This window comes from Streptomyces blattellae, assembly GCF_009709555.1.
GTDB lineage: Bacteria > Actinomycetota > Actinomycetes > Streptomycetales > Streptomycetaceae > Streptomyces > Streptomyces blattellae.
The window spans coordinates 112831-170231 of sequence record NZ_WJBG01000161.1 but is presented as its reverse complement, the minus strand read 5'-3'; the positions used below and the strand labels follow the sequence as shown (position 1 = coordinate 170231).

General features: G+C 70.4%; 49 protein-coding genes and 1 pseudogene (2 of these 50 only partly in view). 18 read left to right on the top strand and 32 right to left on the bottom strand.

Annotation, left to right across the window (positions count from 1 at the left end):
* Window positions 1-816, top strand: the 3' portion of a protein-coding gene (locus GFH49_RS20195; RefSeq protein ID WP_155057486.1) for an OFA family MFS transporter. It extends 573 nt beyond the left edge of the window; only the last 816 of its 1389 coding nucleotides appear in the window; its start codon lies beyond the left edge, outside the window; the stop codon is at window positions 814-816.
* A 72-nt stretch (window positions 817-888) separates the two neighbouring features.
* On the opposite strand, the gene GFH49_RS20190 is transcribed toward GFH49_RS20195, so the two are convergent.
* The 22 genes from GFH49_RS20190 to GFH49_RS20090 form a co-directional block, all read right to left on the bottom strand.
* Window positions 889-1950: a sugar phosphate isomerase/epimerase family protein gene (locus tag GFH49_RS20190; protein WP_155057485.1), complete on the bottom strand. Its 1062-nt coding sequence runs from the start codon at window positions 1948-1950 to the stop codon at window positions 889-891.
* A gap of 81 nt (window positions 1951-2031) precedes the next feature.
* Complete coding sequence (locus GFH49_RS20185; RefSeq protein WP_155057484.1) at window positions 2032-3420, bottom strand: alkaline phosphatase family protein; 1389 nt, start codon at window positions 3418-3420, stop codon at window positions 2032-2034.
* Window positions 3417-4622 (bottom strand): metabolite traffic protein EboE, encoded by a 1206-nt coding sequence (eboE, locus tag GFH49_RS20180; RefSeq protein ID WP_155057483.1) that lies wholly within the window; start codon window positions 4620-4622, stop codon window positions 3417-3419. Before eboE ends, GFH49_RS20185 begins: the two co-directional genes overlap by 4 nt.
* Window positions 4623-4625: 3 nt before the next feature.
* Window positions 4626-5477, bottom strand: coding sequence for a TatD family hydrolase (locus GFH49_RS20175; protein WP_196218058.1), 852 nt, complete (start codon window positions 5475-5477; stop codon window positions 4626-4628).
* A complete protein-coding gene (locus GFH49_RS20170) occupies window positions 5477-6187 on the bottom strand; it encodes an EboA domain-containing protein (protein WP_155057482.1) in 711 nt (236 codons plus the stop codon). The genes GFH49_RS20175 and GFH49_RS20170 overlap by 1 nt, the downstream gene beginning before the upstream one ends.
* Window positions 6184-7149 carry a sugar phosphate isomerase/epimerase family protein gene (locus GFH49_RS20165; RefSeq protein ID WP_155057481.1) on the bottom strand — a complete coding sequence of 322 codons (966 nt, stop codon included), beginning with the start codon at window positions 7147-7149 and terminating at the stop codon, window positions 6184-6186. The genes GFH49_RS20170 and GFH49_RS20165 overlap by 4 nt, the downstream gene beginning before the upstream one ends.
* Complete coding sequence (locus tag GFH49_RS20160; protein WP_155057480.1) at window positions 7146-8315, bottom strand: SCO3242 family prenyltransferase; 1170 nt, start codon at window positions 8313-8315, stop codon at window positions 7146-7148. Before GFH49_RS20160 ends, GFH49_RS20165 begins: the two co-directional genes overlap by 4 nt.
* A 47-nt stretch (window positions 8316-8362) precedes the next feature.
* Window positions 8363-9766 carry an inositol-3-phosphate synthase gene (locus GFH49_RS20155; protein ID WP_230396386.1) on the bottom strand — a complete coding sequence of 468 codons (1404 nt, stop codon included), beginning with the start codon at window positions 9764-9766 and terminating at the stop codon, window positions 8363-8365.
* A 168-nt stretch (window positions 9767-9934) separates the two neighbouring features.
* Complete coding sequence (locus GFH49_RS20150; protein WP_155057479.1) at window positions 9935-11296, bottom strand: ThuA domain-containing protein; 1362 nt, start codon at window positions 11294-11296, stop codon at window positions 9935-9937.
* A gap of 11 nt (window positions 11297-11307) precedes the next feature.
* Window positions 11308-13800, bottom strand: coding sequence for a PQQ-dependent sugar dehydrogenase (locus GFH49_RS20145; protein WP_155057478.1), 2493 nt, complete (start codon window positions 13798-13800; stop codon window positions 11308-11310).
* A gap of 281 nt (window positions 13801-14081) precedes the next feature.
* A complete protein-coding gene (locus GFH49_RS20140) occupies window positions 14082-15080 on the bottom strand; it encodes a sugar phosphate isomerase/epimerase family protein (RefSeq protein ID WP_155057477.1) in 999 nt (332 codons plus the stop codon).
* A gap of 14 nt (window positions 15081-15094) precedes the next feature.
* Complete coding sequence (locus tag GFH49_RS20135) at window positions 15095-16312, bottom strand: Gfo/Idh/MocA family protein (protein ID WP_155057476.1); 1218 nt, start codon at window positions 16310-16312, stop codon at window positions 15095-15097.
* A gap of 107 nt (window positions 16313-16419) precedes the next feature.
* Complete coding sequence (locus GFH49_RS20130; protein ID WP_155057475.1) at window positions 16420-17460, bottom strand: substrate-binding domain-containing protein; 1041 nt, start codon at window positions 17458-17460, stop codon at window positions 16420-16422.
* Window positions 17461-17477: 17 nt separating this feature from the next.
* Entirely contained in the window at window positions 17478-18497 is a 1020-nt protein-coding gene (locus GFH49_RS20125) for an ABC transporter permease (protein WP_155057474.1), read from the bottom strand.
* Window positions 18494-20011 carry a sugar ABC transporter ATP-binding protein gene (locus GFH49_RS20120; protein WP_155057473.1) on the bottom strand — a complete coding sequence of 506 codons (1518 nt, stop codon included), beginning with the start codon at window positions 20009-20011 and terminating at the stop codon, window positions 18494-18496. Before GFH49_RS20120 ends, GFH49_RS20125 begins: the two co-directional genes overlap by 4 nt.
* 276 nt (window positions 20012-20287) lie before the next feature.
* Window positions 20288-21469 carry an ROK family transcriptional regulator gene (locus tag GFH49_RS20115; protein ID WP_155057472.1) on the bottom strand — a complete coding sequence of 394 codons (1182 nt, stop codon included), beginning with the start codon at window positions 21467-21469 and terminating at the stop codon, window positions 20288-20290.
* Window positions 21470-21628: 159 nt separating this feature from the next.
* Entirely contained in the window at window positions 21629-22306 is a 678-nt protein-coding gene (locus GFH49_RS20110) for a GntR family transcriptional regulator (RefSeq protein ID WP_155057471.1), read from the bottom strand.
* A gap of 184 nt (window positions 22307-22490) precedes the next feature.
* Window positions 22491-23429 (bottom strand): beta-ketoacyl-ACP synthase III, encoded by a 939-nt coding sequence (locus GFH49_RS20105; protein WP_155057470.1) that lies wholly within the window; start codon window positions 23427-23429, stop codon window positions 22491-22493.
* A 148-nt stretch (window positions 23430-23577) separates the two neighbouring features.
* Complete coding sequence (locus tag GFH49_RS41010) at window positions 23578-23712, bottom strand: MFS transporter small subunit (RefSeq protein ID WP_268867513.1); 135 nt, start codon at window positions 23710-23712, stop codon at window positions 23578-23580.
* Window positions 23681-25018 carry an OFA family MFS transporter gene (locus GFH49_RS20100; protein WP_155057469.1) on the bottom strand — a complete coding sequence of 446 codons (1338 nt, stop codon included), beginning with the start codon at window positions 25016-25018 and terminating at the stop codon, window positions 23681-23683. Before GFH49_RS20100 ends, GFH49_RS41010 begins: the two co-directional genes overlap by 32 nt.
* A gap of 390 nt (window positions 25019-25408) precedes the next feature.
* Window positions 25409-25975 carry a GNAT family N-acetyltransferase gene (locus tag GFH49_RS20095; RefSeq protein WP_155057468.1) on the bottom strand — a complete coding sequence of 189 codons (567 nt, stop codon included), beginning with the start codon at window positions 25973-25975 and terminating at the stop codon, window positions 25409-25411.
* Between the two features lie 27 nt (window positions 25976-26002).
* A complete protein-coding gene (locus GFH49_RS20090) occupies window positions 26003-27316 on the bottom strand; it encodes an NsdA family TPR-like regulatory protein (protein WP_155057467.1) in 1314 nt (437 codons plus the stop codon).
* A gap of 259 nt (window positions 27317-27575) precedes the next feature.
* On the opposite strand from GFH49_RS20090, the gene GFH49_RS20085 reads away from it, so the two are divergent.
* The 9 genes and pseudogenes from GFH49_RS20085 (at window position 27576) to fdhD (ending at window position 33011) form a co-directional block, all read left to right on the top strand.
* Entirely contained in the window at window positions 27576-27761 is a 186-nt protein-coding gene (locus tag GFH49_RS20085) for a hypothetical protein (protein ID WP_155057466.1), read from the top strand.
* 2 nt (window positions 27762-27763) lie between these two features.
* Window positions 27764-28195 (top strand): ATP-binding protein, encoded by a 432-nt coding sequence (locus GFH49_RS20080; RefSeq protein ID WP_155057531.1) that lies wholly within the window; start codon window positions 27764-27766, stop codon window positions 28193-28195.
* A 3-nt stretch (window positions 28196-28198) separates the two neighbouring features.
* Window positions 28199-28612, top strand: a complete 414-nt coding sequence (locus tag GFH49_RS20075; RefSeq protein WP_155057465.1) for a hypothetical protein — start codon at window positions 28199-28201, stop codon at window positions 28610-28612.
* A gap of 304 nt (window positions 28613-28916) precedes the next feature.
* Window positions 28917-30038: a radical SAM protein gene (locus GFH49_RS20070; RefSeq protein WP_155057464.1), complete on the top strand. Its 1122-nt coding sequence runs from the start codon at window positions 28917-28919 to the stop codon at window positions 30036-30038.
* Window positions 30035-30175: a hypothetical protein gene (locus tag GFH49_RS20065; protein WP_155057463.1), complete on the top strand. Its 141-nt coding sequence runs from the start codon at window positions 30035-30037 to the stop codon at window positions 30173-30175. Before GFH49_RS20070 ends, GFH49_RS20065 begins: the two co-directional genes overlap by 4 nt.
* Window positions 30176-30246: 71 nt before the next feature.
* Entirely contained in the window at window positions 30247-31029 is a 783-nt protein-coding gene (locus tag GFH49_RS20060; RefSeq protein ID WP_155057462.1) for an aminoglycoside phosphotransferase, read from the top strand.
* Window positions 31030-31102: 73 nt separating this feature from the next.
* Window positions 31103-31579 carry a hypothetical protein gene (locus GFH49_RS20055; protein ID WP_155057461.1) on the top strand — a complete coding sequence of 159 codons (477 nt, stop codon included), beginning with the start codon at window positions 31103-31105 and terminating at the stop codon, window positions 31577-31579.
* A pseudogene (locus GFH49_RS20050) lies at window positions 31548-32156 on the top strand (4Fe-4S dicluster domain-containing protein); the annotation flags it as partial. The gene GFH49_RS20055 and the pseudogene GFH49_RS20050, both read left to right, overlap by 32 nt.
* A gap of 6 nt (window positions 32157-32162) precedes the next feature.
* Window positions 32163-33011 (top strand): formate dehydrogenase accessory sulfurtransferase FdhD, encoded by an 849-nt coding sequence (gene fdhD / locus GFH49_RS20045; protein ID WP_155057460.1) that lies wholly within the window; start codon window positions 32163-32165, stop codon window positions 33009-33011.
* Window positions 33012-33312: 301 nt separating this feature from the next.
* Here the strand turns inward: fdhD and GFH49_RS20040 are convergent, their stop codons facing one another.
* Window positions 33313-33750, bottom strand: coding sequence for a MarR family winged helix-turn-helix transcriptional regulator (locus GFH49_RS20040; protein WP_155057459.1), 438 nt, complete (start codon window positions 33748-33750; stop codon window positions 33313-33315).
* A 365-nt stretch (window positions 33751-34115) separates the two neighbouring features.
* On the opposite strand from GFH49_RS20040, the gene GFH49_RS20035 reads away from it, so the two are divergent.
* Window positions 34116-36014, top strand: a complete 1899-nt coding sequence (locus GFH49_RS20035) for a sialidase family protein (RefSeq protein WP_155057458.1) — start codon at window positions 34116-34118, stop codon at window positions 36012-36014.
* Window positions 36015-36023: 9 nt separating this feature from the next.
* Window positions 36024-37241 (top strand): DUF5005 domain-containing protein, encoded by a 1218-nt coding sequence (locus tag GFH49_RS20030; RefSeq protein ID WP_155057457.1) that lies wholly within the window; start codon window positions 36024-36026, stop codon window positions 37239-37241.
* On the opposite strand, the gene GFH49_RS20025 is transcribed toward GFH49_RS20030, so the two are convergent.
* Complete coding sequence (locus GFH49_RS20025) at window positions 37177-38181, bottom strand: bile acid:sodium symporter family protein (RefSeq protein WP_196218062.1); 1005 nt, start codon at window positions 38179-38181, stop codon at window positions 37177-37179. The genes GFH49_RS20030 and GFH49_RS20025 overlap by 65 nt on opposite strands.
* A gap of 169 nt (window positions 38182-38350) precedes the next feature.
* Between GFH49_RS20025 and GFH49_RS20020 the strand changes: the two genes are divergently transcribed.
* From GFH49_RS20020 to GFH49_RS20010, 3 genes are all read left to right on the top strand, one after another.
* Window positions 38351-39229 (top strand): LysR substrate-binding domain-containing protein, encoded by an 879-nt coding sequence (locus tag GFH49_RS20020; RefSeq protein ID WP_155057455.1) that lies wholly within the window; start codon window positions 38351-38353, stop codon window positions 39227-39229.
* A gap of 329 nt (window positions 39230-39558) precedes the next feature.
* Window positions 39559-41385: an AMP-dependent synthetase/ligase gene (locus tag GFH49_RS20015; protein WP_155057454.1), complete on the top strand. Its 1827-nt coding sequence runs from the start codon at window positions 39559-39561 to the stop codon at window positions 41383-41385.
* A gap of 107 nt (window positions 41386-41492) precedes the next feature.
* Window positions 41493-42329, top strand: coding sequence for an aldo/keto reductase (locus tag GFH49_RS20010; RefSeq protein WP_155057453.1), 837 nt, complete (start codon window positions 41493-41495; stop codon window positions 42327-42329).
* A 190-nt stretch (window positions 42330-42519) separates the two neighbouring features.
* Here the strand turns inward: GFH49_RS20010 and GFH49_RS20005 are convergent, their stop codons facing one another.
* The 3 genes from GFH49_RS20005 to GFH49_RS19995 all read right to left on the bottom strand — a co-directional run bounded on the left by GFH49_RS20005 (window position 42520) and on the right by GFH49_RS19995 (window position 46976).
* Complete coding sequence (locus GFH49_RS20005) at window positions 42520-43413, bottom strand: class I SAM-dependent methyltransferase (RefSeq protein ID WP_155057452.1); 894 nt, start codon at window positions 43411-43413, stop codon at window positions 42520-42522.
* 250 nt (window positions 43414-43663) lie between these two features.
* Window positions 43664-45379 carry a glycoside hydrolase family 6 protein gene (locus GFH49_RS20000; RefSeq protein ID WP_155057451.1) on the bottom strand — a complete coding sequence of 572 codons (1716 nt, stop codon included), beginning with the start codon at window positions 45377-45379 and terminating at the stop codon, window positions 43664-43666.
* 109 nt (window positions 45380-45488) lie between these two features.
* The gene (locus GFH49_RS19995) at window positions 45489-46976 is read right to left on the bottom strand and encodes a cellulase family glycosylhydrolase (RefSeq protein WP_155057450.1); all 1488 of its coding nucleotides are present in this window, start codon (window positions 46974-46976) and stop codon (window positions 45489-45491) included.
* Between the two features lie 254 nt (window positions 46977-47230).
* Here GFH49_RS19995 and GFH49_RS19990 point away from each other — a divergent pair, with 254 nt between their 5' ends.
* Together GFH49_RS19990 and GFH49_RS19985 are read left to right on the top strand one after the other, a co-directional pair.
* A complete protein-coding gene (locus tag GFH49_RS19990) occupies window positions 47231-50146 on the top strand; it encodes a glycoside hydrolase family 48 protein (protein ID WP_155057449.1) in 2916 nt (971 codons plus the stop codon).
* A 304-nt stretch (window positions 50147-50450) separates the two neighbouring features.
* A complete protein-coding gene (locus GFH49_RS19985; RefSeq protein ID WP_155057448.1) occupies window positions 50451-53102 on the top strand; it encodes a cellulose binding domain-containing protein in 2652 nt (883 codons plus the stop codon).
* Window positions 53103-53148: 46 nt separating this feature from the next.
* Here the strand turns inward: GFH49_RS19985 and GFH49_RS19980 are convergent, their stop codons facing one another.
* The 5 genes from GFH49_RS19980 to GFH49_RS19960 form a co-directional block, all read right to left on the bottom strand.
* Window positions 53149-53772, bottom strand: a complete 624-nt coding sequence (locus GFH49_RS19980; protein WP_155057447.1) for a DUF4352 domain-containing protein — start codon at window positions 53770-53772, stop codon at window positions 53149-53151.
* 184 nt (window positions 53773-53956) lie between these two features.
* Entirely contained in the window at window positions 53957-55831 is a 1875-nt protein-coding gene (locus tag GFH49_RS19975; RefSeq protein WP_155057446.1) for a rhamnogalacturonan lyase, read from the bottom strand.
* A 38-nt stretch (window positions 55832-55869) separates the two neighbouring features.
* Complete coding sequence (locus GFH49_RS19970; protein ID WP_155057445.1) at window positions 55870-56115, bottom strand: WYL domain-containing protein; 246 nt, start codon at window positions 56113-56115, stop codon at window positions 55870-55872.
* A complete protein-coding gene (locus GFH49_RS19965) occupies window positions 56112-56870 on the bottom strand; it encodes a class I SAM-dependent methyltransferase (RefSeq protein WP_155057444.1) in 759 nt (252 codons plus the stop codon). The genes GFH49_RS19970 and GFH49_RS19965 overlap by 4 nt, the downstream gene beginning before the upstream one ends.
* Window positions 56871-56874: 4 nt before the next feature.
* Entirely contained in the window at window positions 56875-57177 is a 303-nt protein-coding gene (locus tag GFH49_RS19960) for a 4a-hydroxytetrahydrobiopterin dehydratase (RefSeq protein ID WP_155057443.1), read from the bottom strand.
* 131 nt (window positions 57178-57308) lie between these two features.
* On the opposite strand from GFH49_RS19960, the gene GFH49_RS19955 reads away from it, so the two are divergent.
* On the top strand, window positions 57309-57401 hold the 5' portion of the coding sequence (locus GFH49_RS19955) for a helix-turn-helix domain-containing protein (RefSeq protein ID WP_155057442.1). Its footprint extends 735 nt past the window's final position; the window shows 93 of its 828 coding nt (coding positions 1-93); it begins with the start codon at window positions 57309-57311; its stop codon lies beyond the right edge, outside the window.

The following is a 57401-nucleotide window of genomic DNA, read 5'->3' as shown; positions in this document are numbered from 1 at the left end:
ATCTTCATCTTCAACTACGGCTTCGACACCGCGAACTACCACCGCGTCCTGGACCTCATCGGCTGCTACATCGTGATCGTGGTGTTCGGGTGCGCGTTCTTCTTCAAGGACCCGCCGAAGAACTGGTGGCCCGCGGAGGTGGATCCGCTGACGTTCTCCGGCGGCCGGCCGAACGCCGCCGGGCTCGCCAAGAACCCCCCTGCGGTGCAGCAGTACACACCGAAGGAGGCGATCAGGACGGGGATGCTGCCCCTGATGTGGATCTCCATCGTGATGACCGCGGGCGTGTCGATCTTCGGTATCTCCTTCCAGGTCGACTTCGCCAAGGAGGTCGGCTTCGGGCCGCTGGTCGCCGCCTCCTCGATGGGGGTCATGGCGGTCGTCAACGGCGTCGGACGCGGTGTGGTGGGCTGGCTGTCCGACAGATGGGGCCGCAAGCCCACCCTGGTGTTCGTCATCGTCGTCCTGGGCCTGGCCCAGTTCGGCGTGATCTGGGCCGGCGACATACGGAGCGAGGCGCTGTTCCTGTTCTTCGCCTTCCTCTCCGGTTTCGGCGGCGGCGCCTTCTATCCGCTCTTCGCGGCGCTCACCCCGGACTACTTCGGGGAGAACTACAACGCCACCAACTACGGCCTGGTCTACAGCGGCAAGCTGGTCAGCGGCCTGTTCGGCGGCGGCCTGGGCTCCATGGTGGTGGCGGCCTGGGGCTACAACGGCGCGTACGCCCTCGCCGGCGGCGTGTCGATGGCGGCGGCGGCACTTGCGCTGCTGCTGCGGCAGCCTGGCAGGGACGGCTGGGCTGCGACCGCGCACTGAAGGCGGTGCGCGGACGAGGCGGCCCCTCCCCCGGACCTCGGGAGGGGCCGCCTCGTGTGCGGAGTGTGCCGCTCAGCACTTCTCACGCAGTGAGTGCAGGTACGCGCTGGAGCGGCGGGCGAAGGTGAAGGACTCGGTCGGGTTGTCGTGTTCGGCCTGCCAGTGGTGGGCCAGTCGGTGGCCGCGCAGACGGGTCACGGCGGAGATGAACCGCTGGTAGTCGATGTCGCCGTCGCCGACGTCGACCATGCGGTAGCCGTACGGGTTCGACGGGTCGCTCTCGCCGTCCTTCACATGGAACAGCGGGTAGCGGTCGGGCTGCTTGAGTACGTAGTCCAGGGGCTCGAAGGGTGCGGGTGTGCCGTCGGGACGCTGGGAGAAGCGGAACTGGCCCGAGTAGGCCCAGTAGATGTCCATCTCCAGGAAGACGAGGTCCGGGTCGGTCTCGGCGAGCAGTACGTCGTAGAGGCGGACGCCGGGGTTGTCGCTGGCGAAGGAGAACTCCTCGGAGTGGTTGTGCTGGTAGAACTTCATGCCGCGTGCCTTCGCGGCGGCCCCGTATGCGTTGAACTCCTCGGCCGCGCGCTTCCAGGCGTCGACCGTCGAGCCGTAGCGGAACGGGCCCGAGGCGGTGCCGATGTGCTTGAGGCCGAGGGCCTGGGCGTCGTCGAGGACCTTGGTGAGGTTCTGCGCGAAGGTGTAGGCGTTCGGGTCGCTGGAGTAGTAGCCGACGTGGCTGCCGATCGGGTTCAGACCGTGGTTCCTCGCCAGCCGCTTGAGCTGGGCGAGCGTGATCGGGCCCGCCGAGCCCTGGGTGTATCCGGCGAACTCGACCTCGTCGTAGCCGTACTTCTCCAGTTCGGCGAAGACGGCGGCGAAGCCGAGGGTGGAGACCTTGTCGCGGAGGCTGTAGAGCTGGATGCCCAGGCGGCCGGGGGGCAGGACGGGGCGGCCGCGCCGCTGGGCGCCGGCTGTCGCGTCGGTGGCGGCGACGGCGGGGGTGGAGGCGGCGCCGAGCAGGGCCGCGGCGGTGGCGCCGGCGGCCACGCCGAGCATGCCTCGTCTGCTGAGGCGGTGGGCCAGTTCGGGGTCGTGCGCCTTGCTGGATCGGGCGGTGCGAGGTGTGCGGCTCATGCGGAACTCCTGGTGATGGGAGGGCGTTGTCAGTGGTGAGTGCTTCACTTGTGACCAGTCGGACCTGAGGGGGTGCACCCCTCAGGCGAGTCCGGCGAGTTGGAGCAGGAGCGACTTCACATCGGTGGCCGCGACGCGGTCACCGACAGCGCGGGGGGTGGAGCAGATGAGGAGCGGACCGTCGTCGTCGCTCGCCGGGAGGCGGCCGTGGCTGCCGCGAATAGGTGAGGGATCAAGGGGCACGACCGCCATGCGGTAGCGCATGCCGAGTTTCTTGCGGGCCAGGGCGGTGGCCGCCTTGACCTTCACATAGGGGTCGAGCGGGTCCATGAAGAGTTCGACCGGGTCGTAGCCGGGTTTGCGGTGGATCTCGACCAGCTGCGCGAAGTCGGGCGCGCGGTCGTCGTCAAGCCAGTAGTAGTACGTGAACCAGGCGTCCGGCGCCGCCACGGCGACCAGCTCGCCGGAGCGCGGATGGTCGAGGTGATGGGCCTTCTTGCCCTCGTCGTCGAGGAGTTGCTCAAGGCCGGGCAGCCCGTCGAGCGCGGCCCGGGTCGCGTCGAGGTCCTCCGGGCGGCGTACGTAGACGTGGGCGATCTGGTGGTCGGCGACGGCGAAGGAGCGTGAGGCCATCGGGTCGAGGTATTCCATGCCGTCCTGCGTGTGTACTTCGAGCAGTCCTGCGCGGCGCAGTGCGCGGTTGATGTCGACCGGGCGGCTCACGCGGGTGATGCCGTACTCGGACAGCGCGACGACGGTACGCCCTTCGGCGCGCGCGTCGGCCAGGAGCGGGGCCAGGGCCGCGTCCAGGTCGGTGGCCGCCTTGAGCGAGCGCGGGTCGTCGGGGCCGAAGCGCTGCAGGTCGTAGTCGAGATGAGGGAGGTAGCAGAGCGTCAGGTCGGGGTGCCTGGTGCGCATGACGTGGCGGGTCGCGTCGATGATCCAGCGGCTGGAGACCAGGTCCGCGCCGGGTCCCCAGAAGTGGAAGAGGGGGAAGGTGCCGAGTTTCTCGGTGAGTTCGTCGTGCAGGGCCGGGGGCCGGGTGTAGCAGTCGGGTTCCTTGCGGCCGTCGGCGTAGTAGATCGGACGGGGGGTGACGGTGATGTCGGTGTCGGCGCCCATGGCGTACCACCAGCAGATGTTGGCGACCGTGTAGCCGGGGTGCGCGCGGCGGGCGGCGTCCCAGAGTCTGTCCCCGGTGACCAGGCCGTTGTGCTGCCGCCACAGCAGGACGTCGCCGAGTTCGCGGAAGTACCAGCCGTTGCCGACGATGCCGTGTTCGGACGGGTGGGTGCCGGTGAGGAAGGTGGACTGGGCGGCGCAGGTGACGGCCGGCAGGACGGTGCCGAGAGGCGCGCGGGAACCGGACCGGGCGAGCGTCTTGAGGTGGGGCATGTGGTCCAGCAGGCGGGGGGTGAGGCCGACGACGTCGAGGACGAGGAGCGGAGTGGGCCCTTCGGATCGGGTCATGGCAGTTCCTTCAGGCCGAGGTCCGTCAACAGGTCGCGGGCGAGGGTGAGTTCGGCTGCGATGCCGTCGGCGAGCTGGGCCCGGCCGCGGGGCCGCAGCTCGGGCGGGAGGGCCTGCCAGGTGTATGTCTCGACTTCGAGGTGGCTGGTGAGCGGGTGGGGGCCGCCGACCAGGCGGGTCAGTGCGCACTTGAGCACGGGGAGTGTGGAGGTGAGGGGCGCGGCGGGGGCCGCGTGCAGCGGGACGTGGAAGTGCGCGCGCCAGGGGGCGGCGTCGGGGAGGGTGTCGCCCTTGAGGGCCTCGCCGAGGTCGTCGGTGCCGCGCAGGCCGGCGGCGATGGGAGCCCCTCCCGGTCGAACGGAGTGGAGAGTGGGGGACGTGCGGGTCTGGTGCAGGAAGCGGGGTTCGTCGAAGGCGGCGAGGGCCGCTCGGACTTCGGGGAGGTGGGGGTGTTCGGCGTGCAGGGCGGCGGAGAGCTGGGACTTGACGACGGGGATGCGGGCTTCGGTGAGGACGTCGAGGGCGGTGTGCGGGTCTTCGAAGGAGGTGGCGAGGTGGCAGGTGTCGACGCAGATGCCGATACGGTCGTGGGCGATCTCGGTCAGCGGGGCGAGGGCGTCGGCGGTGGTCTCGACGACGCAGCCGGGTTCCGGCTCCAGGCCGACGCGGATGGAACGGCCGGTCAACTCGTGCAGGGCGTCGAGGCGTTCGGCGAGCGCGAGCAAGGCGGTGCGCGCTGTAGCGGTGCGTTCCTCGGTGGCGGCGGTGCGCCAGGCCAGGGGCAGCGTGGAGATGCTGCCTTCGATGACATCGTCCGGGAGCAGCGTGGCGAGGACGCGGGCCAGGGCCGAGGTGTGGTCGAGACGTTCGGGGTCGGCCCAGTCCGGCTTGTAGACGCGGTACTTGACCTCTTCGGCGCCGAAGCCTTCATAGGGGAAGCCATTGAGGGTGACGACTTCCAGGCCGCGGCGGTCGAGTTCGGTGCGCAGCCGGCGCAGTGCGGACGGGTCGGTGACGAGGGCGTGGGCGGCGTCCTTGGCGAGCCAGAGGCCGATGCCGAGGCGGTCGCGGCCGAGGCGGCGGCGGACGGGTTCGCAGTGGTCGCGGAGTTGCGCGAGGACTCCGTCGAGGGTTTCGGCGGGGTGGACGTTGGTGCAGTACGCGAGGTGGACGGTGGAGCCGTCGGGGTGGCGGAAGCGCATCGCTCACTCCCCGCCGCGCAGGATGGAGTTGCCCTCGTGGGTGGTGGCCTCGGTCTCGGCGACATCGAGGACGAGTCGTCCGCTGAGGCCGTAGAAGGCGACGGGGTTGCGCCACAGCACCCGGTCGACGTCGTCCTGCGTGAACCCCTCGGCCAGCATCAGGTCGGCGACCTTGCGGGTCTTCAGGGGATCGCTGCGGCCCCAGTCCGCGGCGGAGTTCACCAGGACCTGCTCGGGGCCGTACTGCTGGAGGATGGCCACCATCCGCTGCTCGTCCATCTTGGTTTCGGGATAGACGGAGAAACCCAGCCAGCAACCGCTGTCCTTCGCCTCCTTGACGGTGGTCTCGTTGAGGTGGTCGACCAGGACGCGTTCCGGGGGCAGTGCGGACTCCCGGACGACGTCGAGGGTGCGGCGCAGGCCGGCGAGCTTGTCGCGGTGCGGGGTGTGCACCAGCGCGGGCAGTTCGTGGTCGGCGGCAAGTTGGAGCTGGGCGGCGAGCGCGGTGTCCTCGGCGGGGGTCATGGAGTCGTAGCCGATCTCGCCGACGGCCACGACCTGGTCCTTGACGAGATAGCGGGGCAGTTCGTCGAGGACGGGGACACAGCGCGGATCGTTCGCCTCCTTGGGGTTGAGGGCGAGCGTGCAGTGGTGGGCGATGCCGTACTGGGCCGCGCGGAAGGGCTCCCAGCCGAGGAGGGAGTCGAAGTAGTCGAGGAAGGTGGCGGGAGAGGTGCGGGGCTGGCCCAGCCAGAAGGACGGCTCGACGACGGCGCGGACACCGGCCGCGTGCATGGCCTGGTAGTCGTCGGTGGTCCGTGACGTCATGTGGATGTGGGGATCGAAGATGCGCATCAGGACTCCTTGCCGTGGGGGTCGGCCGCTGAGTGCCGTGGAGGTCCTGGCTCGGTCAGGGCCAGGACGCGGTGCAGGTCCTGCGGTACGGGACGGCCCGCGGCGGTGCGTTCGGCCGCGTAGTCGCCGAGCATGCGGGCGAGTTCGGCGTCGGCGTGGGCGCGGCGTTCCAGGTCGGCCACCTCGGCGACCGGCACACCGGTGAAGAGGCACTTCAGGACGGCGTGCCGCCAGTGGTGAGGGGTGAGGTGCCGGGCGGCGTACGGGCCGACTGCGGCGGCGAGGAGGCGGGTGTCGTTGGTGCGCAGGGCGTCCTCGACGAGTGGGAGGGCGTCCGGGCCCGGCAGGAGGTGGGGCAGGGCGTGCAGGACGGCTCGGCGTTCGGCGGCGGTGCCCTGGGAGTAGACCCGGGTGAGGGCGTCCATGTCCGCGTGGGCCGCGTGCAGGATCAGGACGCGGGCGGCGTCGGCGTGGTCGCTTCCGCAGCGGCGGCCGGCCTCGGCGAGGCGCAGCTCCCATACGGAGATGGGGCCGTGTATGCCGGGATGGGCGGCGGCCTCGTCGAGAGCCTGGTCCAGCCAGGCCCGGGCGGCACCGGCGAGGCGGGCGGTGAGGTGGCGTTGCAGCTCGTCCACCGGGGTGAGGGCGAGCGCGGTGCCGCCCGGGATGCCGGCCGCGGGGGTTTCCGGCGCGGCGTGCGGTTGCGTCATGGGGTGCTCCCTTCAGGGGTGGCGGAGGGCTCGCCGTGGGGCGGTGCGACGGGCGGGGTGGGCTGTGCGGCTGCGTGCTGGAGGAAGGGAAGGGAGAGTTCGGCGTGGTGTGGGCCCGCGTGGGAGTGGCGGGGGAGTTCGACGACGGTCAGGCCCTGGTAGCCGGTGGCGGCGAGGGCGGCGAGTACCGGCGGGAAGTCGATCTCGCCGTCTCCGAAAGGGAGGTGTTCGTGGATGCCGCGGCGCATGTCCTCGATCTGGACGTGCCGGAGCCAGGGGGCGGCGGCGCGTACGCAGTCGGCGGGTGGCAGGGGCTCCAGGCACTGGCAGTGGCCGATGTCGAGGGTCAGGCCCAGGTGCTGGGCGTCACCGAAGGTCTCCCGGAGACGGTGGAAGTCGGCGACGGTGGCGAGGAGGTGGCCCGGTTCGGGTTCGACGGCGAGCGGGACGTCGTGGCTGGTGGCGGCGGACAGAACCGGTTCGAGCGACTCGGCCAGCCGCTTCCACGCGGTGTCCGTGTCCGTTCCGGCCGGGGTGATCCCGCTGAAGCAGTGGACCGCGTGCGCGCCCAGGTCGGCGGCGACCCGAACGGCGCGGATCAACAGGTCGGCCCGGCACGCTCGGTCCACCGGATCGGCGTCCAGCAGAGACGGGCCGTGCTTGCGACGCGGATCGAGCACATAGCGGGCCCCGGTCTCCACGGTGACGTCCAGCCCGAGCGCATCCAGCCGCTGCGCGACCCGGCGGATGCGGGCGGCGAGGTCGGACGCCATCGGGTCGAGATGCATGTGATCGAGGGTCAGGCCGACACCGTCGTAGCCGAGGTCGGCGAGCAGGGCGAGGGCGTCGTCGAGACGGAGGTCGGCGAGACCGTTCGTTCCGTAGCCGAAGCGGAGCGGGCTGCCGCCGCTAGCCGGGGTGGTTACCGGGGTGTTCCCGGGGAGGCGGGAGGCCTGGCTCATGTGATGGTGACCTTCCGTGCGAACCTGCGGGCGAGCGGGGCCAGGGCGGCGGTCAGCAGGGCGGTGACGGGGGCGCCGGAGCGGGCGGCGAGGGTGGCCTGGAGGGGGATCATCGCGCGGATGCCGCCGGAGACGGCGCGTTGGGTGAGAGGGGGTGACGGGTTGAGCGTGGCGTGGAAGTAGGGGCGGGCCGTGGTGGCCAGGTAGGCCGTGGTGAGGGCTGTGGGAAGGGGGTTCTGGTTGGCCGTGGCCGTGGAGGCCGGCATGCCGTGGGTGCGGGCGTCTTCTCGGGCTGTCGCGGTCCTGAGGTGGGGGCGGCCGGTGTGGGCGTGGGACTCCGCCGACGGCTCCGCGGCGGCGTGACTGGGGCTCGGGCGGGTCAGCAGTCGTGACAGCACCGCAGTCGTGGCCAGCGCTGCCATCGGGACCAGGTGTGAACCGCCCCGCGTCTCCTGGCGGGAGACGGTCGTGACCGCGAGGGTGTGAGTGCCGAGGACGGCGGCGGACGGGAGGGCCTCGCGGATGCGGCCGGCGGTCGCCGCGGCGCCGAGGAGGACGTCCAGGCCGCGGGCCAGGGCCATGGCGGGCGGGCCTGCGGGGGTGTGCTTCGCGGCGAGGTCGTAGGCCCAGACGGTCGCCGCGAGCGGCACCGCGACCGCGAGGGCGGGGCGGCCGGCGCGGGCGGCCAGGGCAAGCCCTCCGGTTGTGAAGGCGCAGGCCGCCGTGAAAGCCGCGGTGGGGTGGACGCGGCCGGAGGGGAGGGGGCGGTGCGGGCGTTCCACGGCGTCCTCGGCCCTGTCCGCCCAGTCGTTGAGGGCCATGCCGGCCTCGTACAGACAGAGGGAGGAGCCGATGGCGAGCAGAGTGCGGCGGTTGAGGCGCCCGCCGGTCGCGGCGGCGCCTGCAAGGGCATCGCCGGGCACCGTGAACAGGGCCGGGAGACGCAGAAGTTCGGCCCAGGCGTGCGCACGGCTCGGGGTGGCGGCAGGGGTGCGGGCCTGGCGCGGCGTCAGGTCGGTGCGTGCACCAACCCGCCGCGCGGCCTCGCCAGGACCGACGCCGCCCCGGCCCTCGGCCTCGACGTCACCGGTCGCGGCACCACCGGCCTCGACGCCGCCGGCCTCGACACGGCCCGAACCGTCCCCCCACGCAGCCCGATCTCCCATCCCCCCGTCACCCACCACACGCAGCCACGCCCCCTTACGGCCCCCACTCACCGCTCCTCCCCGGCCCCGGCCCGGCCCTGGGCCCGGCCCTGGGCCCGGCCCTGGGCCCGGCCCTGGGCCCGGCCCTGGGCCTGGGGCTGGGCCACCGAACCGTCCGTCAGCTCTTCACCGACCCCGGCGGCCCTCGAACCGTCAGTCAGCTTCCTCGCTGCCGCAGCCACCGAACCGCCACCTGAATCCTGCAGGGCCGCCGCCCCGGCCCTCGGCCCGTCCCCCGATTCCGCCGCTGGCCCCTTCAACCGCCCCAATCGCCCCACCTGCCCCGACCGTCCCAGCCGCCCCAGCCGCCCCCCGAACTCCCGCAGCACCGCGTACTGCTCGCCAAGAGCCGAAGGCGCCTCACCCACCGGATCCTTGAAGTAAAAGCCGAGTTCGGAGAGCGGGCCGGTCAGACCCGTCTCGTGGGCGCGGGCCACCAGCCGCGCCAGGTCCAGCACGAGCGGTGCCGCAAGGGCCGAGTCGCAGCCCTGCCAGATCGTCTGGAGGATCATCCGCGTGCCGAGGAAACCGTCGAAGGCGATGTGGTCCCAGGCGGTCTTCCAGTCACCGAGGGCGGGAACGTCGTCGATGTGGACCTCGCCCTGTGGGACGCTGCCCAGAGTGTCCGCGAGCACCCGTTCCTTGCCGGAGTTCTTCGCCGCCGCGGCGGCGGGATCCGCGAGCGCGGCACCGTCACCGCCGCCCAGCAGGTTCGTGCCGGACCAGGCCCGGACGGCGAGCGCGCGCTGGGCGAACATCGGTCCCAGCGCCGAACGCAGCAGCGTCTGGCCGGTCTTGCCGTCACGGCCCGCATACGGCAGACCGCTCGCCTCGGCCAGGGCTGCGAGCGAGGGGTGGTGCAGGCCGGTCGACGGCGTGAAGTTGACGTACGGGCAGCCCGCGCGGAGGGCCGCCGCCGCGTACAGGGAACTCGGCGGCAGTGAGGCGCCGGTGGCCGGTGGCTCCGTGGAGGCCACGTTCACCACGACCGCCCGCTCCAGCCCACACCGTCGTACGAAGTCGCGCATGTCCGCGGCGAAGGCGGCGATCAGGTTCTCCTCGTCCCGGCTGTCGCCGGGAGCCGGGCCGCCGGTCCTGATCTCCCGGTCCGCCGCGGTCAGTTCGGACGCGATCGCCGCGGGAAGACCCGGTGGCAGGACGCCGCCCGCCGCGAGGGCTTCGGCGCGCTTCGGCAGGGGGCAGTCGACCGTGTCATGGCCGCCGAAGACGAGTGAGGACAGGGGCGGCAGACCGCAGTCCGTGAAGTCGGGGGTCTCGGTGACCATGCCGGTGGGCGGGTGCAGGCCCGCGGTCACGGCAGCACACCCCGCGACGACGGTTGTGGCCACGGAGCCGCGGGCTCCGATCAGCCATACGCCCACGCGAATGGGGCGGGATAGGGACGCGGACATGGGCAGCAGCCTCCTTGTCGTACACGAACACCGAGCGCGAACACCGAGCGCGAACACCGCACGCCAACCACCGCACGCCAACCACCGTGCGCGAACCGCCGTGCGCGCAACCCGGCACAAGCAGGGGAGACGGCGGGCGGGGGTCCGGCGTCCCCCGCCCGCCGCCGTTCAGTCGCCCGGAGAGGCCGAGGTCTTTGGCCCCTTCGCGGGCAGTTCCTTGATCCGGATGTCGCGGAAGGACACCTGGTCGTCGGCTCCGTGGTTCTGGATGCCGACGTGTCCGTCGCGCAGGCTCCGGGCCGGATCGGTATTGGTGAAGTCGTTGATCTGAACGCCGTTGAGCCAGACGCGGAGGCGCTCGCCCTCCACTCGGATCTCGTACGTGTTCCACTCCCCCGGCGGGTTCAGCGCGCGGTCGCGCTTGGCCAGGTCGGCGGACTGGGAACCGTAGACGGACCCGGTCGTCCGCTCCGGTACGTCCGTGGCGTCGATCTGGACCTCATAGCCGTTGTCGACAGCCGACCACGGATCGTCCGAGGGTGGAAATCCCACGAATACACCAGAATTGTCGTCTCCGTCCACCTTCCAGTCGAGCTTGAGTGAGTAGGCGCCGAAGCCCTGGGCGGGGTACCAGAGCATGCCGAGGCCGCCGGTCGTCGTGAGCGTGCCGTCCTCGTTCAGGACGAACGAACCCGGACCCGCCTGCTTCCAGTCGGCCAGTGACGCGGACGTGCCGTCGAAGAGCGGGCGGTAGCCGTTCTCCGGGCGGCAGTCGGCCTGGGCGTCGCCGACGATCCAGCGCAGCCCGCCCAGCAGATGCTGCCGGAAGGCGGGTTCGGCGTAGGACTCCTTGGTGTGGCCGCCGCCCGTGTAGAAGGAGCGGCCCCCCTGGTACTGCTGGCACCAGGCGATCGGATGGTCGCCGTCCATCGTGCCGCCGGTGTACGACGACTCGTCCAGCGAGGCGAGGACATGGGCCCGTTCCCGGGGGTTGGAGCGGTAGTTGTACCACTCGTCTGTCCGGTCCCAGGTGGCGTTCAGACCCGCGGTCGCGGGGTGCGCACGGTCCTCGACCCGCACCGTCGCGCCCTGGATCGCCGGGTGCGACTCGAAATACGCGCCGGCGAGACCGCCGTAGAACGCCCAGTCGTACTCGGTGTCGGCCGCCGCGTGGACGCCCATGTAGCCGCCGCCGTGCCGGATGTAGCGTTCGAAGGCGCGCTGTTGGGTGCCGTTCAGGACGTCCCCGGTCGTCGAGAGGAAGACCACGGCGTCGTAGCGCCGCAGGTTCGACGGTGAGAAGGCACCCGCGTCCTCGGTCGCGTCGACGGTGTAGCCGTTCGCCGCGCCGAGTTCCTTGAGCGCTGCCACCCCGTCCGGGATGGAGTCGTGGCGGAAGCCCGCCGTCTTGGAGAAGACCAGCACCCGCCCGGAGTCGGCGCCGGAGTCCGACGCGGCCGGCCCCGAGACACAGCCGAGGGCCAGTGCCGCGACCGCGACCGCGGTTGCCGTGCGGCTGGTTGATCGCATCACGCCTCCTCTCAGCCCGTGGTGAAGGTGAAGTCGTCCACGTCGTACAGGGCGCCGGTGCCGCTGCCCTTGAAGACCAGGTAGAGCGTGGTCGTGGAGCGGGGTGCGCGGGGCAGGTCGGCGGTGACGTCCTGGAAGTTCTCCCAGCCGCCGGTCACCGGCACGGTCGCCTTGCCGAGCAGCGGACCCGCGGCCGAGCCCGCGCGGATTTCGAGCGTGCCGCCGGCGCCGCCGGAGGAGACGCGTGCGGTCATCTGGCGGGCGTTGCTCAGGACGTACGGCGAGAACGAGATCCAGTCGCCGTCGTGGATGTCCCCGACCGTCTTGCCGCCGTTCGCCGGGGCTTTGTTGATGACCGAGACGCCGGAACCGTTGTCGAAGTGCTCGGCCTGGCGGTGCTCGGGCTGGAGGGCGCTCTGGTCGTGGGTGGTCAGCGGGGCCTGGCCGCCGCCTCCGCCGTCGGTGTACTCGGCGTCCATGACGCCGAATATGTTGGCGTTCGGGTCGTGGCCGCCGTCCGCGCTGGTCTGGATGGTGCCGCTGCAGCCGTTGGCCGAGGTCTGCGGGTGGCCGTGGCTGTCGTGGCCGAGGATGAAGGTGACCTTGACCTTGGAGCAGTCGACGGCCCGGCCGTCCTCACGGTCGGTGACCTTCACCCTGAACGGGATCGCGTCACCGAAGCTGAACAGCTGTCCGTCCCGCGGAAGTTCCAGCACCACCTTCGGCGCGGTGTTGCCCACCACGACCTGCACGCTCGCGCTGCCGGTCCGGCCGCCGGCGTCCTTGGCGGTCACCGTCGCGGTGTAGGTCCCGTTCTTCTTGTACGTGTGCGAGGGGTTCGCCGCCGTCGACGTGGAGCCGTCGCCGAAGTCCCAGCTGTAGGTGAGCGCGTCGCCGTCCTGGTCGCTCGTGCCCTCGGACGAGAAGCGCACCTTCAGCGGTGCCTGACCGGACGTCACGGAAGCGGACGCCTGCGCCACCGGGGAGTGCCCGTCGGTCGCGTTCTCGATGCGGTACAGCCCGGAGTTCTCGTTGCCGCCGAACCACGCGGTGCCGTAGTCGAGGACGTACAGCGCGCCGTCCGGACCGAAGGCCATGTCCATGACCTGGGTGCCGGTCCACGGGATGTCGTTGATGGACTGCACGGTGCCGCTCGCATCACTCTCGACGCGCTTGATCCAGCGGCGGCCGAACTCGCCCGCGAAGAAGTCGCCGTCGTACGCCTCCGGGAACTTCACCGGCGAGTCCAGCTCGGGGTCGTAGTGGTAGACCGGGCCGCCCATCGGGGACTCGGAGCCGTCGCCGAACTCGGGCAAGGACCCGCCGTCGTACGGGATCCAGGCGGCCTGGGCCGGCGGCAGGTCGGTCAGGCCGGTGTTGTTCGGGGACGTGTTCTTGGGCGCGCTGCAGTCGAAGGTCTCGCCCGAAGCGCCGGTCGCGAAGTCGTAGTCGACGTAGGCGTCGTTGTCGCCCGTGCAGTACGGCCAGCCGAAGTTGCCGGGGCCGGTGACGCGGGCGAACTCGACCTGGCCGGCCGGTCCGCGCGCCGGGTCCGCGGCGCCCGCGTCGGGGCCGTAGTCACCGACGTAGAGGATGCCCGTCTCCTTGTCGACGCTGAAGCGGAACGGGTTGCGGAAGCCCATCGCGTAGATCTCGGGCCGCGTCCTGTCCGTGCCGGGTGCGAAGAGATTGCCGTCCGGGATCGAGTACGAGCCGTCGGGGTTGACCTTGATGCGCAGGATCTTGCCGCGCAGGTCGTTGGTGTTCCCGGACGAACGCTGGGCGTCGAAAGCGGGGTTACGGTTGGACCTCTCGTCGATGGGCGTGAACCCGTCCGACTGGAAGGGGTTGGTGTCGTCACCCGTCGACAGGTACAGGTTGCCCGCCGCGTCGAAGTCGATGTCACCGCCGACGTGGCAGCACAGGCCGCGGGAGGCGGGGATGTCGAGGATCTTCGTCTCGCTGGCGGTGTCGAGGGTGCCGTCCGTCCTCAGCACGAAGCGGGAGAGGCGGTTGACGCCGTCGAAGGGGGCGAAGTCGGCGGCGGTGCCGGTCTCGGGGGCATCGCCCGCCGGGGTGTTCATCGAGGGTGCGTAGTAGAGGTAGATGAACCGGTTGTCGGCGAAGCCCGGGTCGACGCCTACGCCTTGGAGGCCTTCCTCGTCGTGCGAGTAGACGTCGAGTTTGCCGGCGAGCTTGGTGTTGCCCGCCGCGTCGGTGACGCGGAGTTCGCCGTCGCGGGAGGTGTGCAGGACCGAGCGGTCCGGGAGGACGGCGAGCGACATGGGCTCGCCGACCTCCGGCTCGCCCTTGGCGAGGGTGACCTGCTGGAAGTCCTCGGCGGCCACCGAGGGTTCGGCGCCGGCGGGGGGCGCTACGAGGGTGAGGGACGCGCCTGCCAGCAGTGCCCCGCTGAGCAGGGCGACCGCCTTGCGGAAGGACGGGCGGCGTCGTCTTTGGGTCTCGTTTCTGCCGGTGCCTGTGGTGCGATCGTTCGCGTGCACGGGTGCCTCCATGATGGGGCCGGTTGTCCATGCGGGTGCCTTGCGCCGGGGTGCGCCGTCACCCCGGAGAAGTCGGGAAGCTTCTTTGTGAAGAGACTCGGTTGCTCCTTGTGCGGAGACTCGGCTGCTCCTTGTGCAGAGACTCGGCTGCTCCTTGTGAAGAGGCTCGGTTGCTCCTTGTGCGGAGACTCGGCTGCTCCTTGTGAAGAGGCTCGGTTGCTCCTTGTGCAGAGACTCGGCTGCTCCTTGTGAAGAGGCTCGGCTGCTCCTTGTGCAGGGGCTCAGTTGCCGAAGGCCGCGTCGAAGGAGGCCGACGGCGGCTCGAAGTCGTAGGCCTTGAGGCGGGTCAGGGACTCGGGTGCGCCCTGGAGCCGGTCCATGCCGGCGTCCTCCCACTCCACGGAGATGGGGCCCTGGTAGTCGATGGAGTGGAGCATGCGGAAGACGTCCTCCCAGGGGACGTCGCCGTGGCCCGCCGACACGAAGTCCCAGCCGCGGCGCGGGTCGCCCCAGGGCAGGTGCGAGCCCAGGCGGCCGTTGCGGCCGTCGAGCCGCTTGCGGGCCTCCTTGCAGTCCACGTGGTAGATGCGGTCGCGGAAGTCCCAGAGGAAGCCGACCGGGTCGAGGTCCTGCCACACGAAGTGCGAGGGGTCGAAGTTCAGGCCGAAGGCGGGCCGGTGGCCGACGGCCTCCAGTGCGCGATGAGTTGTCCAGTAGTCGTACGCGATCTCGCTCGGGTGGACCTCGTGGGCGAACCGCACGCCTTCGCTGTCGAAGACGTCGAGGATCGGGTTCCAGCGATCGGCGAAGTCCTGGTAGCCGCGGTCGATCATCGGCTCGGGGGCGGGCGGGAACATCGCGACCAGGTGCCAGATCGCGGAGCCGGTGAAGCCGATGACGGTGTCGACACCGAAGGCCGCCGCCGCACGCGCGGTGTCCTTCATACGGTCCGCCGCCCGTCGCCGTACCCCCTCCGGGTCTCCGTCGGCCCACACCTCGCCCGGCAGGATGGCCCGGTGGCGCTCGTCGATGATGGCGTCGCAGACGGCCTGGCCGACGAGGTGGTTGGAGATCGCCCAGCACTTGAGGCCGTACTTGTCGAGCAGCGCGTGCCGGGACGGGAGGTACGACGGGTCCGCGAGGGCCTTGTCGACCTCGAAGTGGTCGCCCCAGCAGGCCAGTTCGAGTCCGTCGTAGCCGAAGTCGCGGGCCAGGCCGCAGACCTCTTCGAGCGGGAGGTCGGCCCACTGGCCGGTGAAGAGCGTGAAGTTCCGCGGCATGGACAGAGGCCTCCTCAGACGGCGATGGGGGTATAGACGGAGTTCTTCTCGGCGCTCTCCTCGACCGCCGCCAGGACGCGCTGCACCTGGAGGCCGTCCGCGAAGGAGGGGTCCGGCTGGCGCCCCTCGGCGATGGCCCGGACCAGGTCGCGGGCCTGGTGGACGAAGGTGTGCTCGTAGCCCAGGCCGTGGCCGGGCGGCCACCAGGCGTCCAGGTAGGGGTGTTCGGGTTCGGTGACGAGGATGCGGCGGAAGCCGGCGTGCGTCGCGGGCTCCGTACCGTCGTGGTACGAGAGTTCGTTGAGGCGTTCCAGGTCGAAGGCCAGCGAGCCGCGCTCGCCGTTGAGTTCGATGCGCAGGGCGTTCTTGCGTCCGGTGGCGTACCGGGTCGCTTCGAAGGAGGCGAGGGCGCCGGAGGGGAAGCGGCCGGTGAACAGGGCGGCGTCGTCGACGGTGACCGGGCCGGTGCCCCCGGCCGACACCGCGGACAGGCCCTTCACGGAGCCGCCCGACAGCGGGCGTTCACGCACGAACGTCTCGGTGAGCGCGGACACCCCGGACAACTGCTCCCCCGCCAGGTACTGCGCGAGGTCGACGATGTGGGCGCCCAGGTCGCCGAGGGCGCCCGAGCCCGCCAGTTCCTTGCGCAGCCGCCAGGTGAGCGGGAACTCCGGGTCGACGAGCCAGTCCTGAAGGTACGTCACCCTGATGTGCCGCAGGCTGCCGAGCTTGCCGTCGGCGATCATCCGGCGGGCGAGCGCCGTGGCGGGCACCCTGCGGTAGTTGAAGCCGACCATCGCCAACCGGCCTCGTCCCAGGGCCTCCTGGGCGGCGCCCGTCATGGCTTGCGCTTCCTCGACGGTGTTCGCGAGGGGCTTCTCGCACAGGACGTGCTTGCCGGCGGCCAGCGCCGCGACGGCGATCTCGGCGTGGCTGTCGCCGGGGGTGCAGATGTCGACGAGGTCGATGTCGTCCCGTTCGATCAGGGCCCGCCAGTCGGTCTCGGCCGACGCCCAGCCGTGCCGGTCGGCGGCGGCGCGTACGGCGGCCGGGTCCCGTCCGCAGATCGCGGTCAGCGCCGGGCGCAGGGGAAGATCGAAGACACGGCCCGCGGTCCGCCAGCCCTGGGAGTGGGCGGCGCCCATGAAGGCGTACCCGACCATGCCGACACGCAGCGGCGGCTTGTCGGGCCCGGCTTCCCCGGCTCCCTCGGGCGGGTTCGGCTGTCCCATGGAGTGGTCCTCCTCGTCGTCGTGGCGCGGTGGGGGGTGGGTCCGAACCCGGTGCGCGGATCGGACCCGGGTGTGCGGGAGCCCACCTACTTGAAGCCGGTGAACGCTTACTTGAAGCCGGTGGACATGTACTGGTCGACGTTGGTCTTGTCGACGACGGCCGAGTACAGCGTCAGCGAGGCCGGGATCTCGAACTCGGCGAGGCCGCCGACGCCCTTGCCCTGGCCGAGCGCGCGGGCGAGGTCGATGGCGGACGCGGCCATGGTGGGCGGGTAGAGGACGGTCGCCTTCAGCACGCCGTCGTCCTGCTTGATCGCCTCGAAGGCGGAGAGCGCGCCCGCCCCGCCGACCATCAGGAAGTCGTCCCGTCCGGCCTGCTCGATGGCGCGCAGGGCGCCCACGCCCTGGTCGTCGTCGTGGTTCCACAGGGCGTCGAAGTCCGGCTGGGCCTGGAGGAGCTGGGCCATCTTGGACTGCCCGGACTCCACCGTGAACTCGGCCGCCTGACGGGCCACCTTCCTGATGTTGGGGTAGTTCTTCAGCGCGTCGTCGAAGCCCTGGGTGCGCTGCTGGGTCAGCTCCAGGTTGTCCAGGCCGGCCAGTTCGATGACGCGGGCGTTCGACTGTCCCTTGAGTTTCTCGCCGATGTAGGTGCCGGCGTTGAGGCCCATGCCGTAGTTGTCGCCGCCGATCCAGCAGCGGTACGCCTGCGGGGAGTTGAAGATCCGGTCCAGGTTGACGACGGGGATGTCCGCGCGCATCGCCTGCAACCCGACCTGGGTGAGCGCCTTGCCGTCGGCGGGCAGCACCACCAGGACGTCGACCTTCTTGTTGATCAGGGTCTCTATCTGGCCGATCTGCGCGGCGGTGTCGTTGGAGCCCTCGGTGATCTCCAGGGTGACGTCGGAGTACCTCTCGGCCCGGCTCTTGGCGTTGTCGTTGATCGCGTTGAGCCAGCCGTGGTCGGCCTGCGGTCCGGCGAAGCCGATGGTGACCTGCTTGCCGGGCTGGTCGTCGGCGGCCGGCTGGTCGTTCGCGGCCGGCTCGTCGTCGCTCGACTCGTTGCTCGTGCAACCCGCGAGGAGGGCTCCGGTGGATACGGCGGCGGCTCCGAAGAGCAGTCCTCTGCGACTGGTGAGATGTGACATATCACTGAACCCTTTCCTCAAGTCGTGCTCGCGGTACGGCGCTGGACCAGCACGGCGGCGACGATGATCGCGCCCTTGGCGATCTGCTGGACGTCGCTCTGCAGGTTGTTCAGGGCGAAGATGTTGGTGATCGTGGTGAAGATCAGGACGCCGAGCACGGAGCCGGTGATGGTGCCGCGGCCCCCGCTGAGCAGCGTGCCGCCGATGATCGCGGCCGCGATGGCGTCGAGCTCGTACAGGTTGCCGTTGGTGTTCTGGCCCGAGCCGGACAGGATGATCAGCAGGAAGGCGGCGATGCCGCAGCACAGTCCGGACAGCAGGTAGAGGTACAGCCGCTGGCGGCGTACGTCGATGCCGGCGAGCCGGGCGGCCTCCGCGTTGCCGCCGACGGCGACGGTGCGGCGGCCGAAGGTGGTGCGGTTCAGGATCAGCCAGCCGATGATCGTGACGACGGCGAAGACCATCACGAGCGGCGGGACGCCGAGGACGTACGAGTCGCGCTCGCCGAGGTCCAGGATTCCCTCCACGGTGACGATCTGGGTGTTGCCGTCGGTGATTTGCAGCGCCAGCCCGCGCGCCGAGGCCAGCATGGCGAGCGTGGCGATGAACGGGACCATCCCGCCGTACGCGATGAGCAGTCCGTTGACCAGGCCGCAGCCCACTCCGACGATCACCGCGGTGAAGAGGATGCCCGCGAAGCCGTACTCCTGGGTGGCGACGGTGGTCGCCCAGACCGAGGCGAGGGCGACGATCGCGCCGACGGAGAGGTCGATGCCGCCGGAGGTGATGACGAAGGTCATGCCGACCGTGACGACGCCGATCACCGAGGCCTGCGTGAGGACGAGTTGGAGGTTGCGGGTGTCGAGGAACTCGTCGGGCTTGGTGATGCCGCCGATCAGGATCAGCGCGGCGAGCACGCCGAGGAGCGAGAGGGTGCGGACGTCGGAGCGGGCCAACACCCCCCGCCAGGCGGGGGGTTCGCTGACCGGGGCCGTCTTGTCGGTGCCGTCCCGGGGCGGGGAGACGTGCTGCGTCATGACGCCGGACTTCCTTCCATGACGAGGTCGAGTACACGGTGTTCGTCGAGCTCACGGGCGGGCGCCTCGTGTACGACACGCCCCTCGCGCAGCACCAGCACGCGGTCGGCGAGGCCGAGCACCTCGGGCACCTCGCTGGAGACCAGCAGCACGCCGAGGCCTTCGTCGGCGAGGCGGCGGATCACCGCGTACAGCTCGGCGCGGGCGCCGACGTCGACGCCGCGGGTCGGTTCGTCGAGCAGCAGCACCCGGCAGCCGCGCAGCAGCCAGCGGGCCAGGACCGCTTTCTGCTGGTTGCCTCCGGACAGGGTGCGGACCGGCGCGGACGGGTTGTCGGGGCGCAGCGACAGCTCGCGTGTCGCGGCCCGGGCCGCGGTCAGCTCGGCGCCGCGGTCCATCCACCCGCCGCGCGAGAAGCGGGACATGGAGGAGACCGACACGTTGCGGGTGACGGACTCCAGCATCAGCAGCGCCTGCGCCTTGCGCTCCTCGGGCGCGAGGCCGAGCCCGGCGCGGACGGCGGCCCGGACACTGCCGGGTTTGAGCAGCCGCCCGTCCACGCGGACCTGGCCCGAACCCGGCCTGCGGGCGCCGTAGACCGTCTCCAGGATCTCGGAGCGGCCGGAGCCGACGAGACCGGCCAGGCCGACGATCTCCCCCGGGTGCACGGTCAGGTCGAGGGGCTCGAACTCGCCTTCCCTGGAGAGACCTCGCACCTCCAGCAGAGGATTCCCGGACACGTCGCGCGAGGGCCGGTCCGGGAAGGCGTACTCGACGTTCCGCCCGGTCATCAGCGCCACGACCTCGCGTGTCGGTGTGGTCTTCGCGGGCAGCCCGCCCGCCACCGCCCGGCCGTCCTTGAGCACGGTCACCCGGTCGCCGATGCGGCGGATCTCCTCCAGGCGGTGCGAGATGTAGACGACGGCCACCTCGTCGGAGGTCAGGTCACCCACGATCCGGAAGAGGTTGTCGACCTCGTCGGGGTCGAGCGCGGCGGACGGCTCGTCCATCACGATGAGCCGTACGTCGTGGGAGAGCGCCCGCGCCATGGACACGATCTGCTGCTGGGCCGCCGACAACTTCCCGACCAGCCGCCCCGGGTCGATCTCCGGGTGCCCCAGTCGCCGCAGCAGCGCGGCCGTCGACTCGCGCGCGGCTCTGCGCCGTACGACGAAACCGGCGGCCGTGGGTTCATGGCCCAGGTGGACGTTCTCGGCCACCGACAGGTGCTCCACCAGGTCGAGTTCCTGGTAGATGGTGGCGATGCCGAGGCGCATGGCGGCGATCGGCGAGCGGAGCGTGACCGGTTCGCCGCGCCAGTGGATCGTGCCGGTGTCCGGCTGGTGGGCGCCGGCCAGCACCTTGATCAGCGTGGACTTCCCGGCCCCGTTCTGGCCGAGCAGACAGTGCACTTCACCGGCCTGGACGTCGAGGTCGACGCCGTCCAGGGCCCGGACTCCGGGGAACGACTTGGTGATGCCGGACATGCTGAGCAGCGGAGGTTCTGGTGCCATGTGGCTTCCCCTTGGCGGGCGTGCGGGCCGGTTGCAGGGCGCGTGCGGGCACGCGTGTTCAGGGCAGGGCGGGGCAGATCGCTGTGCCTACGTGCCTGTGCCTACGTGCCTGTGCCTACGTGCCTGTGCCTACGTGCTTGTGCCTACGTGCTTGTGCCTACGTGCTGTACGGACGTGCTGTTTGCCTGCGTGCTGTCGCTACGTGCTGTACGGACGTGCCGTTGCCTACGTGCTGTACGGACGTGCCGTTGCCTACGTGCTGTACGGACGTGTTGCCTACGCGGGTGAGAACAGGTGGTCGCTGATGAGCCGGGCCGCGCCGATCACTCCGGCGGTGGGGCCCAGCTCCCCGAGAACGATGGGCAGGTTGCCGGTCGCCAGGGGCAGCGACTGGCGGTAGACCTGGGTGCGGAGCGCGGCGAGCAGGGTGTGGCCGAGGCCGGTCACTCCACCGCCGATCACCACCAGGCCGGGGTTGAAGAAGGAGACGAGTCCGGCGATGACCTGGCCGACGCGGTTGCCGCCCTCACGGATCAGGTCGAGGGAGGTGGCGTCACCGGCGGCGGCCGCGGCGGCGACGTCCACGGCGGTCAGCGTGCCGTTCGCCGCAAGACGCGAGGCGAGTTCGGCCGACCGCCCCTGCTGGGCCGCCTCCACGGCGTCCCGGGCCAGGGCGGCCCCGCTGAAGTGGGCCTCCAGGCAGCCCCGGTTGCCGCAGGCGCAGGGGCGGCCGTCGGGCACGGCCTGGATGTGCCCGATGTCGCCCGCGCTGCCCGTCGTACCGCGGTAGACGGTGCCGCCGACGACGATGCCGCAGCCGATACCGGTACCGATCTTGACGCAGAGGAAGTCGGCCACGGTACGGGCGACGCCGGCGTGCTGCTCCCCCATCGCCATCAGGTTCACGTCGTTGTCGACCATGACGGGGCAGCCGAGTTCCTGGCTGAGCGCCTCCCGCACGGGGAAGCCGTCCCAGCCCGGCATGATCGGCGGAGCCACCGGCACTCCCTCGGGGTAGCGGACCGGCCCCGGCACGCCGATGCCGGCGCCGTCGAAGCCCTCCGCGAGCCCCGTGGCCCTCAACTTGGCTGCCATGGCGAGGACTTGCTCGAAGACCGCGACCGGGCCCTCGCGTACGTCCATGGGCTGGTTGAGATGGCCGAGGATCTCCAGCTCGGCGTTGGTGACGGCGACGTCGACCGAGGTCGCGCCGATGTCGACGCCGAGGAAACGCAGTCCCGGATTCAGCCGGACGTTGTGGGAGCGGCGGCCACCGCGCGAGGCGGCGAGTCCGTCGGCCACGACGAGGCCGGTCTCCAGGAGCCGGTCCACCTCCACGGCCAGCTTGGACCGTGACAGGTCGACCTGATCGCCCAGCTGGGCCCGTGAGTTGGGGCCGCCGTCCCTGAGCAGCTGGAGCAGACGGGCCTGATGTGCGTTCGCGGGTCGTGCCGTCATGCGTCTCACGAACCCCTCCCCGCCTCAATCGGCCACCAGTTGCCGGGCTTTCGAGGGGAACGTAGCAGCGGTCGTCGACGCTGGGAAGAATCTGTGCGGAGATTGCTGCGGACTTTCACCACTCACAGGACAAAGACCGGTGTGGGGGACCCGGAGGCTTCAGGACTCAGCCCGTGCGTGGTACGACCGCCGCGTGTGCTCGGTGTGGTCGCGCATCAGCTGGGTGGCGCGCTGCTCGTCCCGCTCGGAGATCGCGGCGATCAGCTCCCGGTGCTCGATCCAGGACTGCCGGCCGCGCTGTCGGGCGATCGGGGTGTAGTACCAGCGGACGCGGCGGTCGACCTGGGCGGCGAGTTCGGCGAGGACCGCGTTGCCGGCCAACTCCATGATCGTGGAGTGGAAGCGGGCGTTCATGGCGACGGCCCCGTCCACGTCGTCCGCGGCGACGGCCTTCTCGCCCTCAGCGCACAGCTCCTCCAGCGTGGTGATGCCGGCGCTGCCCGCGTTGGCTGCGGCGAGCCGGGCGGCCTCGGCCTCCAGGAGCGTACGGACGGTGAGGAGCTGGTCGGCCTCCTCTTCGGTCGGCTCGTGCACGAACGCGCCCTGGGCGGGCCGCAGATCGACCCAGCCCTCGGTGTTCAGCCGCTGCAGCGCCTCGCGCACCGGCTGGCGCGACACGCCGAGATGCCCCGCGAGTTCGCTCTCGACCAGATGCTGGCCCGGCTGGAGGGCACGGGTGGTGATGAGTTCGAGCAGTGCCTCATAGACCCGGTCCCGCAGCGGCCCGGGTCGTTCGAGCTTGGGTACAGCCCCCTGCGGCAGTCCTGTCGACAACATCGCGGTCCCCCTCCTCGGCAGGGCCGTGCACAGCAGCCGTAGCGTGAGTATGAATTGTCTTTCGTCTACAGTCTACGGCGCACCGGGGCCAGGGCAACGCGGAGTTGACCTCGTCACACCCGGAGTGACACCCGAAGCCGCGTCCAAAACCGCGTCCGAAGCCCCACCCGGATGTCGGCGCAGCTCACGGGCACCGGACGACCTGTCCGGCGTAGGAGAGATTGCCGCCGAAGCCGAACAGCAGGACCGGGTCGCCGGTGGAGATCGCGCCCTGTTCGACGAGCTTGGAGAGAGCGAGGGGGATGCTGGCGGCGGAGGTGTTGCCGGATTCGGCGACATCGCGGGCGACGACCGCGTTGACCGCGCCGATCTTCTCGGCGAGCGGCTCGATGATGCGCAGGTTGGCCTGGTGGAGGACGACCGCGGCGAGGTCCTCGGGCACGAGCCCGGCCTTCTCGCAGGCCTTGCGGGCGATCGGCGGCAGCTTCGTGGTGGCCCAGCGGTAGACGCTCTGCCCCTCCTGCGCGAACCGCGCGGGGGTGCCCTCGATCCGTACGGCGTGCCCCATCTCCGGCACCGAGCCCCACAGCACCGGCCCGATCCCGGACTCGGCCGCGGCCTCGACGACGGCGGCCCCCGCCCCGTCGCCGACGAGGACGCAGGTGTTCCGGTCGGTCCAGTCGGCGACGGCGGACATCTTGTCGGCGCCGATGACCAGGACGCGTGCGGCCCCTCCCGCCCGTACGGCGTGGTCCGCCGTGGCCAGCGCGTGGGTGAAGCCCGCGCAGACGACGTTGACGTCCATGGCGGCGGGCGAGGGGATGCCCAGCCGGGCCGCGACCCGGGCGGCCATGTTCGGGGAGCGGTCGACAGCCGTCGACGTGGCGACGAGGACCAGGTCGATGTCGGCGGGCGCGAGGCCCGCCGATGCGAGCGCCTTGGCGGCGGCGTGCGAGGCCAGCTCGTCCACCGGCTCGTCGGGACCGGCGATGTGGCGCGTCCGGATGCCCACCCGGGTCGTGATCCACTCGTCGCTGGTGTCGACCATGCCCGCCAGGTCCTCGTTGGTGAGTACGTTGGCGGGCTGGTAGTGGCCGACGGCGGCGATCCGCGAGCCGTTCATGGGTGGTCCCCCTAGGGTGCCTTGGGTTGCGGGATCCACCAGTCTGATCAGTGACTCATGGGTACGGCGGCAGGTGATGCCACAGGAATCGGGCGTCCAGGTTGTTGACTTCTGTCAGGCCCTGGACGCCCGAACCGTTCCCGGACAGTCACCCGGTGAACAGTTGCGTCGCTTTTTGGACGAGTTCGTACAGGCCGTAGGCGAGCGGCGCCCCCACCCACAGCCAGGCGAGGGCGATCAGCCCGCGCCGGTCAGGCTGACTCTGGCTGCTGTCGCTGGACATCGACGGCCTCCTGGTTGATGGGTGCGGGGATGTGATGGCGGGGGTGGACGGGCCGGACGAGTTCGTTGGCGATGAAGCCGACGACGAGCAGCCCGATCATGATGACGAAGGACAGCCCGTACAGGGACGAGCCGTGCCTGCCGGCCTCCTCCTGCCGGTCGGCGATCCAGTTCACGATCAGCGGGCCGAGGACTCCGGCCAGGGACCAGGCGGTGAGCAGCCGCCCGTGGATCGCGCCGACCTGGTACGTGCCGAAGAGGTCCTTCAGGTAGGCGGGGACGGTGGCGAAGCCGCCGCCGTAGAAGGAGAGGATCACCAGCGCGGACAGCACGAACAGCGTCTTGGACGAGTCGCCGAACAGCGCGAGCAGTCCGTACATCGACGCACCGACGCCGAGATAGACGCGGTACATGTTCTTGCGTCCGATCAGGTCGGACGTGGACGACCAGCCGATGCGGCCCGCCATGTTGGCGGCCGACAGCAGGGCGACGAAGCCCGCGGCGGCCGTCGCCGAGACCGGCGCCGAGGTGTCCGCGAAGAAGTCCGTGATCATCGGGGCGGCCTTCTCCAGGATGCCGATACCCGCGGTCACGTTCATACAGAGCACGACCCACAGACACCAGAACTGCGGGGTGCGGATCGCGTTGTTGGCGGAGACCTGCGGCCCCTGGAGGGCGGCCGGTGCGCCCTCGACCGGTTTCTCGGTGCGCGGCACCCGCACCAGCATGACGCCCAGCAGCATGAACACGCAGTACGACAGCCCGTGCACCAGGAACGCGAGCGCGATCCCGGAGCTGTCGCTGCCGAACGACTCCAGCATCTGCGCCGACCAGGGTGAGGCGATCAGCGCGCCGCCGCCGAAGCCCATGATGGCGATGCCGGTGGCCATGCCCGGCCGGTCGGGGAACCACTTGATCAGCGTCGAGACGGGTGAGATGTAGCCGATGCCGAGGCCGATCCCGCCGACGAAGCCGTAGCCGAGGACGATCAGCCAGTACTGCTCGGTCGCCGCGCCCAGCGCGGAGAGCAGGAAACCGGACGAGAAGCACACCAGCGCCACGGTCATCGCCCAGCGCGGTCCGTTGCGCTCCACGAGCGTGCCGCCGAACGCGGCCGACAGACCGAGCATCACGATGCCGAGCTGGAAGGGCAGCGCGCTCTGGGTGCCGCTGAGGCCGAGCGCGGATTCGAGCGGTGGCTTGAACACGCTCCAGGCGTAGGCCTGGCCGATGGAGAGATGGACCGAGAGAGCGGCTGGTGGCACGAGCCAGCGGCTCCAGCCTGCGGGGGCGACTGGGGGACTCATGATCGAACGGTAGAGAGAACGGGGGTAGTTGAAAAGGCGCCGAGTCGACCGTATGCGGTGAGCGGTATCCAGGGCGCGACGAACGGTCGCAGATCAGTGGTCGCAGGTGGCCGGTTCTGGTTCCTGCGCGAACCCTTGCTGGCCCAACCTCCATACTGTAGACAATATTTCGTCGACAGAGTTGTTGCGGCCTCGCCAAGACCCGGTTGCAGCGCCACTTCACCGGCGCCACCGTCAACCTCGCCCGCATCGATGCCTGGCTCACCGGCAGACCACACGCCAAGACCCGCGTTTCGCCCTTCGCAGCACTCCGCCCCGCTGGATGAGATCCAGCGGGGCGGAATAAACCAACAGCGTCCGGCGAGGGACGGGCCGCCTAGTAGTGCGGGGTCAGGCTGCGGGTCGCAGGATCATCGCGTCATACTCCGGGGATTCCGGCGCGTGCTTGATACGGCCGATGACCTCGTACCCCCATCGCGGGTAAGCGGAGCGGGCGGGCTCGTTGTCGATGATGCACGTAAGAGTGGTCCACGGCTCCGTGCGTCCGGTAACCATCTCGTCGTGCAGCCGTCGGCCGATGCCCTGATTCCCGTGCTGGGGCAGCACCATCAGCTCTCGCAACCAGAACACCTCACCGCGCTCGGCGGCCTTGACCACCTCGACCGGCCGCGCGTCGCCCAGTGATGCCCACCAGGCGCGTTCGGGGTCGAGGGTGACGCCGTGGACGTACCCGGCAAGGGTGCCGTCGTCCAGGTGTGCGGTGACGGTCTCGTAGCCGGGCATGCCGAACGCGGCATGCAGGCGGTTGATGTAGGTGGGCACGGCGAAAAACGGATCACCCGCGTACGGTGGTGTGTTGTAGACCTCCGCGTACACGGCGATCAGGTCATCCGCGATGTCCTTCGACGCCTCCGGGGTGTGGCGGCGCAGCGTCAGGTGCGGGGTGTGTGTGGGCATGCCGTGGTCGTCCCTTTCCGGTGCGGGTCAGGCGATGTGCAGGTCTAGCAGCTCGATCGTCTCGCGCGCCTCTCCGCTGGCCTTCCGGTACGGCTTGAGCCCGTCGCGGACGACGGTGAGTTGCCGGCGGTTGCGGGTGGAGGTCATGCCGCCGTCGATCAGGCGCAGGGACTCGCGGGCGGCGGCTACGGTGTGATCAAGGTCCTGTTCCTGGATAGCCGCCCCGGCGAGCCGGGCAAGGCACATGCCCCGGTTGCGTGAGTGCTCGATGTCCTGAAGGCGGGCCGACCGGTCCAGAAGTTTCACCGCGCGGCGGTGCTGTCCGAGATCGGACCGGCACATGCCTTCCAGGCAGACAAGTTCGGCCTCGTTAAGGAACAGCGACCATTCCGGGTCGCGGTCGCTGGGCCCTTGGTCGAACGCCCGCCATGCCCGCTTGATCGCGGCGGAGGCGTTCATCTCATCACGCATCTTGGCGTAGCCCTGGGCGGCCCGGATAGCCAGCAGCGCGGCCACCCGGGGCGGCGCAGCCCAGGCGGCAGCGTGTTGCTCGGCGAGCCGCGCGAACCGCACGGCTTCACGGGGCTTGCGCAGGTCGACGGACTGACGGGCCATGTTGGACAGGGTCCGCGTCGCAAGCGGCTCGTCCTGCGTCAGCAGCGCGGTATTCAGGGCCTCGGAAAAGTACGTGCGGGCTTCGTCCTGCTGGTCGGCGTCGTAGCAGAACCAGCCCAGAGACGTGGTGAGCTGACCGGCGATCTGCCGCAGCTCCTGCTCGACATCGCCCGTGTAAACGCCGACATCGATCAGATAGTGCACCCACATCAGATGTGAGCGGGCCGCGCGCCACAGCCGGTCACCGCCGAATCTCTGGTCGATGGCGTCGAGATCGGCGGCCGTGGCCTGCAACATGTCGATGTCGTCCGCGCCGATCCTGATTTCGGACCGGTCGGACGGCTGGGCGGAGGCGGGGGACGGTGCGAGCCAGGGCAGGCCGACAGCGGCACCGACCCCGGCCGTGAAGGTACGACGTTTCACAGGCGGGATGATCTCCTGGTAATCAGCAGGGACGTCAACCCCCAGATCTGTCGGCGGCACGAACCCCAGGTGATCCGGCCCCCGCCCGAACGCGGCCCGCAGCGCGGTCGCGTAGTCCGGCTGAGGCCACCCAGGAGAATCCGACTCCCACCGCCGGTAAGTCCGGACGCTGACCGCGAAACTGCTGTCGCGCAGCGCGTCTTTCCCGGCGTCGGTGACGCCTTCGGCTGCCCGCTCCTGGCTGAACCAGCCTTTCGACAGGCGTGCCGCGAACAGCTTCTCGTTTCCGGGCTTTCTCGCCATCAGTCCCCCTGATGCGTGTGCTTCCGTCACCCAACGTATGGCCCAACTGGCTTGACGTGCACGGGGTGATGGGGAATCCGACGGCGTTCGCCGCCCCGAGGGCCGCTGAATGGCCGCTGGATGGCCGCTTCGTGTCCTCGAACCGCCCGCTGTCGTCCGGTGTTCTTAGGGCTCCCCCGTGAGGTTGGCGGCCTCGCGCATGTCCCCCTTGCCGGGGCCGCCGACCCCTGTTGAGCCGACGCAAGCGCGAGGCAGAGCGATGACCCACACGACCCAGGAGCCCCACCCCGCGAGCATCACCAGGACCACGACGGCCGCGCCGGTCGCCGCACACTCGCGGCCGATAAACGAGCACGCCCGCGCCTATGCTCAGCGGCACGGCGATCCGGCCCGCTGGACCACCCCCAGGTTGCGGGTGTACCTCGATCTCGGGGGCGCGGCGTGACCATGGCGACCGTACGGCCCCGCGCCAAGGGGCACCCCGGCTACAGCGAGACCCACCCGCGCACCGAGGAGACAGCCGCCATAGCGCGCCGCCTGGCCGTCACCGCCTGTGCCGCCTGGGGTCTGCCCGACGAGACGGCGGAGGCGGCGGCCCTGGTGGTGTCGGAGCTGGCCTCCAACGCGGTCCGGCACGCCTGGGGTCCCACGGTGCGGGTCATCGTGGACCGGCCGAGCGATGACCGTGTGTACCTCGCCGTGGTAGACCGTGCCCCGCGCCGCACGCCCGAGCTGGGCAAGCCGGGAGACGGCGACGTGTCCGGCCGCGGCCTGGTCCTGGTCGACGCGCTCTCCGACCGGTGGGGCTACGACCAGTTGGGCCCGCACCGCCGCCCGTGGGGCAAGCGGGTCTGGTCCGAACTCACCACCAAGGAATAGCCCATGCCGATGACCACGGGACAGGCCGCCGCCAACCTCACCCAGGGCCGCACCACTGCACAGAACGCGCTTCCCGCCGGCGGGCAGCCCCAGGACCCCGCCCCCGCTCCTTCGATACAGCCCGTACAGCCCGTGCACCCGATCCAGCCCGTGCAGCAGGTTCCTGCACCGCACCCGCATCCCCAGCGCGCGCCCTTCACGACCACCGAGCCTGCCCCGGGGCCGCTGCCACCCCTGCCGAAGTTCACCGACCTGAACGCGCGTCAGCAGATGGCCATGGAATGCGCCCTGTGCAGCGCGTACTTGGGGGCCTCCGGCCGTGTCCTGGGCGACGTACGCCACCGCGGGAGGCTGTTTCGCCTGTGGGCCTGCGCCCATACGTGCACCCTGCCTCCAGGGCCAGGGGGCCCGCGTTGACTGCCGCTCCACCCCCACCAGACCCCGGCGGGGTGCGGATGCCCGTGAGCCCGCGCCCCGCCGGTCCAACTCCGTCCCGGGTCGCGGGCACCACTCCCACGCCCGCCCGCAGGTCCGGGACGGCACGACGACTCCGCGTCCCACCCCGAGGGAGGCGGAGGAGCGGGTGGCCCCCGCTCTGACGCCGGTCATCCGCCGGGGGCCCCACACGGGCCGCCCGCTCCGCCCTTCTTCCCAGGGGAGGGCAGCGCCCACAAGCCCCGGCCGGGGTGCGACCGGGAACCGAGTCGACACAGGAGGAACTGTGCACGATCTGATCGCAAGCCCGTTCCAGACTGACCACCTGGTCCTGCGGCCGGGAAGCCCCAAGGCCGTGAAGATCCCAGCGGCGAAGTTCGCTCAGCTCCGGGCTGCTGTCTCGGACGGCGACGTGATCCCCCGGTGGCTGACCGACGCCGTCAGCCGCGCCTGGGGTATCGACCTCACCGGGCGCTGCGCCGCCGGTACCGTCCTGGTCCGAGAGCCAGGCCCGTACGAGTTCAGCCGCGCCACCTGGGAAATCAACCTCGGCTGTGACTACGACTGCGTGATGTGCTATCTCGGCGAGAAACGGTTCGAGGGCCTGGACATGGCCGGGAAACGGCGGCTGCTTCAGGTCATGGCGGCGGCCGGGGTGATCTGGCTCCAGATGACCGGCGGCGAACCGCTGATCGATCCGGACTTTCCCGAGGCGTACGAGTACGCGCACGCGTTGGGGATGCAGGTGGAGGTGCTGTCGAACGGCTCCCGCCTGCACAAGCCCCACGTCCTAGGGCTGCTGACCCGGCTGCCGCCGTCGAAGATGTCGCTCAGCGTGTACGGCGCGACGGCCGGCACGTACGACAAGGTGACCCGCAACCGGGGCGCCTTCGACCGGTTCACGGTAGGCCTGGAGAAGGCCGTCAGTGCCGGGCTGAACCTCGACCTGAGTCTGATCATCACGCGGCAGAACGCGCATGAGGCCGACGCGATGCGCGCGTGGGCAAAGCGGCTCGCCCTGCCGTTCCGCGAGTACGCGAACCTGTCCCCGACGATCCACGGCACCGCCGAGCCGCTGCCGTCGCAGTCACCCGAACACCTCACCCACAGGGCACCGTTCACCGGCTGCCCCGCCGGCGTCACGTTCTTCCACACCGACCCGTTCGGCCGCGCGTCCATCTGCAAGGTCGGCCGGGAACCGAACGTCGACCTGATCGCCGAAGGCGTGGAAGGACTCGCCCGGCTCGGCGGTATCGCCGAGTCCCTGATGCTTCGCACCGGAGGATGCACCGGCTGTCAGCTCTCCGACTCCTGTCGGGTCTGCCGGCCGATGGCGAAGGTCTTCCAGAAGGCGAAGGCACCACTGCACCACTACTGCCAGCACGGAATGAAGGAGGCAACACGATGAACGCTGCCGTCATGGTCGAACTCGGACCCACCCGGACCGAGGAGCCCGACATGATCGAGGTGATCGAGAACATCGACGTCTACACCGCCGCGGCCAGGACCGTCCCGGGGTGTGGCGACGACAACCCGTACAACTGAACCCATCCGATCCGGGGGCCCTGGCGCCGTACGCGCCAGGGCCCCCAGCCCTGCCTGGAAGACTTCCGCCCATGTCCACCGAACGCCTTCATGAACTTCCCGCCGACGTCCTGGCCCTCATCGAGACCCGGACCGGGCCCGTCCTCAAGCACGAGACCGCCGTAAGCGGCCTGAACAGCGAGATCGCCGCCCGCATCCACACCCCAGAGACGACCGTGTTCGTCAAGGGCCTGCGGGAGGGGCACCGCCGGGTGTGGACACAAGCGCGGGAGGCAGACGTCAACCCGCACGTACGCGGCATCGCCCCGGCCCTGCTGTGGCGCATCCAGGCAGCCGGCTGGGATGTCCTCGGCTTCGAGGACATCCCCGGCCGCCACGCCGACTACGCGCCCGGGTCGCCTGACCTCCCGCTCGTAGCCGACGTGATGAGCCGCCTCTCCACCACCCAGGCGCCGGACATCACCCTGCGCACCATGTCGGACCGGATGAAGGCGCACACCGACACCCCGGAGCTGTTCGCCGGCGACACGCTCTGTCACACCGACTGGTTCCCCACCAACGTCCTGATCACCGGCCGCATTGCCGTCCTGGTCGACTGGGCATGGGCCTCACGCGGCGCGGCGTGGATCGACCCCGCGCTCTGGGTCGTGTGGCTGATCGACTCCGGCCACACGCCCGCCCAGGCCGAGCAGTGGGCCGCCCGCATTCCGGCATGGAACACCGCCCCAGCAGAGAGCATCGATGCCTTCGCCCGCGCCACTGCCAGCGTGTGGGAAGAGATCGCGGACGGCCAGACGGAACCCTGGGTGGACGGCATGCTGCACGCCGCCCGTACATGGAGCGCCCACCGCTGACCGGCCCGACCGCCACAGCCCCGAGAGGTAACCAATGTCTTCGCCGCCGCCTGACGACGCCACACGGGCCCGGATGCGTGAGGCGCATGCCGCCGGCGCGAGCGCCCTCGCCGCCGAGCCGACCGGCCCGGCGGCATGGGGGTGGGAAGGGCGCACCCACGGCCGCCGGTCACCTGTGGCGCGAGTGCTGTCCATGCCCGAAGACAAGGCGGGCGGCAATCTGTGGGAGGGCACGGTCACGGCCGCCGCACAGATCCCGGCCAGCGTGCCACGCCCCCGGCTGGTCGGCTTCGGTGACTGGACGAAGGACGGCCACGCCTACCGCGCCGAACTCACCGAATACGTCACCCTCCCCGTACTCCAGACCGGCGGCCCCGTCCTGGACCGGCCGCTGACGCTGCCCGGCGAGTGGTGGGCGGCCCTGCGCCGCACGGTCGACACCATCGCCACGGTGACCACCTGCCGCCAGTCCGTACGGCAGCAGTGGATCGACCGCGGATTCCCCCGCTTCAACAGCATCCGACACGGAACGGGCCCACCACAGCCGTAAGATCGTCCTCGAACCCCTCGCGTCCTCGGTCGACTTGTCGATGACTCCACAAGTCGCCGAATGGATCAAGGAGTACGAGGCGAAGCCGGACCGCTTCGGCCCGGACGCGGCCCGCCTGGGCGAGGGACCCAAGGTCGACAACGATCTGTATGTGCGCGACTACGACAAGTGCATCCTCCGCTCCAAGTGCGTCGACGCGTGCGGTGACCAGTGGCAGAACACCCTCGCGATCTCGGTGGCGGGGCGGGAATTCGACGCGCGGATCGCTGTGGAGCACGACGCTCCGCTGACCGACTCGGCGTGCGTGTACTGCGGCAACTGCATCGAGGTCTGCCCCACGGGGGCGCTGTCGTTCAAGTCGGAGTTCGACATGCGGGCGGCGGGCACATGGGACGAGTCCCAGCAGACCGAGACGACGACCGTGTGCGCGTACTGCGGAGTGGGCTGCAACCTCACCCTCCCCGTGCAGGACAATGAGATCGTGAAGGTCACCTCACCGCACGACAACCCGGTGACCCATGGCAACCTCTGCAGCAAGGGCCGATTCGGCTACCAGCACGTACAGAACCGGGGCTGATCAGACATGGGACGAGTCACCGAACGACGCAAGGTGATCCGGATCCGGGACGGGGCGGTCTCCACCCGGCCGGACACGCTCGTCGCCGAGGAACCCATGGAGATCCGGCTGAACGGCAGGGCGCTCGCGATCACCATGCGGACGCCGGGGGACGACTTCGCGCTCGCCGCCGGGTTCCTGGTGAGCGAGGGCGTGCTGGGCGCGGCCTCGGACGTGCAGAACATCGTGTACTGCGCGGGGGCCACCGCGGACGGTTCGAACACGTACAACGTGGTGGATGTGAAGACGGCGCCGGGCGTCGTGATCCCGGACATCACCCTGGAGCGGAACGTCTACACCACGTCGTCGTGCGGTCTGTGCGGCAAGGCATCGCTGGACGCGGTCCGTACGACGGCCCGCTGGCCGATCACCGACACTCCCCCGGTACGGGTCGAGCCCGAGCTGCTGGCCGACCTCCCCGACCGGCTGCGCGCGGCCCAGCGGGTGTTCGACCGCACCGGAGGGCTGCACGCGGCGGCCCTGTTCACCGAGGACGGCGAGCTGCTCGACATACGGGAGGACGTCGGCCGGCACAACGCGGTGGACAAGCTCGTCGGCCGGGCGTTGCAGAGTGGGAGCCTGCCGCTGTCCCGGACGATCCTGCTGGTGTCGGGGCGGGCGTCGTTCGAGCTCGCACAGAAGGCGGTGATGGCCGGGATTCCGGTGCTCGCGGCCGTGTCGGCTCCGTCGTCCCTCGCGGTGGACCTGGCGGTCGAGACCGGGCTGACCCTGGTGGGCTTCCTGCGCGGCAGCTCCATGAACGTGTACGCGGGCGAGGACCGCATCGCCCTGCGGACCGCGGCCGCCCAGGGCTGACCGGCTCCCCCGCGGACACGACGGCGGGGCCCCTTACGGCGGGGAGCGCCCCCTGCGCCATTCAGGGCCCCGCTGCGTCTGACGGCTCGGTCGCCTCCGGGGGCGTTGTATGCCGGTGTCGAGAGCCCGATCGTGCTCGGCGCTTCGCGCCTCCGCGCGTTCGGGCTCTCGGCACCGGCACGCCCCCTGCGGCTCCCTCGCGGCCGACGGTGGGGACAGTGGGCGCTGGTGGGCCCTTGCCGGTGGTTTGTGTGGGCAGGGAGGCGCCACGCGACGGCGTTGAGCTGTCGTGACGGGCGCGTCAGTTGTCCGTGCCGGAGATCCGGGTCAGCAGGTCCATGAACTGGGCGCGTTCGGCCGGTGAGAGGGGGGAGAGGAGTGCGTCGTTCGCTGTGCGGGCCACGGTCTCGCAGCGGGTGAGGAGCCGGGCGCCCTCCTGGGTCAGGGAGACGGCGTTCTTGCGGCGGTCCGTCGGGTCGGGGGTGCGGACGATCAGGCTCGCGGACTGCAGGTCGTTGAGGATCCCGACCACCTCCTTGGGGTCGAGGCCGACGGTTCTGCCGAGGTCGGCCTGGGCCACGGGGGCGAGGTCATGGACGGCCGAGAGGACGACATGGTGCCACGTCCTCATGCCTTCCTCGGCCAGTGCGGCGGCCACCAGGGCGCGGCCCCGGGCGGCGGCCCGCCCCAGGAGCCAGCTGGGCAGGGTGCGTATCGCGAGAAGGGGAGCTTCGGCCATGGCAACACACTAGGTGAAATGTCGTTGGACTTCCCTACGATCATCTGCTTATCGTTGGGACTCCCAACGAATCGCGTGGAGGTGTGGCCGATGCATCGCGTCCGGTACGACGCCGCCTGTCCCGGCGAGGGCATGGCCTCCCCCGTGCCTGTGGGTGCCTGCCCGCTGGGGCGAATAGCCCGCGAGAAGCCGGAGCCGTACACGTAGGGGCGCGCGTCACCGGCAGCGCTCCCTTCAGTACTCCCGCGGACCCCCAGCAGTTTGCCGTGAACGGCCGATGCCACAACTACCTTCTGACGCACGCATGTTGGACGTGGGACGTCCAGACGGTCAGATGTCCAGATGCCTGAAGGGCAGGTCATGCCATGCCGCCAAGTCTCCGTGCACGTCTCAGATCCCCCCTCCGAGCTCTGAGACACACGCTCACCGCGGCCGCCGTCAGTACGGCGGCCGCCGCGCTGCCGAGCCCCGCACACGCCCAACCCGCCGCCCAGGACACCGAGTTCGAGCAGCAGGTGCTCTTCAAGGCCTCGCAGGACCCCGGTTACGCCTGCTACCGGATCCCGGCGATCGTGCGCACCAACCAGGGAACGCTGCTGGCGTTCGCCGAGGGCCGTGTCCTCAACTGCGGTGACGCCACCGACATCGACATCGTCGTCAAGCGCTCCACCGACGGCGGCCGTACGTGGGGCCCCGTCCAGGTGGTGAACGAGGGGGTGGGCGACACGCACGGCAATCCGACGCCGGTCGTGGACCAGGCCACCGGCCGGATCCTGCTGGCCGAGACGTACAACAAGGGCCGTACGGACAGCGGGAACTGCGACATCCCCTGCGAGCGCAGCCCGTATCTGCAGTACAGCGACGACGACGGCCGCACCTGGTCCGAGCCGCGCGACCTGAGCGCCGAGATCCTGCCCGAGCACTGGAACTCCTGGTACGCGACGGGGCCCGTGCACGGCATCCAGCTCACCCGCGGCCTGAACGCCGGACGGATCGTCATCAGCGTCAACGGCGAGACATGGAACGGCAGCCGGGTCACCGCGAACCATGCAGCGCTGATCATCAGCGACGACGGCGGCGACCACTGGCGGCTCGGCGCCGCCGACTCCTCGGAAGTCGCCGCGGACGGCACCTTCGAGCAGAAGAACGGCGAGCTGACGCTGGCCGAACGCGCCGACGGCACGATCCTGATCAGCGGCCGCGAGCAGGACGGCACCGACCTCGGCCATCGCACCCAGGCCGTCAGCGAGGACGGCGGCGACAGCTTCGGCACGCCCTTCCAGGACCTGCCCGACCTGTACGCCCCGCAGGTGCAGTGCTCGATACTGCGGGTGAGCAGCCGCATGCTGCTGGCCTGCCCCGGCGACCCCGACCGCCGCCGGACCATGATGATCCGCTCCTCGTACGACGGCGGCGCCACCTGGGACAGCGTCGACCGCGGCACGGTCGTCACCCGGGACTGGTCCGGCTACTCCGACCTGGTGCACATCACCGGCACCACCCTGGGCCTGATGTACGAGGCCGGCGCCGTCGACGCCCGCGACGAGATCCGCTTCGCCCGGTTCGACGAGGGCCGGCTCGCCCCGCGGCGCGGCCCGGACCCCACCACCGCCGACCAGGCCCCGCTCGCCCCGCCGGCCGCCGTCCTCGGCGGTGCCACGGTCACGGACGGCGCGTTCGACGGGGCGCTGGCCTTCGACGGCACCGACGACGCCGTGCGCCTGCCGTACCACGACCGGCTCCCGCTCGGCACCAAGGACTTCACCGCCTCTCTCTGGTTCCGGCACACCGCCACCTCCGGCGAGCAGCCGCTGCTGTCGATGGGCGGCGTCGCGACCGGTCAGCCGCACATCACGCTGCGCGGCGAGCCCGGCAGCGACCGCGTGCAGGCCCTGATGACCACGCGGGAGGGCCCGACGACCGTACGCAAGGCGTCCCTGAGCACCAAAGGCGCGTACAACGACGGCCGCTGGCACCATCTGGCGCTGCGCCGGGGCGACGGGACACTGACCCTGTTCCTGGACGGCAAGACGGTCAGCGCCGCCGACGTGCCCGGCTCGGTGAGCCGCAACTCGCCCTTCGGTGTGCACATCGGCGAGCGCATGGACAGCCGCGCCTTCTTCACCGGCGGAATCGACGACGTCCGCGTCTGGGACCGGGCGCTGACCGATGCGGAACTCACCGAGGTCCGTACGGACGGCACGGGTCCGGTTCTCGGCACGGTGGTGTGGCTGCCCATGGACCAGGTGAACGGCGTCGGATAGCGTCGCGGCGTGCCCGACGACATACGAGCACGACAGCGGACGCGGACCGGGATCGGTCTGTTACTGGCCCTGGTGCTCGGAGCAGTGCTGCTCACCGCCCTTCCGGACGACGACCGGGAGGGCGGCGGCGCATGCCGGGCCCGTACGGTGGGTTCCTGGTCGGCGGACCGCGGGCTGACCGGCGAGTTCACCCGCTACGGCGACGACGCCTCCCGCGCGGACGACTGGACCGGCGGCGACGGCACCCACTCGGTGCGGCTGCCGGACGGGCGGGTGCTCTGGCTGTTCTCGGACACCTATCTGGGCCAGGTGTACGCGCCGCCCAACCCGGTCGGCGAGTCGCACACCTGGCGGGACACGACGGCGCCGCTGGTCCGCAACTCGGCGGTGGTGATGCGGGACGGCCGTCTCCAGAGCACCCTCCCCGCGCCCGTCTTCCCCGACCCGGCCCCGAACCAGTGGCGGTGGCCGGTCGCCGCCAAGGTCGAGCCGCGCTCGCCCGGTTCGTCGGAGCAGGTCGTACGGGTGCTGCTGTGGCTGCGGACCGCGGGCCAGTCGCCGTGGATCTACGGCGTGCCCACGGCCACCGAGGTCGCCACCCTGTCCCTGCCGGACCTGCGGGTCGAGTCGGTCGTCCCGGTGATGGACCAGCGGCTCGTCCCGGATCCGTCCCGGCGTGTCCTGTTCGGCACGACGCTGGTCGAGCGGGACGGCTGGACGTATGTCTTCGGCGGCGACGACGGCCAGGCCCTGTCCCGCCCGGCCTCGTCGGCGTATGTGGCGCGGGTGCCCGAGGGCAGGCTCGCCGAGCCGGGCGCCTGGCAGTACTGGAACGGGTCCGAGTGGGCGGCCGGTGCCGTCCCGCGCGCGGTGCTGGACGACGGGGTGGGCAGCGCGTTCTCGGTGGTGCGGGAGGACGGGACGTATGTGCTGTTCACCATGGCGGCGGGCACCGAGGGGCTGACGACGATCACCTCGTACTGGGCCTGCTCCCCCGCCGGGCCCTGGCACGGGCCGACGCGGGACTTCAGCCCCGCGCTGCCCGACGGGCAGGTCGCCGCGTACAACCCTCAGGTCCACCCGGAGCTGAGCGACGAGGGGCGGCTGGTGCTCAGCTATGACGTCAACTGGCTGGACGCCGGCGGCGGCGCGGCGGCGCAGCTCAGCCGGAACGTGTCCCTGTACCGACCGCGATTCGTGACTCTTCGGCTGGAACCGGCTCGGTGAGCACCTTGTCGTGCGAGCGGCGCTTGGCGATCACCGCGCAGACCATCAGCTGCATCTGGTGGAAGAGCATCAGCGGCAGCACGGCCAGCGAGGCGTGCGCGCCGAACAGAACGCTCGCCATGGGCAGTCCGGAGGCCAGGGACTTCTTCGAGCCGGCGAACTGGATGGCGATCCGGTCCTCGCGGTCGAAGCGCAGCGCCTTGGCGCCGTACCAGGTCAGGGTGAGCATCACGGCCAGCAGCACCGCCTCGACGGCGAGCAGACCGGCCAGCCGGGCGGGGCTGACCTGGTGCCAGATGCCCTGCACCATGCCCTCGCTGAACGCGGTGTAGACGACGAGCAGGATCGACCCGCGGTCGACGAGCCCGAGCACCTTCTTGTGCCGGGCGACGAAGTTTCCGATCCACCGGCGCAGCAGCTGCCCGGCGACGAACGGCACCAGCAGCTGGAGCACGATCTCGATCAGCGAGTCGGCGGAGAAACCGCCCGTGCTGCCCAGCAGGGAGGCCGCCAGCAGCGGGGTCAGGACGATGCCCACCAGCGAGGAGAAGGAGCCCGCGCAGATCGCGGCGGGCACGTTGCCGCGGGCGATCGAGGTGAACGCGATCGACGACTGGATGGTCGACGGGACCAGGGTGAGGAAGAGCAGGCCCTGGAAGAGCGGCTCCGACAGCAGCACCGGGACGAGGCCGCGGGACGCCAGACCGAGCACCGGGAAGATCACGAACGTACAGGCCAGGACCGTGACATGGAGCCGCCAGTGCTTCAGCCCGTCCAGCGCCTCGCGCGTCGACAGCCGGGCCCCGTACAGGAAGAAGAGGAAGGCGATCGCGGCCGTGGAGGCACCGGAGGCGATGTCCGCGCCCGTCCCGCGCGCCGGGAGCAGAGCGGCGAGACCGACCGTCCCGAGCAGGAGCAGGATGTACGGGTCGATCGGCATCCAACGCGGCGGGCGTAGGCGTTTCACGGTGCTCCACTGGCTCTGGTTCTCAGGCGGTACGGGGCCGAGAAGACCCCTCTCCATCGTCCTCCGCTGCCGCACGATCGGGAATCCCGCATACCGTTCTGACTGTCATCGCGTTCCACGATAAAGCGCTACCGTGTCCCGTGTGTACGACCCCTCCCATCTGCGCACCTTCCTGGCGGTGGCGCAGACCCTGAGCTTCACGCAGGCCGCCCGGCGTCTCGGGCTGCGCCAGTCGACGGTCAGCCAGCATGTGCGGCGCCTTGAGGACGCCGCCGGACGGCAGCTGTTCACCCGGGACACCCACTCGGTGGAGCTGACCGAGGACGGCGAGGCGATGCTCGGTTTCGCCCGCCGGATCCTTGAGGTGCACGAGCAGGCGACGGCGTTCTTCACGGGTACCCGGGTGCGCGGCCGGCTCCGCTTCGGCGCCTCCGAGGACTTCGTGCTGACCCGGCTGCCGGAGATCCTCGAAGGCTTCCGCCACGACCACCCCGAGGTCGACCTGGAACTGACGGTCGAACTGTCGGGCACCCTGCACGAGCAGCTGACCGCCGGCAAGCTCGACCTGGTGCTGGCCAAACGGCGGCCCGAGGACCCGCGCGGCGAACTGGTCTGGCACGACGACCTGGTGTGGATCGGCGCGGAACGCCTGCGCCTTGACCCCGGCCGCCCGGTCCCGCTGATCGTGTACCCACCGCCCGGCATCACCCGCGCGCTGGCCCTGGAGGCCCTTGAGCGACAGGGCCGCGCATGGCGCATCGCCTGCACCAGCGGCAGCCTCAACGGCCTCGTCGCGGCGGCCCGCGCGGGCCTGGGCGTGATGGCCCACTCCCGCGGCCTGATCCCACCCGGCCTGGTCCGCGTCCCGGACCGGACGGGCCTGCCGGAACTGGGCCAGGTGGACTTCGTCCTCGTCCACGGCCCCCGCCGCACCTCGGCCCAGGGCGCGGCGGAGGCCCTGGCGGCGGCCATCCTCGCGGGCGGCGACCGACTGCACCGCCGTCAGCGGAAGGGCTTCTGATACGTCAGGCAGTCGTAGCGGCCGGAACTGTTCTTCACGAGGGTGTGACGAAAGAGCCCGTGCGTACGCTGACGGAAGAGGAGGGCGTATACCGGGGCCGGCCTCGTCCCGTGCGGTAATCGCGGCGTACAGATTCGGTGGAGATTGCGGCACCGAAACTTACTGAACCGTAAGGATTTCTGTCCGACCCTTCCCCATGTGAGCGCATTTTCCGGCGCTGACCAGGGCGTACCTGAGCGTTGCTCCGTTTCGACCCCCTCCCGTCCCGCTCCCGGGTGGGGTAGCTTTCACGGCCTGTGCGGAGCGTCATCAGGAGCGGGGAGCGGGGTTTGCGCGAGTTCACCAACCCTCCGTTGGCGTTGGCACCGCCGGTGGGCGGTCTGGCCGATGCCGTCTTCCAGCACGCCCAGGAGGACCCTCACCACGTCTCGCTGGGCCGCAAGGACGAACTCGATCAGTGGCGGGATGTCACCGCATCGGAGTTCCGTGACGAGGTGCTGGCTCTCGCCAAGGGTTTGCTTGCCCGAGGCATCCGGTTCGGCGACCGGGTCGCGATCGTGTCCCGCACCCGTTACGAGTGGACGCTCTTCGACTTCGCGCTGTGGACGATCGGCGCCCAGGTCGTGCCGGTCTATCCCACGTCCTCGGCCGAGCAGTGCTTCTGGATGCTGTACGACGCCGAGTGCACGGCGGCGATCGTGGAGCACGAGGACCACGCGATGACGATCGCCACCGTCATCGACCGGCTGCCGCAGCTGCACCAGCTGTGGCAGCTCGACTCCGGCGCCGTGCAGGAGCTGTACGAGGCCGGCGCCCACATCGACGACGAGCTCGTGCACCGGCACCGCAAGGCGGTCACCCCGGACTCGGTCGCCACGATCATCTACACCTCGGGGACGACGGGCCGCCCCAAGGGCTGTGTCATCACGCACGGCAACTTCATGTACGAGGCGGACACCATGATCGAGCGCTGGGAGCCGGTGTTCCACTCCAAGAAGGGCGACGAGGCCGCCACCCTGCTGTTCCTGCCGCTCGCGCATGTCTTCGGGCGGATGGTGCAGGTCGCCGCGATCCGCGGCAAGGTCAAGTTCGGCCACCAGCCGCAGATGAGCGCGGCCGCCCTCCTTCCCGACCTGGCCGCCTTCAAGCCGACGTTCTTCCTCGGCGTGCCGTACATCTTCGAGAAGGTCTTCAACGCCTCCCGCCGCAAGGCCCAGCGGGACGGCAAGTCGGGGCCCTTCGAGAAGGCCGTCGAGATCGCCGTGAAGTACGCGGACGCCATGGAGGCCAAGGCCTGGGGCATCGGGCCCGGCCCCTCGGCCGGTCTCCGCGTGCAGCACCAGCTGTTCGACAAGCTCGTCTACTCCAAGATCCGGGCGGCGATGGGCGGCCGCATCCGGCAGGCGATGACCGGCGGCTCGGCGATGGACCGGCGGCTCGGTCTGTTCTTCGCGGGCGCGGGCGTGCACATCTACGAGGGCTACGGCCTCACCGAGTCGACGGCCGCCGCCACCGCCAATCCCCCCGAGCGCACCCGCTACGGCACCGTCGGCCAGCCCATCCCCGGCATGACCGTGCACATCGCGGACGACGGCGAGATCTGGCTGCACGGCGCCAACGTCTTCCAGGGCTACCTCAACAACAAGAAGGCCACCGACGAGACCCTGCACGACGGCTGGCTCGCCACCGGCGACCTGGGCTCCCTCGACGAGGACGGCTACCTCACCATCACCGGCCGCAAGAAGGAGATCCTGGTCACCTCCGGCGGCAAGAGCGTCTCGCCCGGCCAGCTGGAGGAACGCGTACGAGACCATCCGCTGGTCTCCCAGTGCATCGTCGTCGGCAACGACCGCCCGTACATCGCCGCCCTGGTCACCCTCGACCATGAGGCCGTCGAGCACTGGCTGACGATGCGCGGCAAGCCCCAGATGTCCCCGGCCCAGCTGGTGCGCGACGCGGACCTGGAGACGGAGGTGCGGCGCGCGGTGGTCGCCGCCAACACTCTTGTCTCGCAGGCCGAATCGATCCGCACGTTCCGGATACTCGCCCAGCCGTTCACCGAAGAGCACGGGCTGCTGACCCCGTCCCTGAAGCTGAAGCGCAAGGCGATCGAGAACGCGTACGCGGGCGAGGTCGAGGCGCTGTACCGGGCGTGACGCCGGCGCATGGAGTTTCGGCGGATTCTCCGGTCAGGAATGCACCACGGCTCGTGATCGTTGACGATGTCAGTACCACCTGACGACAACCGAAGGATCGAGAGCTCGTGAGCAGCAAGGTCCCCCCGATCATCCTCAACAACGGCGTCGAGATGCCCCAGCTGGGCTTCGGCGTCTGGCAGGTGCCGGACGCCGAGGCGGAGCAGGCGGTCGCCACCGCGCTGGAGGCCGGGTACCGCAGCATCGACACAGCGGCGATCTACGGCAATGAAGAGGGCACCGGCAAGGCGATCGCCGCCTCCGGCGTTCCCCGCGCGGACCTCTTCGTCACCACCAAGCTCTGGAACAGCGACCACGGGTACGACTCCACCCTGCGGGCCTTCGACGAGTCCCTGGCCAAGCTGGGCCTGGACCACCTGGATCTGTACCTGATCCACTGGCCGCGCCCGGCCACCGGCGACTTCGTCAACACGTACAAGGCGTTCGAGAAGCTCCTCGCCGACGGCCGGGTGCGTGCCATCGGTGTCTCCAACTTCCTGCCGGAGCACCTTCAGCGACTGATCGACGAGACATCGGTCATCCCCGCCGTCAACCAGATCGAGCTGCACCCGCACCTCCAGCAGCGCGCGGCCCGCGAGTACCACGCGGAGCAGGGCATCGCCACCGAGGCCTGGTCGCCGCTCGGCTCCGGCAAGGGCCTGCTGGAGGTCCCGGCGATCGTGGCCATCGCCCAGAAGCACGGCCGCACCCCCGCCCAGGTGGTGCTGCGCTGGCACCTCCAGCTCGGCAACGTGGTCATCCCCAAGTCCGTGACGCCGTCCCGGATCAAGGAGAACATCGAGGTCTTCGACTTCACCCTGGACACCGAGGACCTGGCAGCGATCAGCGCGCTCAACGAGGACCGCCGGCTGGGCCTGGACCCGGCCACGGTCGAGTCGGCCTGACCAGCACCGGTCGGGCGGCCCGGTCAGGGCGTCGATGGACGCGCGGATGAATCGTGGGTGGCGAGACCGGCGTTGGCGATGACCGCGTCGAGCCGCCCGGACTCCTTCAGCGCGGCCTCGACGGCGTCGCGCAGGCATGCCCGGCGTCGCGCAACCGCCGGACCCGGCGGCGGCTGAGCCGCAGTCCGCCTCAGCCGGTGCGGACGGCTGTGTGGACCGTGCGGGCCGAGAGGACGAACAGGTCCGGCCGATGGTGCACGCTCGCCTTGTCGTCGGGGTCGACGAGGCGGTCGAGGGTGGCGCGGTCGGTGGCGTCGAGGCCGTCGCCGATGGTGTCGCGGTAGCGGGAGAGGGTGGCGGCGGCGACGGTGCGCGCCCGGTCCGGGGCCGGGGCGGGCAGGTCGAGCAGGAAGCTGCGGGTGCCGGTGGGTTTCAGGCCGGCGGCGGTCATCAGGGCAGGCCAGTCCTCGGGTGCGGCCACACTGCCCGGCAGGGCCGCCCGCATCTCCGTGAACCACTCCTCCTGCACGGCGTCGAGGCGTGCCTGCAGGCCCGGGCGCCCGATCCCGATGTCACGCGGCAGGAAGCGGGTCGGCAGGCCGCCCTCCACGAGCGCGAGGGTGCCGCCGAACGTCAGCCGCTCGGCGCAGGCCGCGATCGCGGCGCGCTGGTCGCCGAGGTGGTGCAGGCTGTGGCTGGCCCAGATCAGATCGGCCGGGTACTCCAAGTCACCCATGATGTCGGGCAGTTCACCGGCGAGCGTGCCGAAGCGGTCCGCGACGCCGAGCCGCTCCGCCCGCCCGCGGGCCCGCTCCAGCAGCGGCGCGGAGCCGTCGACGGCGACGACCCGGGCACCGGGGAAGGCGTCGGCGAGCAGACAGGAGACGACGCCGGGCCCGCTGCCCGCGTCGACGATCAGCCCTGGCTCGGTCTGTTTCTTGCCGAGCCAGGCGAGCGCGCGCTCGTGCAGGGGCGTGTACAGCTCCGCCTGTGCCTCCAGCACCGGGGCCATCTCCGCCCAGTCGATGTCGGTGTGCTGGTGATCGTGCCGGTGCTGGTGCTGGTGCTGGTGGTCGTGCGCCATGGTGGTGAGCCTCTCGTCCGGGTACGGCCAGCGTGCGCCGACGCACCGCGAACAGGCAATCGCTGTTGCCGCCACAGCAAAAAACCACGGCTCGGAAGGCCAACCACGCCGACTACTCAGCGGTGGAGTTCGCAGTCCGCCGGGGCCTGGCACAGGGGTACCGACCAACCCCGGCGGACTACCGCGCCCCTATAGGGGCGCGGGGAACTGCGCGATCAGCCACGAACAACCCGCAGCCGCAGTCATGGCACTACGACAACGGCGGATACGCGTTCTGCATCAGCTGCTGGAACTGCGCCGAGAACCAGTGCCCCGACAGCGGAGCGTTCGCCAGCGCACCGGACATGTTGTTCCCGTTGCGCGGATTGCCCTCGTACGTCGGGTCGCACATGCGGTCGAAGCCCTTGCCCTCATCGTTCGGGATCGCGGTGCTGGACCCGTCGGACTCCCCCGGCGGCTTCATCCACACGTACGCGTCGATCCCGGCGGCCGGGCTGGCCTGCGGACGCTCGCCGAGGCCGGCGCCGGTCTGGTTGCACCAGTTGCCGACGTGGATGCGACGGTCGTAGCGGCCACCGTCCACGTAGGTGTCGACGCTGGTCCTCGCACCGGGACCGGCGGGCCGGGCGGAACCGCCCCAGCCGTTCCGGGACGTGTCGATCAGCATGCCGATGTCCGAGTTGAAGCCGGTCGAGACGAGCTGGTTGCGGAAGGCCTGGGCGAACGACAGCTCGTCGACGTACCGGTTCCAGTCGACCCACTGCGACTCGCGCACGGAGGTGCCGTTCACGGAGTCGTTGACCGTGAAGTTCTCCTCCCTCAGAGCGCTGTAGTTGGCGGTGTTGGCGATGAAGCCGTGCACGTCGTCGACGGTGGCGCCCTCGGCGGTGGCCGCCTCCAGCATGATGTTCGCGGACGCGCCGAAGTTGTCGTCCCAGCCGATCCAGCCGTGGTGCCCGGCGTCGATGTAGTTGTAGACGTTGGGCACGTCGCCCAGCTCGCTGAGCGCGTAGCCGACGCCCTTGACGTAGTTGCCGTTGGCCTTCATCACATCGCACTCCGGGGTGGCCGTCGGGCGGCTCCCGGTGTTGGTGACGAGGTTGGGCAGCGAGTCGATCTCGATGGTCGTCACGATCCGCAGATCGGCGTACTTCGGGTCGGCGAGGATCGCGGCGATCGGGTCGATGTACTCGGTCTTGTACCGGTCGATCTCCGTCGGGCCCAGCTCACCGTTGGACGCGAGCGCGGCGCAGTCCCGGCCCGGCAGGTTGTAGATCACCAGCTGGACGACGAGTTCGTCGGAGCCCTTCTGCGTCAGCGCCTCGTCGAGGTGGTCACGCAGCCCCATACCGCCGTTGACCCCGTTGATCGCGGCGGTCCGGTCGAGCCACACGCCCGTCGGCTGGTCGGCGATCCGGCTGCCGCCCGGCTCGGCGGCGGCCTTCGCGGACCACTCCGGGTTCACGTACACCTTGGCGCCCGAGTACGGGTTGTCGACCCGTGGGCCGGTCGGGTCCGGGTCCGGATCCGTGGGATCGCCGCCACCGTCGTCCACGTTGCAGGTCACGCCGTCGAGGGTGAAGGTCGTCGGCAGCGCGTTGCTGCCGCTGTAGGAGGCGTTGAAGCCGAAGCTGATCGAACCGCCGGTAGCCAGCGTGCCGTTGTAGGACTCGTTGGCGGCGGTGACGGCGGTCCCGCTCTGACTGAACCTCGCGTTCCAGCCGTTGGTGATGGTCTGGTTTCCGGCGTACGACCACCTGACCGCCCAAGCCGACTTGGCGGCGCCGTTGTTGGTGACCGTCACCGCGGCGGTGAAGCCGGTGTCCCACTGGTTCTGCACCGTGTAGTCGACGGTGCAGGGGACGGCGGCCGCCTCCACCCCGCCGGTATCGACGGCGAACGCCGTCCCGGAAGCCCCGGCGACCAGCGCCAGGGCGGCGAGCATCGCAGTTCTGGTACGACTCATGAGTGCGGGTTCCCTCTCCGTTGCGGAAATTGACCATGTGCGGACGTTGACCGTTGCGGACCGGACCGTTGCGGACGTTGACCGTTGCGGACGTTGACCGTTGCTGTGGTTATCCGTTCTGGGCGCGCAAGTGATCACGCAGCCCGATGCCGTACGACGTGGGAGTGCCGTCGTAACTGGAGATCAGCGCCGGACCGGAGCCGCAGTTCCACGTGTTCCAGGTCCAGCCCAGGTAGGACAGGCCGCGGTCGTCGAACCACTTCATGACCTGGTCGATGAAGGAGTGCGCGCAGGTGTTCTCCCCGATCTCCCCGGCGACCAGCGGCACTTGGGCCGCGACGGGGGCGAGCGTGGAGTTCCAGCAGCTCTCGTTCGCGCAGGAGTTGAAGTTGTAGACGTGCCAGGCCGCGGCGAGATTGCCGGCCGGGTCGGTGGGCTGGTACGTCAGCCACTGGCTCAGGTCGTTCGAGTAGGCGAGCCCGCCGGCCAGGATCAGGTTCTGCGCGCCGGTGCCCCGGATGGCGTCGACGAGGTCCTGCATGCCGGCGACCTCATAGCCGATGCCGGGGCAGGTGCCGCCGTCCCGCCAGCACTGCCACGCCTGGGTGGCGGTGGCGGTGGCGCGGTCCGGGTAGGGCTCGTTGAACAGGTCGAACACGACCGCCGGGTCGTCCTTGAAGGTGTTCGCCACCGACGTCCAGAAGGACGGTGTGTACTGCATGTTGGGCATCGGTTTCTGGCAGCTGGCGTGCACGTCGGAGCAGCCCGCCGAGTTGCCGGTGTACTGCCCCCAGGACCAGTGCAGTTCGACCATCGGCGTCATGCCGTGCGCCTCCACCTTGGCCACCAGGTCCTTGACGGCGGCTATGTAGTTGGCGCCCGCGTACTCGGGCTTGATGTTGGACAGGCCCAGCCAGCACTCCTCGTTGAGCGGGATGCGGACGGTGTTGGCGTTCCAGTCGGCGATCGCCTTGACGGCCGCGTCGTCCACCGGCCCGTCCCAGATGCCGTAGCCCTGCACGCACGCGAACTCACCGCCGGAACGGTTCACGCCGAGCAGGCGACGGGTGGTGCCGCCGGAGTCCACGAGCTCGTTCCCGGAGACGCGCAGCACGGGCGGCGCGGCGCCGGGGTCGGGGTCGGGGTCGGGTGGATCGGTCGGCGAGGGTGACGGCTCGGTGTCGACGTTGCAGGTCGTGCCGTTGAGCTGGAACGAGGTCGGTGCGGCGGTGCTCCCCGACCCGGAGGCGATGAACCCGGCGCTGACGCTCGCGCCGGTGGCGAGCGTGCCGTTCCAGCTCTCGTTGACCGCGGTCACCGTCGTACCGGACTGGGACCACTTGGCGTTCCAGCCCTGACTGACCTGCTGACCGCCGGCGAAGTCGAAGGTGAGGTGCCAACCGCTCACCGCGGCCATGTTGTTGGTGATGGTCACGCCGCCCTGGAAGCCGGTGTCCCACTGGCTCGTGACGGTGTACTCCACCGTGCACGCGGGCGTGGCTCCCGACGCCGTGACGACCGGTGCGATCGCGGTACCGACCAGCGCCGCGGCGGCTGAGAGGACGAGTAAAACTCCTGAACGCGGGGGGTGTCGCATGAGCGAGTCCTTGCAGCTCGGGCGCGGCCGTGGCGGACGCGTCGACTGATGGAGTCGCTCCCACTGGTGCGAAGGAAGGTATCGCCAAGTGACGGTAAAGGACAGGGGATGCGCTTGACTTTTCCTTAGCGGAATCCATCGAATCTTTTCGACTCTTCAAGCACCTTGACCCCTTGACCACCCGTCTCCACTATGGGAGCGCTCCCACTGGTTCAAGCCTTGACTTCTCCCGAGCCGCAAGGAGGAACCAGCACATGCCCCCCAGAAGGAGACGCCGCGCCCGGCGGCGTTTGTGGACCGCTGTCGTGGCGGCCCTCGCGCTCCCTTTCACGATGCTGTCGGCGGGATCGACGCCCGCCCGTGCGGCGGCACTTCAGTGCAGCGTCGACTACAAGACCAACGACTGGGGCTCCGGCTTCACCGCGGACCTGACGATCACCAACCGCGGTACGGACCCGATCAGCGGCTGGACCCTGACGTATGCCTACTCGGGCAACCAGAGGCTGACCAACGGCTGGAACGGCACCTGGTCCCAGTCCGGTCAGACCGTCACCGTGCAGAACGCCTCGCACAACGCGACGATCGCGGCCGGAGCCGCCGTCTCGGCCGGCGCGCAGTTCACCTACAGCGGCACCAACACCGCGCCCACGAGCTTCGCGATCAACGGCACGGCCTGCACGGGCGCACACCAGCCGCCGATCACCGTGCTGACCAGCCCGGCCGCGGGCGCCGTCTACTCGCAGGGTGACGCGGTCCCGCTCGCGGCCACCGCGGCGGCGGCCGACGGCGCGACGGTCAGCAGGGTCGAGTTCTACGACGACACCACGCTGCTCGGCACCGACACCAGCGCGCCGTACTCGCTCTCGGTCTCAAGCTTGACCGTGGGCAGTCATTCGCTGGTGGCGAGGGCGTACGACAGCCTGGGCGCGTCCGGCACCTCCACGCCGGTCGGCATCACGGTCGCCTCGGGTCCCGCCGTGGTGGCCTCGACCAACCAACTCGCCGTCCAGCAGGGCAGGACGGGCACGTACGAGGTGAAGCTGTCGACGCAGCCGTCCGCGAACGTGACCGTCACGACGGCCCGGACGGACGGAAACTCGGGCCTGTCGGTGACCGGTGGGGCGTCCCTCACCTTCACTCCGTCGAACTGGGACACCGCGCAGCCGGTGACGATCACGGCGGACTCGTCGGGCACGGGCGCGGCGACGTTCGAGTCGTCCGCCACCGGGCACGCGAGGGCCGCCGTCACGGTCACCCAGATCGAGACGACGAAGGAGTACGACGCCCGTTTCCTGGAGCTCTACGGCAGGATCACCAACCCGGCGAGCGGCTACTTCTCCCCCGAGGGCATCCCCTACCACTCGGTCGAGACGCTGATCGTCGAGGCGCCGGACCACGGCCATGAGACCACGTCGGAGGCGTACAGCTACCTTCTCTGGCTGCAGGCCCAGTACGGCAAGGTCACCGGCGACTGGTCCAAGTTCAACGAGGCCTGGGACACCATGGAGAGGTACATGATCCCGACCCACGCCGACCAGCCGACCAACTCGTTCTACAACGCCTCGGACCCGGCGACCTACGCCCCCGAGCTGGACACCCCGAACGAGTACCCGGCGCAGCTCGACTCGTCGGTCCCGGTCGGCTCGGACCCGATCGCCGCCGAGCTGAGGGCGGCGTACGGCACGGACGACGTCTACGGCATGCACTGGCTCCAGGACGTCGACAACGTCTACGGCTACGGCAACTCGCCCGGCAACTGCGAGGCCGGACCGACGGACACGGGACCGTCGTACATCAACACCTTCCAGCGCGGCGCGCAGGAGTCGGTGTGGGAGACGGTGCCGCAGCCGACCTGCGACGAGTTCACGTACGGCGGCCAGAACGGGTACCTGGACCTGTTCACCGGTGACTCCTCCTACGCCGAGCAGTGGAAGTACACCAACGCCCCCGACGCCGACGCGCGCGCCGTGCAGGCCGCGTACTGGGCGGACGTCTGGGCGAAGGAGCAGGGCAACGGCAGCGAGGTCTCCGCGACCGTGAGCAAGGCCGCGAAGATGGGCGACTATCTGCGCTACTCCACCTACGACAAGTACTTCAAGCGGGTCGGCAACTGCGTCGGACCGTCCACCTGCCCGGCCGGCACCGGCAAGGACTCCTCGACGTACCTGATGTCCTGGTACTACGCGTGGGGCGGTGCCACCGACACCTCGGCGGGCTGGGCCTGGCGCATCGGCTCCAGCCATGTGCACGGCGGCTACCAGAACCCCATGGCGGCCTACGCGCTGAGCTCCTCCGCCGATCTGAGGCCCCGGTCGGCGACCGGACAGCAGGACTGGGCCACCTCGCTCGACCGGCAGCTGGAGTTCTACCGCTGGCTGCAGTCCGACGAGGGCGCCATCGCGGGCGGCGCGACCAACAGCTGGGCGGGCCGGTACGCGACTCCGCCGGCCGGGACGTCGACGTTCTACGGCATGTACTACGACCAGCAGCCCGTCTACCACGACCCGCCGTCAAACCAGTGGTTCGGCTTCCAGGCGTGGTCGATGGAGCGGGTGGCCGAGTACTACCAGCAGACGGGGAACGCCGAGGCGAAGGCGGTGCTCGACAAGTGGGTCGACTGGGCGCTGTCCGAGACGACCGTCCATCCCGACGGTACGTACCAGATCCCGGCGACGCTTCAGTGGTCGGGCCAGCCCGACACCTGGAATCCGTCAAGTCCGGGTGCCAACAGCGGACTTCACGTGACTGTCGCCGACTACACGAACGATGTCGGTGTGGCTGCCGCGTACGCCAAGACGCTGACGTACTACGCGGATCGGTCCGGGGACGCGGAGGCCGCGTCGACGGCGAAGGCGTTGCTGGACGGCATGTGGGACAACCACCAGGACGCGCTGGGGATCGCCGTTCCCGAGACCCGCGCGGACTACAGCCGGTTCGACGACGCCGTGTACGTCCCGTCCGGCTGGAGCGGCACCATGCCGAACGGTGACGTGATCGACTCGTCGTCGACGTTCGACTCGATCCGGTCGTTCTACGAGGACGATCCGGCATGGTCGAAGATCGAGAGCTATCTGGCGGGTGGGGCCGCGCCCTCCTTCACCTATCACCGGTTCTGGGCCCAGGCGGACATCGCCCTGGCCATGGGCGCGTACGCGGAGCTTCTCGAATAACCAGCCCCCGCCGGGCGCTCCGCGGGTCGGGCCGTGTTCGACAGCGGGTCCGTTGTGGCTGGCCGCGCCCGCGCGGCGGAGCCGCACATTGATACGGCCCCGCGCCGCTGAAAGCAGGGCGTGGCAGGTCACGGCGTTTCTCCGGAGCGTCTGAAAGGTTCCGCGTACGTGGTCCCGTCACCTGACGGCGGGACCGACCGGCCGGGCGGCCCTCTCCCGCACTGGGGGTCGCCCGGCTGCTCTCGCGATCGATGGAAAGCGCTTGCCATTCGTATCTCCCCCCACATCCCGGAAAGGACCCCCCGTGCGAAGAACCCGCATCCTCACGGCGGTGCTGGCCCTCGCGGCCGGACTGCTCGCGGGCAGCCCGCCCGCGCTGGCCACCGACGCCCCGCAGGACGTGTCGATCGCCGCCGACACCTACAGCTGGGAGAACGCCCGGATCGACGGCGGCGGATTCGTCCCCGGCATCGTCTTCAACCGCAGCGAGAAGGATCTCGCCTACGCCCGTACCGACATCGGCGGTGCCTACCGCTGGCAGGAGTCGTCGCAGACCTGGACGCCGCTGCTGGACTCGGTCGGCTGGGAGGACTGGGGGCACACGGGAGTCGTCAGCCTGGCGTCCGACTCCGTCGACCCTGACCGGGTGTACGCGGCGGTCGGGACGTACACCAACAGCTGGGACCCCGGGAACGGGGCGGTGCTGCGGTCCGCCGACCGGGGTGCCAGCTGGCAGAAGGCCGACCTGCCGTTCAAGCTGGGCGGCAACATGCCCGGCCGGGGCATGGGGGAGCGGCTCGCCGTCGACCCGAACAGGAACAGCGTGCTGTACCTGGGTGCGCCCAGCGGCAACGGGCTGTGGCGGTCGACGGACTCCGGTGCCACCTGGTCGCAGGTCACGAACTTCCCCAACGTCGGCAACTACGTGCAGGATCCGAGCGACACCAGCGGCTACGCCTCCGACAACCAGGGCATCGTCTGGGTCACCTTCGACGAGTCGACCGCTGCGGCGGGCAGTGCCACGCGGACGATCTACGTCGGTGTCGCCGACAAGGACAACTCGGTGTACCGCTCGACGGACGCGGGTGCGACCTGGTCCCGCGTGGCCGGGCAGCCGACCGGCTACCTGGCCCACAAGGGCGTGCTGGACGCGACGAACGGCTATCTCTATCTCGCGTACAGCGACACGGGCGGCCCGTACGACGGCGGCAAGGGCCGGCTGTGGCGGTATGCGACCGCTTCCGGTACCTGGACCGACATCAGCCCGGTGGCGGAGGCCGACACGTACTACGGCTTCAGCGGTCTCACCATCGACCGGCAGCGGCCGGGCACGGTGATGGCGACGGCGTACAGCTCCTGGTGGCCGGACACCCAGATCTTCCGCTCGACGGACAGCGGCGGCACCTGGACGCAGGCCTGGAACTACACGTCGTACCCCAGCCGTTCGAACCGCTACACGATGGACGTCGCGTCGTCGCCCTGGCTGACCTGGGGCGCGAATCCGGCGCCGCCCGAACAGACGCCGAAACTGGGCTGGATGACGGAGTCGCTGGAGATCGACCCGTTCGACTCGAACCGGATGATGTACGGGACGGGCGCGACGGTCTACGGCACCGAGGACCTGACGAAGTGGGACAGCGGCGGCCAGTTCACCATCAAGCCGATGGTGCGGGGCCTGGAGGAGACGGCGGTCAACGACCTCGCGTCCCCGCCCTCGGGTGCTCCCCTGCTCAGCGCGCTCGGCGACATAGGCGGCTTCCGGCACACGGATCTGACCACCGTCCCGCCGATGATGTACACCTCACCGAACTTCACCTCGACGACCAGCCTGGACTTCGCGGAGAGCAACCCGAACACCGTGGTCCGCGCCGGCAACCTGGACTCGGGACCGCACATCGCGTTCTCGACGGACAACGGCGCCAACTGGTTCGCGGGGACGGACCCTTCGGGCGTCAGCGGCGGCGGCACGGTCGCGGCGGCGGCCGACGGCAGCCGGTTCGTGTGGAGTCCGCAGGGCACGGGGGTCCACTACGCGACGGGCTTCGGCACGTCCTGGGCGGCGTCGAGCGGCATCCCCGCGGGTGCGATCGTGGAGTCGGACCGAGTGGACCCGCGGACCTTCTACGGCTTCAAGTCCGGGAAGTTCTACGTCAGTACGGACGGCGGCGCGACCTTCTCCGCGTCGGCCGCGACCGGGCTCCCGTCCGGCGACACCGTCCGCTTCAAGGCGCTGCCCGGCACGAAGGGCGACGTATGGCTGGCGGGCGGCGCGAGCGACGGCGCGTACGGCCTGTGGCACTCGACCGACTCCGGCGCCACCTTCACCAGGCTGGAGAACGTCGAGCAGGCCGACACCATCGGCTTCGGCAGAGCGGCGCCCGGAGCGACGTACCAGACGCTCTACACCAGCGCCGAGATCGGCGGCGTACGCGGCATCTTCCGCTCCACCGACCAGGGCGCGACCTGGACCCGCATCAACGACGACGCCCACCAGTGGGGCTGGACGGGCGCGGCGATCACCGGCGACCCGCGCGTGTACGGCCGGGTGTACGTCGCGACCAACGGCCGGGGCGTCATCTACGGCGACACCGCCGACACCGGCGGGGGCGGCACCGACCCGACACCCACCCCGACGGGCGCCTGCGCGGTGACATACAAGATCACCAACGAATGGTCGGGCGGCTTCCAGGCGGACGTCCAGCTGAGCAACACCGGCACGACCGCCTGGACCGGCTGGTCCCTCGACTGGACCTTCCCTGACGGCCAGACCATCGCCCAGCTCTGGAACGCCGACCACACGCAGTCGGGTTCAGCCGTGACGGCGAAGAACGTGGGCTGGAACGGCAACGTGGCGGCGGGCTCGTCCGTGAGCTTCGGGTTCACGGGGAACTGGTCGGGGGCGAACACGGAACCGGCCGCGTTCAAGCTCGGTGACCAGGACTGCACCGTGAGCTGAGCGCCGAGGGCGCGTGCCGTCGCAGGCTCGCGCCCTCTGTGCTCGCCTACAGCGTCCACTCTCCGATCTGCTGGGCGAAGCCCGAGTCCATCGCGAACGTGAGCGTGGCCGCCTTGGACGCCTTCGGCACCTCGAACACGACCCAGCCCAGCGCCTTCGCGCCGGGCTTCAGCCGGACGTCCGCCGACATGGCGGGGCCGGCCGTGATGTCGGCGATGACGGTTCCGAACTGCTGGCCCTGGTCGTCGACGATCTGCGCCCCGTTCTCGGGAGCGTCGTTGTAGACCTTGGTGCCGGTGTTGACGAGCTGGAACTGCACGCCGATCCACCGGTTGCCGGACTCGGGGGCGAAGAACCCGTCGCTGGACTCGGCGTTGTCGACGACCTCGACGAGGGTGACGTCGAGTGCGCTGCCGGCTTCTATGCCCTTGAGGGCGAGCGTGTCGCCGACCTTGGCGACGTCGGGCGCGGCGCTGCTCGTCTCGGCGGCGGGTTCCTTCGTGCTGTCGGTGCCGGCCTCGGCGGTGGCCTTCGCCTTGGGCTTGTCGACGACCTCGTCGCCGGAGCCGGAGCCACAGGCGGTGAGGCCGATCGCGGCGACGACGGCCGCCGTGGTGGCGGCGAGGCGTATGCCGGTGCGGGTTCGGGTGCGGGTTCGGGTGCGGAACATGTTCTCCCCAGGGTTCAGTAGTACGCATGTGAACGACACGTGAAGGGCCCGGGGGGTTGTGCAGTTGGCCGGAAAAAGTCGGCCAGTGAAGCAACCTGGCAGTCCGTTACGGCGTCGGGGGTGGAGTCCGGCGAGATGGTCGCCATCGTCATCGGGCCTGATGACGACCACCTCACTCAGCGGCTCAGGGCGTGTAGACCGTGGGGCGCGGTGCCGTCGCCATGCCGTTGCCGATGAAGAAGCTCGGGTGCGGGGGCTGGTTGTAGGCCGTGTTCTGCCAGGCCAGACCCGTGCGGTACATCGGGTCGTGCAGCAGGGTGGTGATCTTCGTGCTCGTCTCGACCGGCGTCGAGTAGATGCGCAGAGCCGTGTTGCTGCTGGTGCGCCAGACGACCTCCTCGCGCCAGTCGCCGAAGAGGTCGCCGGAGATGACCGGGGTGGACTTGGTGCCGTTGTTCGAGGACACCCCGGAGCCGGTCAGGAGGCGGGTCTCGCCGGACGTGCCGTACTTGTCGATGCGCGTGCCGTCGAGCAGTTCGCGGACGGGGTCGCCGTCCCACCAGGACAGGAAGTTGACGGAGGAGGGCTCGCGGCCCTTCGTGGCGCCCGCCTCGTCGCGGATGGAACCGTCGGAGGCCGACCACACCTCGGCGCCGTCGTTGCCGGCGTAGATGTCCCCGGCCACGCCGCGGCCGTTGTCGCAGCAGGCGGCCAGCTGCCAGCGGATCGACCCGTTCGCGGGGTTGAGATACAGCTCGGCGGGCTGGGAGGAGGACTCGGAGACCTTGAAGTACTCAAGGCCCGACGTCGACGGGTCCAGGTCGCCGAGGTGCTGGGCGTCCCCGTGGCCCGTCCTGGCGGTCCACAGCCCGTTGCCGTTGTCGTCGACCGCCATGGAGCCGTAGACGATCTCGTCCCTGCCGTCGTTGTCGACGTCCCCGATGGAGAGACTGTGCGAGCCCTGGCCGTCGTACCCCCTGCCGGTGTTGGTGGAGGAGTTGGTGTCGAAGGTCCAGCGGCGGGTGAAGGCTCCGCCCCGCCAGTCCCAGGCCGCGATCACCGTACGGGTGTAGTAGCCGCGGGCCATGATGAGCGACGGGCGGGCGCCGTCGAGGTAGGCGGTGCCGGCGAGGAAGCGGTCGACCCGGTTGCCGTAGGAGTCGCCCCACGACGACACCGTGCCCCGGGCCGGGACGTAGTCGACCGTGCCCATCGCCCTGCCGGTCTGCCCGTTGAACATGGTCAGGTACTCGGGGCCGGACAGCACATACCCGCTGGAGTTGCGGTGGTCGGCTGAGGCGCTGCCGATCACCGCGCCCGTCCCGTCCACCGTGCCGTCGGCCGTCTTCATGGCGACCTCGGCCCTGCCGTCGCCGTCGTAGTCGTACACCTGGAACTGTGTGTAGTGCGCGCCGGAGCGGATGTTGCGGCCCAGGTCGATCCGCCACAGCCGGGTGCCGTCGAGCTTGATGCCGTCGACGAAGGTGTTGCCGGTGTAGCCGGAGTTGGCGTTGTCCTTGGCGTTGGTGGGCTGCCACTTGAGGACGAACTCCAGGGCGCCGTCGCCGTCGAGGTCGGCGACGGAGGCGTCGTTGGCCTCGTAGGTGTAGGCCACGCCGTCGGGGGTGGTACCGCCCGCGGGCGGGGAGATGGGGACGTCCCGGTAGCCGGTGCGGAACTGGATCGCGTGGACCGAGTCGGCCTGCTCCACACCGCCGACGATCGCGCGGACGGTGTAGTCAGCCTGGGCGGGCGCCCCGGAGTGGAAGTAGTTGGTGGAGCCGGTGACCGGGGTCGCGTTGACCTTCGTACCGGCGCGGTAGACGTTGAAGGAGACGTCGTTCGGGTCGGTGCCCAGCCAGCGCCAGCTGACCAGGTTGCCGGCGTCGGTGTGCACGCTGACCACGCCGCGGTCGAGCGCCTCCACCTGCCGTGCGGTGGCGGCCTCGGCCGTGCCCGCGCCGGTGAGCGCGGTGAGTCCGGCGGCGACGAGCGCGGCCGTGGCGCCCAGCGCGGAGAGGACGATCCTTCGTCTGCGGTGCTTGTGCGGGTGCTGCACGAGACGTACCTCCTGACGGACGGACGGGTTCCGGCCTCTCAGTGGTCGCCACGCACCCCGAAGTTGCCATATCTTTCGGCCAGTTCGGCGGCCGTCCGGGCGATCTCCGCCCGCAGCCCGGACGGTGCCAGCACCTCGATGTCCAAGCCCAGCCGCAGAAACTCCCCCACCGCGTGGTCGACGGACTCGATGGGGACGGTGGCCTGGATCCAACCACCGCCGTCGCTACGGCCGTTGTCCTTCTCCCCGGACCACGGCCGGACCTGGCTGGCCAACTGGGTCATGGAGTTCGGTCGTCCTGCGGCTTTCTGAAGGACCGGAGGGCGAAGACGGGGTCGGGGCGGGGGCGGTCCTGGTCGGGGAGGGTCGCCAGGAGGGCGGCGAAGTGTTCGGTGCGGGGGTCGTCGGGGGGCAGTTGGGTGAACCAGCCGCGCCGTAGGTCGGCGGTGGTCCGGCGGGGGCTGCGGCCCTGGCCCACGCCCGGGAAGCGGGACCGGCCGACGGGGAGCAGTCCCTGCTCGGTGGCGTACGACTCCACGGCCGCCGCCTGGTCGCGGGCGGGCCGGCGCGGGCGCGGGGCGAGCACGGCGTCGATGTCACTGCCCACGTCGTGCGCGGCGGCCTTGTCCACGGTGGTGACGTAGACACCGCCGGGCCGCAGCACCCGGGCGCACTCGGCGACGGCGGCCCGCACGTCGTCGGGTTCGTCGAGCAGATGGAGCAGCCACACGCTGGTCACGGCGTCGAACGCGCGGTCCGGGAACGGCAGCCGCCGACTGTCCGCGAGCACGACCGTGCCGGGCAGGCGTACGGCGGCCATGCGGGCCATCCCGTACGTCAGGTCCGCGCCCGTCACCCGCAGGCCGGGCCGCGCCGCCGCGAGCCGCCGGGTCACGATGCCGGTGCCGCAGGCCACGTCGAGGAGGCGGCCGGTCGGGTCCGGGATCAGGCCGAGGACGGCACCGGCAGCCGCGGCGGCCCGGGGTTCACCGCCGCGTGTGATGTCGTAGGCGCCGGCTTCCTTGTCGTAGTCCAGCACCGCGTCACTGTGCCCCGTGGCCCGGCGCCAGTCGTTCCACCCGGCGGGCCAGCTCGAAGTCCCGCTCGGTCACCGCGCCCACGGTGTGCGTGTTCACGCTCAGTGACAGGGTGTGGTAGCCGAGGGTGAGGTCGGAGTGGTGGTCGAGCTCCTCCTGGACCTGGGCGATGTGGACGACCATCGCGGTGGCCGCGAAGTGCGAGCGCAGCCGGTAGGAGCGGGCGATGCGGTCCCCCTCCAGGGACCAGCCCGGCAGCTGGGCCAGCCGGTCCTCGATCTCCTTCTGCGACAGCGGTTCGAGGGGCATGGCCTCGCTCCTTCCAGGGCGTCGGGATACGTCTTCAGCCTGCCACAGCCGGATGGTTCCGGCCCTGGTCAGACAGGTGCCCAAAGATCCGTTCCGGACACGTTTCCGAACCCCTGGACTACGGTCGTCGTATGACCACTCCCGCGTCCGGCACCGCCGCGCTCCCCGCCGACGAAGGCATCGGCCCCCTGCTGCGGGCCTGGCGGGAGCGGCGGCGGGTCAGC

Coding starts and splice junctions, on each gene's coding strand:
- GFH49_RS20170 (WP_155057482.1), bottom strand. CDS start 6,187: ATGACGCAACCGCACGCCGCGCCGGAAACCCCCGCGGCCGGCATCCCG.
- GFH49_RS20140 (WP_155057477.1), bottom strand. CDS start 15,080: ATGCCGCGGAACTTCACGCTCTTCACCGGCCAGTGGGCCGACCTCCCG.
- GFH49_RS20120 (WP_155057473.1), bottom strand. CDS start 20,011: ATGGCACCAGAACCTCCGCTGCTCAGCATGTCCGGCATCACCAAGTCG.
- fdhD (WP_155057460.1), top strand. CDS start 32,163: ATGGGACGAGTCACCGAACGACGCAAGGTGATCCGGATCCGGGACGGG.
- GFH49_RS20090 (WP_155057467.1), bottom strand. CDS start 27,316: ATGGCGAGAAAGCCCGGAAACGAGAAGCTGTTCGCGGCACGCCTGTCG.
- GFH49_RS19960 (WP_155057443.1), bottom strand. CDS start 57,177: ATGCCCCTCGAACCGCTGTCGCAGAAGGAGATCGAGGACCGGCTGGCC.
- GFH49_RS20110 (WP_155057471.1), bottom strand. CDS start 22,306: ATGTTGTCGACAGGACTGCCGCAGGGGGCTGTACCCAAGCTCGAACGA.
- GFH49_RS20065 (WP_155057463.1), top strand. CDS start 30,035: ATGAACGCTGCCGTCATGGTCGAACTCGGACCCACCCGGACCGAGGAG.
- GFH49_RS20025 (WP_196218062.1), bottom strand. CDS start 38,181: ATGCCGATCGACCCGTACATCCTGCTCCTGCTCGGGACGGTCGGTCTC.
- GFH49_RS20085 (WP_155057466.1), top strand. CDS start 27,576: ATGACCCACACGACCCAGGAGCCCCACCCCGCGAGCATCACCAGGACC.
- GFH49_RS20040 (WP_155057459.1), bottom strand. CDS start 33,750: ATGGCCGAAGCTCCCCTTCTCGCGATACGCACCCTGCCCAGCTGGCTC.
- GFH49_RS20080 (WP_155057531.1), top strand. CDS start 27,764: ATGGCGACCGTACGGCCCCGCGCCAAGGGGCACCCCGGCTACAGCGAG.
- GFH49_RS20005 (WP_155057452.1), bottom strand. CDS start 43,413: ATGGCGCACGACCACCAGCACCAGCACCAGCACCGGCACGATCACCAG.
- GFH49_RS20135 (WP_155057476.1), bottom strand. CDS start 16,312: ATGGGACAGCCGAACCCGCCCGAGGGAGCCGGGGAAGCCGGGCCCGAC.
- GFH49_RS20160 (WP_155057480.1), bottom strand. CDS start 8,315: ATGGGAGATCGGGCTGCGTGGGGGGACGGTTCGGGCCGTGTCGAGGCC.
- GFH49_RS20155 (WP_230396386.1), bottom strand. CDS start 9,766: ATGTCCGCGTCCCTATCCCGCCCCATTCGCGTGGGCGTATGGCTGATC.
- GFH49_RS20035 (WP_155057458.1), top strand. CDS start 34,116: ATGCCGCCAAGTCTCCGTGCACGTCTCAGATCCCCCCTCCGAGCTCTG.
- GFH49_RS20125 (WP_155057474.1), bottom strand. CDS start 18,497: ATGACGCAGCACGTCTCCCCGCCCCGGGACGGCACCGACAAGACGGCC.
- GFH49_RS19970 (WP_155057445.1), bottom strand. CDS start 56,115: ATGACCCAGTTGGCCAGCCAGGTCCGGCCGTGGTCCGGGGAGAAGGAC.
- GFH49_RS20075 (WP_155057465.1), top strand. CDS start 28,199: ATGCCGATGACCACGGGACAGGCCGCCGCCAACCTCACCCAGGGCCGC.
- GFH49_RS20190 (WP_155057485.1), bottom strand. CDS start 1,950: ATGAGCCGCACACCTCGCACCGCCCGATCCAGCAAGGCGCACGACCCC.
- GFH49_RS20060 (WP_155057462.1), top strand. CDS start 30,247: ATGTCCACCGAACGCCTTCATGAACTTCCCGCCGACGTCCTGGCCCTC.
- GFH49_RS20185 (WP_155057484.1), bottom strand. CDS start 3,420: ATGACCCGATCCGAAGGGCCCACTCCGCTCCTCGTCCTCGACGTCGTC.
- GFH49_RS20100 (WP_155057469.1), bottom strand. CDS start 25,018: ATGAGTCCCCCAGTCGCCCCCGCAGGCTGGAGCCGCTGGCTCGTGCCA.
- GFH49_RS19995 (WP_155057450.1), bottom strand. CDS start 46,976: ATGCGACACCCCCCGCGTTCAGGAGTTTTACTCGTCCTCTCAGCCGCC.
- GFH49_RS19980 (WP_155057447.1), bottom strand. CDS start 53,772: ATGTTCCGCACCCGAACCCGCACCCGAACCCGCACCGGCATACGCCTC.
- GFH49_RS20105 (WP_155057470.1), bottom strand. CDS start 23,429: ATGAACGGCTCGCGGATCGCCGCCGTCGGCCACTACCAGCCCGCCAAC.
- GFH49_RS20165 (WP_155057481.1), bottom strand. CDS start 7,149: ATGAGCCAGGCCTCCCGCCTCCCCGGGAACACCCCGGTAACCACCCCG.
- GFH49_RS20130 (WP_155057475.1), bottom strand. CDS start 17,460: ATGTCACATCTCACCAGTCGCAGAGGACTGCTCTTCGGAGCCGCCGCC.
- GFH49_RS20150 (WP_155057479.1), bottom strand. CDS start 11,296: ATGCGATCAACCAGCCGCACGGCAACCGCGGTCGCGGTCGCGGCACTG.
- GFH49_RS20175 (WP_196218058.1), bottom strand. CDS start 5,477: ATGCGCATCTTCGATCCCCACATCCACATGACGTCACGGACCACCGAC.
- GFH49_RS20115 (WP_155057472.1), bottom strand. CDS start 21,469: ATGACGGCACGACCCGCGAACGCACATCAGGCCCGTCTGCTCCAGCTG.
- GFH49_RS20000 (WP_155057451.1), bottom strand. CDS start 45,379: ATGAGTCGTACCAGAACTGCGATGCTCGCCGCCCTGGCGCTGGTCGCC.
- GFH49_RS41010 (WP_268867513.1), bottom strand. CDS start 23,712: ATGTCCAGCGACAGCAGCCAGAGTCAGCCTGACCGGCGCGGGCTGATC.
- GFH49_RS19990 (WP_155057449.1), top strand. CDS start 47,231: ATGCCCCCCAGAAGGAGACGCCGCGCCCGGCGGCGTTTGTGGACCGCT.
- eboE (WP_155057483.1), bottom strand. CDS start 4,622: ATGCGCTTCCGCCACCCCGACGGCTCCACCGTCCACCTCGCGTACTGC.
- GFH49_RS20095 (WP_155057468.1), bottom strand. CDS start 25,975: ATGCCCACACACACCCCGCACCTGACGCTGCGCCGCCACACCCCGGAG.
- GFH49_RS20055 (WP_155057461.1), top strand. CDS start 31,103: ATGCGTGAGGCGCATGCCGCCGGCGCGAGCGCCCTCGCCGCCGAGCCG.